Annotated in this window: 68 protein-coding genes, 2 tRNA genes and 4 pseudogenes (2 of these 74 only partly in view); 13 read left to right on the top strand and 61 right to left on the bottom strand. The window is 39.6% G+C overall.

Features of this window, described 5'->3' with window-relative positions; translation table 11 throughout:
- Both CST_RS02055 and CST_RS02050 read right to left on the bottom strand, forming a co-directional pair.
- Positions 1-339, bottom strand: the beginning of a protein-coding gene (locus CST_RS02055; protein ID WP_257745869.1) for an ISL3 family transposase. 1,020 nt of this gene lie to the left of the window's left edge; only the first 339 of its 1,359 coding nucleotides appear in the window; it begins with the start codon at positions 337-339; the stop codon falls past the left edge of the window.
- Positions 326-766: an ISL3 family transposase gene (locus CST_RS02050; protein ID WP_015358154.1), complete on the bottom strand. Its 441-nt coding sequence runs from the start codon at positions 764-766 to the stop codon at positions 326-328. The genes CST_RS02055 and CST_RS02050 overlap by 14 nt, the downstream gene beginning before the upstream one ends.
- Positions 767-1,140: 374 nt before the next feature.
- Between CST_RS02050 and CST_RS13195 the strand changes: the two are divergent.
- From CST_RS13195 to CST_RS02035, 4 genes and pseudogenes are all read left to right on the top strand, one after another.
- Positions 1,141-1,332 (top strand): annotated as a pseudogene (locus CST_RS13195) (sigma factor-like helix-turn-helix DNA-binding protein); the annotation flags it as partial.
- Positions 1,333-1,573: 241 nt separating this feature from the next.
- On the top strand, positions 1,574-1,720 hold the full coding sequence (locus CST_RS13365; RefSeq protein ID WP_144050589.1) for a baseplate J/gp47 family protein: 147 nt from the start codon (positions 1,574-1,576) through the stop codon (positions 1,718-1,720).
- Between the two features lie 623 nt (positions 1,721-2,343).
- Positions 2,344-3,912 (top strand): AAA family ATPase, encoded by a 1,569-nt coding sequence (locus tag CST_RS02040; RefSeq protein ID WP_003521020.1) that lies wholly within the window; start codon positions 2,344-2,346, stop codon positions 3,910-3,912.
- A 72-nt stretch (positions 3,913-3,984) separates the two neighbouring features.
- A complete protein-coding gene (locus tag CST_RS02035; protein WP_003519497.1) occupies positions 3,985-4,860 on the top strand; it encodes a DNA adenine methylase in 876 nt (291 codons plus the stop codon).
- A gap of 336 nt (positions 4,861-5,196) precedes the next feature.
- Here CST_RS02035 and CST_RS02025 read toward each other — a convergent pair whose 3' ends face one another.
- The 4 genes from CST_RS02025 to CST_RS02010 form a co-directional block, all read right to left on the bottom strand.
- Positions 5,197-5,649: a PIN domain-containing protein gene (locus CST_RS02025; protein WP_479694038.1), complete on the bottom strand. Its 453-nt coding sequence runs from the start codon at positions 5,647-5,649 to the stop codon at positions 5,197-5,199.
- A gap of 72 nt (positions 5,650-5,721) precedes the next feature.
- On the bottom strand, positions 5,722-6,888 hold the full coding sequence (locus tag CST_RS02020; protein WP_015358151.1) for a helix-turn-helix domain-containing protein: 1,167 nt from the start codon (positions 6,886-6,888) through the stop codon (positions 5,722-5,724).
- A gap of 147 nt (positions 6,889-7,035) precedes the next feature.
- Positions 7,036-7,239, bottom strand: coding sequence for a hypothetical protein (locus CST_RS02015; protein ID WP_015358150.1), 204 nt, complete (start codon positions 7,237-7,239; stop codon positions 7,036-7,038).
- A 172-nt stretch (positions 7,240-7,411) separates the two neighbouring features.
- Positions 7,412-8,059: a peptidoglycan recognition protein family protein gene (locus tag CST_RS02010; RefSeq protein WP_422821870.1), complete on the bottom strand. Its 648-nt coding sequence runs from the start codon at positions 8,057-8,059 to the stop codon at positions 7,412-7,414.
- On the opposite strand from CST_RS02010, the gene CST_RS13885 reads away from it, so the two are divergent.
- The gene (locus CST_RS13885) at positions 8,012-8,122 is read left to right on the top strand and encodes a hypothetical protein (RefSeq protein WP_422821872.1); all 111 of its coding nucleotides are present in this window, start codon (positions 8,012-8,014) and stop codon (positions 8,120-8,122) included. The genes CST_RS02010 and CST_RS13885 overlap by 48 nt on opposite strands.
- Here the strand turns inward: CST_RS13885 and CST_RS02005 are convergent.
- From CST_RS02005 to CST_RS01910, 22 genes are all read right to left on the bottom strand, one after another.
- A complete protein-coding gene (locus tag CST_RS02005) occupies positions 8,077-8,307 on the bottom strand; it encodes a hypothetical protein (protein ID WP_015358148.1) in 231 nt (76 codons plus the stop codon). The genes CST_RS13885 and CST_RS02005 overlap by 46 nt on opposite strands.
- A 101-nt stretch (positions 8,308-8,408) precedes the next feature.
- A complete protein-coding gene (locus CST_RS13190; RefSeq protein WP_015358147.1) occupies positions 8,409-8,546 on the bottom strand; it encodes an XkdX family protein in 138 nt (45 codons plus the stop codon).
- Positions 8,546-8,953: a bZIP transcription factor gene (locus tag CST_RS02000; protein ID WP_015358146.1), complete on the bottom strand. Its 408-nt coding sequence runs from the start codon at positions 8,951-8,953 to the stop codon at positions 8,546-8,548. Before CST_RS02000 ends, CST_RS13190 begins: the two co-directional genes overlap by 1 nt.
- 25 nt (positions 8,954-8,978) lie before the next feature.
- On the bottom strand, positions 8,979-10,322 hold the full coding sequence (locus CST_RS01995; protein WP_015358145.1) for a hypothetical protein: 1,344 nt from the start codon (positions 10,320-10,322) through the stop codon (positions 8,979-8,981).
- Positions 10,322-10,858 (bottom strand): putative phage tail protein, encoded by a 537-nt coding sequence (locus tag CST_RS01990; protein ID WP_015358144.1) that lies wholly within the window; start codon positions 10,856-10,858, stop codon positions 10,322-10,324. Before CST_RS01990 ends, CST_RS01995 begins: the two co-directional genes overlap by 1 nt.
- Before the next feature lies 1 nt (position 10,859).
- Entirely contained in the window at positions 10,860-11,879 is a 1,020-nt protein-coding gene (locus tag CST_RS01985) for a baseplate J/gp47 family protein (RefSeq protein ID WP_015484867.1), read from the bottom strand.
- On the bottom strand, positions 11,879-12,274 hold the full coding sequence (locus CST_RS01980) for a DUF2634 domain-containing protein (protein ID WP_015358142.1): 396 nt from the start codon (positions 12,272-12,274) through the stop codon (positions 11,879-11,881). The genes CST_RS01985 and CST_RS01980 overlap by 1 nt, the downstream gene beginning before the upstream one ends.
- Complete coding sequence (locus CST_RS01975) at positions 12,271-12,585, bottom strand: hypothetical protein (protein WP_015358141.1); 315 nt, start codon at positions 12,583-12,585, stop codon at positions 12,271-12,273. The genes CST_RS01980 and CST_RS01975 overlap by 4 nt, the downstream gene beginning before the upstream one ends.
- Positions 12,582-13,526: an XkdQ/YqbQ family protein gene (locus CST_RS01970; protein ID WP_015358140.1), complete on the bottom strand. Its 945-nt coding sequence runs from the start codon at positions 13,524-13,526 to the stop codon at positions 12,582-12,584. The genes CST_RS01975 and CST_RS01970 overlap by 4 nt, the downstream gene beginning before the upstream one ends.
- Complete coding sequence (locus CST_RS01965; protein WP_015358139.1) at positions 13,504-14,202, bottom strand: LysM peptidoglycan-binding domain-containing protein; 699 nt, start codon at positions 14,200-14,202, stop codon at positions 13,504-13,506. Before CST_RS01965 ends, CST_RS01970 begins: the two co-directional genes overlap by 23 nt.
- On the bottom strand, positions 14,202-16,070 hold the full coding sequence (locus CST_RS01960; RefSeq protein WP_015358138.1) for a tape measure protein: 1,869 nt from the start codon (positions 16,068-16,070) through the stop codon (positions 14,202-14,204). Before CST_RS01960 ends, CST_RS01965 begins: the two co-directional genes overlap by 1 nt.
- A gap of 217 nt (positions 16,071-16,287) precedes the next feature.
- Positions 16,288-16,689, bottom strand: a complete 402-nt coding sequence (locus CST_RS01955) for a phage tail assembly chaperone (RefSeq protein WP_015358137.1) — start codon at positions 16,687-16,689, stop codon at positions 16,288-16,290.
- 83 nt (positions 16,690-16,772) lie between these two features.
- Positions 16,773-17,117: a hypothetical protein gene (locus CST_RS01950; RefSeq protein WP_015358136.1), complete on the bottom strand. Its 345-nt coding sequence runs from the start codon at positions 17,115-17,117 to the stop codon at positions 16,773-16,775.
- Positions 17,118-17,193: 76 nt separating this feature from the next.
- Positions 17,194-17,670, bottom strand: coding sequence for a phage tail tube protein (locus CST_RS01945; RefSeq protein ID WP_015358135.1), 477 nt, complete (start codon positions 17,668-17,670; stop codon positions 17,194-17,196).
- Positions 17,671-17,685: 15 nt separating this feature from the next.
- Positions 17,686-18,726, bottom strand: a complete 1,041-nt coding sequence (locus CST_RS01940; RefSeq protein WP_015358134.1) for a phage tail sheath subtilisin-like domain-containing protein — start codon at positions 18,724-18,726, stop codon at positions 17,686-17,688.
- 12 nt (positions 18,727-18,738) lie between these two features.
- Positions 18,739-19,143: a phage tail terminator family protein gene (locus CST_RS01935; protein WP_015358133.1), complete on the bottom strand. Its 405-nt coding sequence runs from the start codon at positions 19,141-19,143 to the stop codon at positions 18,739-18,741.
- Complete coding sequence (locus tag CST_RS01930; protein ID WP_015358132.1) at positions 19,133-19,621, bottom strand: HK97 gp10 family phage protein; 489 nt, start codon at positions 19,619-19,621, stop codon at positions 19,133-19,135. Before CST_RS01930 ends, CST_RS01935 begins: the two co-directional genes overlap by 11 nt.
- Complete coding sequence (locus tag CST_RS01925; RefSeq protein WP_015358131.1) at positions 19,618-19,953, bottom strand: hypothetical protein; 336 nt, start codon at positions 19,951-19,953, stop codon at positions 19,618-19,620. Before CST_RS01925 ends, CST_RS01930 begins: the two co-directional genes overlap by 4 nt.
- Positions 19,950-20,285 (bottom strand): head-tail connector protein, encoded by a 336-nt coding sequence (locus tag CST_RS01920; protein ID WP_015358130.1) that lies wholly within the window; start codon positions 20,283-20,285, stop codon positions 19,950-19,952. Before CST_RS01920 ends, CST_RS01925 begins: the two co-directional genes overlap by 4 nt.
- Before the next feature lie 30 nt (positions 20,286-20,315).
- Positions 20,316-20,465, bottom strand: a complete 150-nt coding sequence (locus CST_RS13480; protein WP_169315996.1) for a hypothetical protein — start codon at positions 20,463-20,465, stop codon at positions 20,316-20,318.
- 13 nt (positions 20,466-20,478) lie between these two features.
- Complete coding sequence (locus CST_RS01915; protein ID WP_015358129.1) at positions 20,479-21,402, bottom strand: hypothetical protein; 924 nt, start codon at positions 21,400-21,402, stop codon at positions 20,479-20,481.
- A gap of 19 nt (positions 21,403-21,421) precedes the next feature.
- Positions 21,422-22,000, bottom strand: coding sequence for a phage scaffolding protein (locus tag CST_RS01910; protein WP_015358128.1), 579 nt, complete (start codon positions 21,998-22,000; stop codon positions 21,422-21,424).
- Between the two features lie 140 nt (positions 22,001-22,140).
- On the opposite strand from CST_RS01910, the gene CST_RS13475 reads away from it, so the two are divergent.
- Positions 22,141-22,305 (top strand): hypothetical protein, encoded by a 165-nt coding sequence (locus CST_RS13475; RefSeq protein ID WP_015484864.1) that lies wholly within the window; start codon positions 22,141-22,143, stop codon positions 22,303-22,305.
- Here CST_RS13475 and CST_RS01905 read toward each other — a convergent pair.
- From CST_RS01905 to CST_RS01890, 4 genes are all read right to left on the bottom strand, one after another.
- A complete protein-coding gene (locus CST_RS01905; RefSeq protein ID WP_015358126.1) occupies positions 22,295-22,600 on the bottom strand; it encodes a hypothetical protein in 306 nt (101 codons plus the stop codon). The genes CST_RS13475 and CST_RS01905 overlap by 11 nt on opposite strands.
- A gap of 113 nt (positions 22,601-22,713) precedes the next feature.
- Positions 22,714-22,926, bottom strand: a complete 213-nt coding sequence (locus tag CST_RS01900; protein ID WP_015484863.1) for a hypothetical protein — start codon at positions 22,924-22,926, stop codon at positions 22,714-22,716.
- The gene (locus tag CST_RS01895) at positions 22,916-24,232 is read right to left on the bottom strand and encodes a minor capsid protein (protein ID WP_242823573.1); all 1,317 of its coding nucleotides are present in this window, start codon (positions 24,230-24,232) and stop codon (positions 22,916-22,918) included. Before CST_RS01895 ends, CST_RS01900 begins: the two co-directional genes overlap by 11 nt.
- Positions 24,233-24,264: 32 nt before the next feature.
- Positions 24,265-25,638, bottom strand: coding sequence for a phage portal protein (locus tag CST_RS01890; RefSeq protein WP_242823572.1), 1,374 nt, complete (start codon positions 25,636-25,638; stop codon positions 24,265-24,267).
- A gap of 282 nt (positions 25,639-25,920) precedes the next feature.
- Here CST_RS01890 and CST_RS01880 point away from each other — a divergent pair, with 282 nt between their 5' ends.
- The gene (locus CST_RS01880) at positions 25,921-27,147 is read left to right on the top strand and encodes an IS256 family transposase (protein ID WP_015358103.1); all 1,227 of its coding nucleotides are present in this window, start codon (positions 25,921-25,923) and stop codon (positions 27,145-27,147) included.
- On the opposite strand, the gene CST_RS01875 is transcribed toward CST_RS01880, so the two are convergent.
- The 15 genes from CST_RS01875 to CST_RS01810 form a co-directional block, all read right to left on the bottom strand.
- Positions 27,129-27,395, bottom strand: a complete 267-nt coding sequence (locus CST_RS01875) for a terminase small subunit (protein ID WP_015358122.1) — start codon at positions 27,393-27,395, stop codon at positions 27,129-27,131. The genes CST_RS01880 and CST_RS01875 overlap by 19 nt on opposite strands.
- 202 nt (positions 27,396-27,597) lie before the next feature.
- Positions 27,598-28,023 carry a hypothetical protein gene (locus CST_RS01870; protein ID WP_015358120.1) on the bottom strand — a complete coding sequence of 142 codons (426 nt, stop codon included), beginning with the start codon at positions 28,021-28,023 and terminating at the stop codon, positions 27,598-27,600.
- Positions 28,020-28,304, bottom strand: a complete 285-nt coding sequence (locus CST_RS01865) for a hypothetical protein (protein ID WP_015484862.1) — start codon at positions 28,302-28,304, stop codon at positions 28,020-28,022. The genes CST_RS01870 and CST_RS01865 overlap by 4 nt, the downstream gene beginning before the upstream one ends.
- 332 nt (positions 28,305-28,636) lie before the next feature.
- Positions 28,637-29,002, bottom strand: coding sequence for a hypothetical protein (locus tag CST_RS01860; protein ID WP_015358117.1), 366 nt, complete (start codon positions 29,000-29,002; stop codon positions 28,637-28,639).
- 12 nt (positions 29,003-29,014) lie between these two features.
- Positions 29,015-29,179: a YezD family protein gene (locus tag CST_RS13175; protein WP_158399841.1), complete on the bottom strand. Its 165-nt coding sequence runs from the start codon at positions 29,177-29,179 to the stop codon at positions 29,015-29,017.
- Positions 29,176-29,385, bottom strand: a complete 210-nt coding sequence (locus CST_RS13470; protein WP_015484860.1) for a hypothetical protein — start codon at positions 29,383-29,385, stop codon at positions 29,176-29,178. The genes CST_RS13175 and CST_RS13470 overlap by 4 nt, the downstream gene beginning before the upstream one ends.
- A 29-nt stretch (positions 29,386-29,414) precedes the next feature.
- A complete protein-coding gene (locus tag CST_RS01850; RefSeq protein WP_015358115.1) occupies positions 29,415-29,777 on the bottom strand; it encodes a putative PDDEXK endonuclease in 363 nt (120 codons plus the stop codon).
- Positions 29,778-29,793: 16 nt separating this feature from the next.
- Positions 29,794-30,684: an ATP-binding protein gene (locus CST_RS01845; protein ID WP_015358114.1), complete on the bottom strand. Its 891-nt coding sequence runs from the start codon at positions 30,682-30,684 to the stop codon at positions 29,794-29,796.
- Entirely contained in the window at positions 30,608-31,486 is an 879-nt protein-coding gene (locus tag CST_RS01840) for a cyclic nucleotide-binding domain-containing protein (RefSeq protein WP_015358113.1), read from the bottom strand. The genes CST_RS01845 and CST_RS01840 overlap by 77 nt, the downstream gene beginning before the upstream one ends.
- Positions 31,487-31,916: 430 nt before the next feature.
- Positions 31,917-32,732, bottom strand: coding sequence for a recombination protein RecT (gene recT, locus CST_RS01835; protein WP_015358111.1), 816 nt, complete (start codon positions 32,730-32,732; stop codon positions 31,917-31,919).
- A 14-nt stretch (positions 32,733-32,746) separates the two neighbouring features.
- Complete coding sequence (locus CST_RS01830) at positions 32,747-33,676, bottom strand: YqaJ viral recombinase family nuclease (RefSeq protein ID WP_015358110.1); 930 nt, start codon at positions 33,674-33,676, stop codon at positions 32,747-32,749.
- Positions 33,677-33,734: 58 nt separating this feature from the next.
- Positions 33,735-33,914, bottom strand: a complete 180-nt coding sequence (locus CST_RS01825; protein ID WP_015358109.1) for a hypothetical protein — start codon at positions 33,912-33,914, stop codon at positions 33,735-33,737.
- Positions 33,915-34,069: 155 nt separating this feature from the next.
- Entirely contained in the window at positions 34,070-34,267 is a 198-nt protein-coding gene (locus CST_RS01820) for a hypothetical protein (protein WP_015358108.1), read from the bottom strand.
- A gap of 21 nt (positions 34,268-34,288) precedes the next feature.
- The gene (locus CST_RS01815) at positions 34,289-34,483 is read right to left on the bottom strand and encodes a helix-turn-helix domain-containing protein (RefSeq protein WP_015484858.1); all 195 of its coding nucleotides are present in this window, start codon (positions 34,481-34,483) and stop codon (positions 34,289-34,291) included.
- A 39-nt stretch (positions 34,484-34,522) separates the two neighbouring features.
- On the bottom strand, positions 34,523-34,723 hold the full coding sequence (locus CST_RS01810) for a helix-turn-helix domain-containing protein (protein WP_015358107.1): 201 nt from the start codon (positions 34,721-34,723) through the stop codon (positions 34,523-34,525).
- Between the two features lie 146 nt (positions 34,724-34,869).
- Between CST_RS01810 and CST_RS01805 the strand changes: the two genes are divergently transcribed.
- The 3 genes from CST_RS01805 to CST_RS01795 are packed head-to-tail and all read left to right on the top strand — an operon-like array spanning position 34,870 to position 36,919.
- A complete protein-coding gene (locus tag CST_RS01805; protein ID WP_015358106.1) occupies positions 34,870-35,211 on the top strand; it encodes a helix-turn-helix domain-containing protein in 342 nt (113 codons plus the stop codon).
- Between the two features lie 15 nt (positions 35,212-35,226).
- Complete coding sequence (locus tag CST_RS01800) at positions 35,227-35,697, top strand: ImmA/IrrE family metallo-endopeptidase (protein WP_015358105.1); 471 nt, start codon at positions 35,227-35,229, stop codon at positions 35,695-35,697.
- 4 nt (positions 35,698-35,701) lie between these two features.
- On the top strand, positions 35,702-36,919 hold the full coding sequence (locus CST_RS01795) for a tyrosine-type recombinase/integrase (protein WP_015358104.1): 1,218 nt from the start codon (positions 35,702-35,704) through the stop codon (positions 36,917-36,919).
- A 126-nt stretch (positions 36,920-37,045) separates the two neighbouring features.
- Here the strand turns inward: CST_RS01795 and CST_RS01790 are convergent.
- Together CST_RS01790 and CST_RS13295 are read right to left on the bottom strand one after the other, a co-directional pair.
- A tRNA-Thr gene (locus CST_RS01790) sits at positions 37,046-37,118 on the bottom strand.
- A 169-nt stretch (positions 37,119-37,287) separates the two neighbouring features.
- Positions 37,288-37,440: pseudogene (locus tag CST_RS13295) on the bottom strand (IS30-like element ISCth2 family transposase); the annotation flags it as partial.
- Between the two features lie 60 nt (positions 37,441-37,500).
- Between CST_RS13295 and CST_RS01785 the strand changes: the two are divergent.
- Complete coding sequence (locus CST_RS01785) at positions 37,501-38,727, top strand: IS256 family transposase (RefSeq protein WP_015358103.1); 1,227 nt, start codon at positions 37,501-37,503, stop codon at positions 38,725-38,727.
- An 8-nt stretch (positions 38,728-38,735) separates the two neighbouring features.
- Here the strand turns inward: CST_RS01785 and CST_RS13170 are convergent.
- A pseudogene (locus CST_RS13170) lies at positions 38,736-38,954 on the bottom strand (helix-turn-helix domain-containing protein); the annotation flags it as partial.
- Positions 38,955-39,161: 207 nt separating this feature from the next.
- On the opposite strand from CST_RS13170, the pseudogene CST_RS01780 reads away from it, so the two are divergent.
- A pseudogene (locus CST_RS01780) lies at positions 39,162-39,323 on the top strand (helix-turn-helix domain-containing protein); the annotation flags it as partial.
- Between the two features lie 853 nt (positions 39,324-40,176).
- Here the strand turns inward: CST_RS01780 and CST_RS01775 are convergent.
- The 8 genes from CST_RS01775 to CST_RS01745 all read right to left on the bottom strand — a co-directional run bounded on the left by CST_RS01775 (position 40,177) and on the right by CST_RS01745 (position 47,086).
- A complete protein-coding gene (locus tag CST_RS01775; RefSeq protein WP_015358101.1) occupies positions 40,177-40,608 on the bottom strand; it encodes a hypothetical protein in 432 nt (143 codons plus the stop codon).
- Between the two features lie 301 nt (positions 40,609-40,909).
- On the bottom strand, positions 40,910-43,345 hold the full coding sequence (locus tag CST_RS01770; protein ID WP_015358099.1) for a glycoside hydrolase family 94 protein: 2,436 nt from the start codon (positions 43,343-43,345) through the stop codon (positions 40,910-40,912).
- Between the two features lie 68 nt (positions 43,346-43,413).
- Positions 43,414-44,493, bottom strand: a complete 1,080-nt coding sequence (locus tag CST_RS01765; protein ID WP_015358098.1) for a LacI family DNA-binding transcriptional regulator — start codon at positions 44,491-44,493, stop codon at positions 43,414-43,416.
- Positions 44,494-44,651: 158 nt separating this feature from the next.
- A tRNA-Gly gene (locus CST_RS01760) sits at positions 44,652-44,725 on the bottom strand.
- Between the two features lie 147 nt (positions 44,726-44,872).
- Complete coding sequence (locus tag CST_RS13465) at positions 44,873-45,034, bottom strand: hypothetical protein (protein ID WP_169315995.1); 162 nt, start codon at positions 45,032-45,034, stop codon at positions 44,873-44,875.
- Positions 45,035-45,156: 122 nt separating this feature from the next.
- The gene (locus CST_RS01755) at positions 45,157-45,351 is read right to left on the bottom strand and encodes a DUF951 domain-containing protein (RefSeq protein WP_015358097.1); all 195 of its coding nucleotides are present in this window, start codon (positions 45,349-45,351) and stop codon (positions 45,157-45,159) included.
- Positions 45,341-45,706, bottom strand: coding sequence for an STAS domain-containing protein (locus tag CST_RS01750; RefSeq protein ID WP_015358096.1), 366 nt, complete (start codon positions 45,704-45,706; stop codon positions 45,341-45,343). The genes CST_RS01755 and CST_RS01750 overlap by 11 nt, the downstream gene beginning before the upstream one ends.
- A 99-nt stretch (positions 45,707-45,805) precedes the next feature.
- A complete protein-coding gene (locus CST_RS01745) occupies positions 45,806-47,086 on the bottom strand; it encodes an ATP-binding protein (protein WP_015358095.1) in 1,281 nt (426 codons plus the stop codon).
- Between the two features lie 224 nt (positions 47,087-47,310).
- Here CST_RS01745 and yfbR point away from each other — a divergent pair, with 224 nt between their 5' ends.
- Positions 47,311-47,913 carry a 5'-deoxynucleotidase gene (yfbR, locus tag CST_RS01740; protein ID WP_015358094.1) on the top strand — a complete coding sequence of 201 codons (603 nt, stop codon included), beginning with the start codon at positions 47,311-47,313 and terminating at the stop codon, positions 47,911-47,913.
- Positions 47,914-47,922: 9 nt separating this feature from the next.
- On the opposite strand, the gene murA is transcribed toward yfbR, so the two are convergent.
- The 3 genes from murA to CST_RS01725 form a co-directional block, all read right to left on the bottom strand.
- Positions 47,923-49,179 carry a UDP-N-acetylglucosamine 1-carboxyvinyltransferase gene (gene murA, locus CST_RS01735; protein ID WP_015358093.1) on the bottom strand — a complete coding sequence of 419 codons (1,257 nt, stop codon included), beginning with the start codon at positions 49,177-49,179 and terminating at the stop codon, positions 47,923-47,925.
- A gap of 347 nt (positions 49,180-49,526) precedes the next feature.
- Complete coding sequence (locus CST_RS01730; RefSeq protein WP_015358092.1) at positions 49,527-53,483, bottom strand: fibronectin type III domain-containing protein; 3,957 nt, start codon at positions 53,481-53,483, stop codon at positions 49,527-49,529.
- A 15-nt stretch (positions 53,484-53,498) separates the two neighbouring features.
- Positions 53,499-55,807 carry the 3' end of a hypothetical protein gene (locus CST_RS01725; protein ID WP_015358091.1) on the bottom strand. The gene runs 2,722 nt beyond the window's last position, so 2,309 of the gene's 5,031 nt are visible here — the last part of the coding sequence; its start codon lies beyond the right edge, outside the window; the stop codon is at positions 53,499-53,501.

The following is a 55,807-nucleotide window of genomic DNA, read 5'->3' as shown; positions in this document are numbered from 1 at the left end:
TTGTATTAAGATTTGTGGCTTTAGCTTCTTTTTTAGATACTCCTTCCCATATGAGGTCAGATTCTTCAGTAAGTGAAAACGATCACTTATTTGTAAAGCCCCCGGATGTGCATCTGCAATTGCATTATTATAGGTGACAGACCCGTCTCTCGATACCACATGAAGATTTGGGTATGTTTTTAGCCACTTGCAGACAGTTTCATAATCTCTTGAGTTAATCATATCAATTATTTGACGTTTGGAGATATCCACCATAATTGTTCCATAGCTTTCACGTTTCCTAATGGCGAAATCATCAATGCAGACAGCTATTACATTCTCCTTATCAACAACAGGTATTTCTTTTTTTTAAGAGGTTGCAGATAGTACTTTTACCAACATCCGCAACATTCTCCCTCAGAGTTTTAGACGCCGCAACAGAACTGCAATTTAATGACAGGCGTACAATTTCATCCTCAAGGCGTTGTGTTTTCTTCGCCTTATCGGAAATGAAATCAAATCTTTCTGCAAAAGTAGTATGATTACAGTCAGGATTATTACAAAACATCTTTCTATTACGCATAATAATAAATACCTTATTACCTTGTATTGGAAGATCCTGAAAGGTTCTGCTATATGTGGAATGTGTTTTGGATGATGGCCAACCGCAGAATGGACATATTACTTCTTTACGGTTGGAAGCTACTGTTATATAGCATCTGCCATTAATTATTTCATGACAAATGTAGTCTAGATTTTGATCTAACTGCTTAATAAACTCATCCATAAAATTACCTCTTTTCTTTTGTTTAATACTTTTTCATTATACCATACTTTTATATTAAATCAACTAACTCTGGAAAGAACCAAAAATGACCTATCCAATGAATTGAAATATTCTTCAAGTCGTCGGTAATCCATTCCTTTTATACCTCGCATGCTAATTAGTATTTGTTATAGAAATCCAGACGGATGCTTACTCACTCAAAAGGTGTCTATAAAAACATTATAACCTTTTTAATAATTTAATTATAATTTTTTAAAAAATTATTCCATAGCGTTCAAGAAGGTTGGATTTTACTTTTTCAAATAAGAATGAGGCAACCTATAAGTCAAAATTGGGAAGTTGTAAAATAAAATGCCGTAATATATAGAAAACTCATGGTAATCCATTGTAAAATGTTTAATAACCAAAGAAAAACATTAGCAAAGGAGTACCATGAGTTATATATAAATAATAACACAGAAACAAGAAAAAACAAACACCTAAATGAAAGAGAAAGATACGCCATAGAGTTGTACCTAAAAGAAAAGTATACAGTAACGGAAATAGCAAAGAGGTTGGGCATGTATGGCAACCTATTATAGTAGTAGAATAGTGCAATAATAATAGTTATAGCCTTGTTGAGAATCGAGGCTGAATTATAATCCGTGTATATGAATAATCTCCTTATAAAAGAATGGAGGTTATATCATGAGAACATCGAAAAACGCCCTTAGTAAAAAAGAAAACGAAACTACCTAGCTTGTTAATGCAGGACTGTAAGAACACAGCAGATATTCAGGCGAAGTTAAAACGTTTTTTGCCGGAACTATGGTGCTTATTGTCGGTAATGACCACGATCCAGTGGATGAGACTATACTTCAAAATTGTGCTGCACATATTGAAGAAAACCAGCCAATCGGCGCAACGGTGACAGCAGAAAGGGCGAAAGGCAGAAAAGAAATTACCCGAAAATGACCGAAAAAATCAGAATAAATTTTCATTGAAGAAGAGCATAAAAAATCCTTCAAACGCTCCTTTTCTAAGCATTTGAAGGCTTTCAATTTTAAGCCCCCAATCGGAATCGAACCGATGACCTCATCCTTACCATGGATGAGGTTAATTCTTTTATAAGGCGCAATAATACTGAATTATAAGTTCTACGAAAATCGCGTGTACCCATTAAGTACCCATTAAGCGAAGCTTTGCGAGATATTATGGCATCAAATTATATCTTGCTTAATCTCCATTGAGTAGTATCGGGATAAAAGCCCAGCACTAAGCCGGGGAAAAATAAAAAATCTATGTAAAGGGAGGTCCCAGTTATGAGTTATAATGCGACTATAATCCATAGGACTCATCGGCCTAAGAGACATCCTTATGCGTTTCGCATTATACAATATAATTGGTAGAGTTTAAATAAATCAGAAATAAAAACTAAATAAAACAATTTATAACTACTCAGCTATGAAAAACAGAATAATCTACTTATAATAAATATAAGCTTGGAAAAGCCGATATATTTTACAAAAGATTTAAAAAATTTACTCAGATAATAAAAAGAAAAAAATATATTAATTCTGGTTTTTGTGGTGATAAAAATGTTAAAAAGAGTTATTATACATAATTTTAGGTGCTTTAAAGATCAAACTTTTGAGCTTGGAAAGCGTATAACTGTCATTTCAGGTCATAATGCTACAGGCAAATCTACACTTCTCGGATTATTTGGTCATTCTTGCGAGTTAAAAGCTAAAGATGGTAAACCTATATTACACAAATATTTCAGAACTGAATTTTCTGAAATTTTTAAAGCATCTCCTGATAAAGACAGGTATAAAGGATATTGGGCTTCTTTATTTTTTGAACCAGTTATTGAGAACTCATTTATGAAATACCGCAGTACTTGGCAAAAAGGTAACAGATTTAGAATTATATCAACTCGTTTCAGTTATGATAGTAATAAAATGATAAATGAACGTAAATATGAAATTCCTTCTCTATATTTAGGCTTAAGTAGGCTCTATCCCTTGGGAGAATCTGAAGGCATAAAACAAAAAAAAGAAATAACTTTTAAAAATGATGACGAAAAAAATTGGTATATTACAAAATATTGTAATATTTTAAATTTAAATGATAATATTGAATCCTTTATTAATGTAGATGTCGAAGCAACAAAAAAACGTTTTTTTTGCGTAAACACAGATAAGTATGATTATTTATGCAATTCGGCCGGTCAAGATAACTTGGGTCAAATTCTAACAGCTGTTTTATCATTTAAAAGATTAAAATCTTCTCTTACTCCATGGCCTGGTGGATTGTTATTAATTGATGAAGTAGATGCTACACTACATCCCAGTGCTCAGAATAAATTGTTTGATTTATTATTTGAGATGTCTAGAGAACTAGATATTCAAATCATATTCACTACGCATAGTTTAAGTTTATTATCATACATATATAGTCGTATAGAAAGTAACAGTGAGTATAGGACAAACGTTAATATCATATATTTAACTACAGCAAATATAGAATTAGAAGTTATAACAAATCCACATTGGGATGTGATTTATAACGATATGCAAATAACGAGTTTATTTGATAATAACGAAAAAATATCTGTTTATACGGAAGATGCTGAAGCAATTTGGTTTCTAAAAAAAGCTTTAACTTTTAAGGATTTCCCAGCTATTAATAGAATTAATTTTATCGAAGTTGATAATTCTTATACTCAATTACTTAAATATAGAAGAGAAGATCCTAAATATTTCTCTAAGGTTATTATTGTTTTGGATAGTGATGTAAAGGATTCAGAAATTGATCCTGATTTTAAAAATGTTATAAAATTACCAGGAAACAGGTCTATAGAGGAAATGATATATAATTTCCTTTTGAATTTGCCACCTAAGTCACCAATATTAAATCACGAAATAGGTTTTACAATAAGAAACATTAGAGAATATGGCCCTGAAAATCGTAGATTATATAATGATGATGAACCAAGGAAAAGATACAAAAAGTGGTTTAATGATAATTTAGAAAAATTTGAAACATTAAACGTATTTGAAGAATGGGCTAATCAGCACAGTAAGGAATTAGATGACTTCCTTCACAAATTTAAACGTTGCTACAATATTGTTTGTAAGGCGAACGGTCTTCCGAGGATTAAATAAGCCAATAAAAATTCTGGCCATATCATTGATTAATTGATATAATATAAAAAAATAGTTAGGGAGATTATCTCTATGATTAAATCACCGCTGAGATATCCTGGGGGTAAGAGTAAACTAATAGAATACATAAAGAGATTAATCATTTCTGAAGGCCTTACTGGTTGTGATTTTTATGAGGTATATGCCGGTGGTGCCTCTGTATCTATAAATTTACTTGCAGATAGAGTAGTAAAAAGAATAATAATTAATGAGAAAGATCCATTAGTATATAGTTTTTGGTACTCCGTTTTCTTTAAAACTAAAGAATTATGTGATTTAATTTATTCTACACCAATTACTCTTGAAAAATGGTACGAAATGTCAAAATATAGAAATCCAAATTTTATCCATGATAAATCTGTTGTAGAGATGGGTTTTGCTTGCCTTTTTTTAAACCGAACAAACTTTTCGGGAATTTTAAATGCTAATATGTTAGGTGGCACTAAGCAAAAATCAAAATATAAAATAGATTGCAGATTTAATAAAGAAAAAATAATTAAACTAATAAATGAAATTTCTCAAATGAAAGAAAATGTTGAAGTATATAATTTGGATGCCATAGATTTTATGAAAGCTAAGGTTCCTAAAACATATAAAGGGCTTAGTTTTGTTTACTTAGATCCTCCATATTATAAACAGGGAAAAAAGCTCTATCGTTATTATTATGAAGATGATGAACATATAATACTCTCTGAATATATTCTGAAACAACCTTTCAACTGGTTAATTAGCTACGATAAACATGATTTTATCGAAAAGCTGTATTCGAAAAAAAACATAGCTATACGTAGTATATATTTCGATTATTCAGTACACACAAGTAAAAGGAACCAAGAAGAAATTTTGATATCCAACCTTGAAATTCCCCCGATAGAAGGAATTGTTGAAGCAAAAAAAATTCCAGGTTAAGTCTTTATTATGTTATGAAATTAAAAAAAACAAAATTGTTCCGAAAAACACAAAACCCGCTAAACTCAATGTTTTAGCGGGTTTTGCCTGGAGCTGGTGGGCGGACTCGAACCCCCGACCTGCTGATTACAAGTTGGGTTCTGTATTTACTAGCGGTTAATACCAAATAATACAGAGCCCTATTTTATTGGCTTTTTGGACATCTATTTTTTAAACTATGCTGCCTTTTCACATCATTTTTTGTTTGCTACGTTAGCAAAATGTTTGCAAACAAAAAAGAGCGGCTAACCGCTCGGGTGGCTATCGCTTTCTTTAGGACATTCATTATGTACGTATTCATACCACATCACTATGTATACAAATATTATCAGGAATGCCGTATACTTTACGAATTGGTTGAATAATGTCCGATGTTATAAAAGCACTACATTCATTCTCGTATGTAGATAATAAATTCGAAAGAGTGTTTTTGTCTATGATTTCATGCTCAAAAGCACAGCATAAAATTCCTAAAGTACCTGCATACTCAACTCCTATTTCTGAACATGCTTTCCGCGCATTTGCATCGTTTGTACAGCAAACTAATTCTTTCTCATATGCAATGGATATTACAATTTTATCAGGTATGGATAAACTCGGATATTCTTTTTCTAGCTGAATAAACAAAGCATATCCTCTATTTGTTTCTAAGTTTAAACTCTTATAGCCTAATTTTTTAAGTTCATCTGCTTGCTGCTTGTCCAATTCCTCAATAAAAATATTTGTTGAAACATAAACTTCTGAAAAAATTCTAGGGGCAAGTACGTGGCATTTAATTCAATCAAGTCAGTAATTGTGCATGTGTCAATGATTACGCGTTTTTTATATAAGCGCTTGAACTTGCTCCTCATTTCCAAACCATTCATTTTCCATCCATTCCTTTATTTTTTTTCTTGCCTCTTTTACTTTTAAATTTAACAATTCTGCCACTTTACTTTCCCCTATAATTTCTTTAAAATACAGCGATCTCACTATAGCAAAAAATTTTTCATTCTTTGGAATATAACTCATACCTCTGGGCTCTTTGGTTCCATACCCATACTTATATAATTTCTCCATTACTTTTTTTTGAGTCTCTTCACTAATATAACCATAATTTCTTAGAGCATAAATAAGAGCCTGAAGACTTACTTGTAATTCTCTTTTTATGAATAGTAAATCTCCAAACGTAATTCCGTTTTTTAATAAATGTTCATGCCTTTTTAAGCAATCTCTCGGAATAAGGAAATAACCCGCAAATAAGTTTGCTATCTTTTCAGTTATCTCGCTTCTAAAATCTGAATATTGCAGAGAATCCTGCGACTTTTTGTATTGATCTCTGTGAAAAATTAGATGAGCATATTCATGCACCATGCTAAATATTTTACGTTCTTCTGATATATCCTCGTCATCATTAACAAAAATGAAGCAGCCCTTTTTAGGATGAAAAGCTGATATCCCCCATAGTTTTGGGTTGTTCATCTTCTCAAAAATAATATTTATGCCCTTTGCTTCAAAACATTTTATCAGGTCTTTGCCAACGGACTCTCCGACATCCAAAATATCCCTTTGTTCGTTTGCAATACGTTCAATAATTTTTTCAATATCTTCCGGAATATCACGGCGCTCCAATTCAAATTCCAAATTATACTGTTCTGGAATATAGAACATTTTCTCTCCAGCAAGTCTATAAGCTTCATAAACTTTTTCCATTCTCGATTGAATTCTATTTATTTCATCCATAGAGATATTAGCTGATGGATTATGTGCCCTAAACATAAAAGAAAGTTCCTCATCATGTTCTTTTTCTAAAAAATAAGTGATTGGTTTACCAAAGTAATTGGCAATAATAAACAACTTTTCGCTATCTATAATGCTCTCTCCGTTCAAATATTTTGACATAGTTTGTCTAGTAACACCAATCTTTTGGGCAATATCACTAATGGGCACATTGTTTTGTTCTATTAAATGTCTAATATTAGACCCAATAATTTTGGCCACATTATCCATCTTATTCCCTCCCTTCTGTAATATATATTGTACAAAATTTAATGTTTCTATTCAATAGAATGTTAAAAATTTTTAACACTTAATATTGTTTCGCATCATAAGTAATTTGCGAAATATGCAAATTGCCTAAAAACAAAAAAGAGGGGCTCACTGCCCCTCGGTTTTATTTATCACTCTTGCAATGTCTACTGCCGCCTCGCCGAAGATATAGCTAAGCGCAAGGGAAACGATTTTCCAATATAAGTCGCTGTCCACGTTTAGACCAAGTCCCTCGGACAAAATAATAAAAGCCGCACTTGCCACGGCTACCCAAAACTTTCTGCTTGTAAGTTTTTGCTTGAGAATGCTCATCCCTTTCAACTCCTTTTCACTCTCATTTTTCTTTTTTCAAGCCAAGGACCTTTCAGCTGTCGTGAAGATGAACCCTGCCCTATCATCAAAGCCATTGGATCCGTTTGGTCCGGTGGCAATAAACAGTCCTGCTGCTGTAAAGACAGCATTAAGCAATATAACCAATATCACATTATTTGGAAACCTTCTTATAATACCGGTAAAGCATGGTTATGACTTCTTCACGTGTGGCAACTCTCTGCGGATCCGTTCCGTCTGTAATACCTTCCTTTTTAGCCCATTCCCACGCTTCCTTTGCCCAGTCGGAAGGCTGATTTTTATCCTGTGTCATGTTATCACCTCCGAAAAGTTCCTTTTGAACAGCTTCCTTAAACTGTTCCCAACCTGTCCACTTGCCGTTATCGTAGAAAATCCGAGGGCATATTTTACCGCTCCAGTCATAATGCCGGCGCAGCCTATCCACTCCCCAACCGCGTTCTTTCAGAAGCTTTGCAACCAGTTCCGCAGCATTCTGCAAAGTCTTTTGCCTGTCTCCGCTTTCGCATATTTCAATACCAATGCTTTTTCTGTTTCCCGTCCCGTTCCCCCCGTCCCCGGCATGCCATGCGACCTCGTTTAGAGGTATGGCTTCAATTGCCTCTTTTTCGTCCACTACAATATGCCAGCTGGCCGTGACATTGTTATTCGGGTTAGTTAACCATGCGCGTTCGTTCCTTGCCGTACTGGTCGGATTGCCGGTAGAATGTATTGTGATATATTCCGGCGTCATGGAATATCCGGGGCGACGGTTGTAAGGCGTTGTTTTGGGTATGTGGTCCACTATGTAATTCGTAATACTCACCTCCTTGCCCTATCCAGCAGTTCATCAATTTTGGCTTCCTGACGTGTGAGCGACAGCTGAATAGCCTGAAGTACCGAAATCACCTTTTCCACAGCTTTTGTATTATTCTCAATTACTTCCGTAAGTTCCATATCTTTCCGTTTGTCTAAAAACTTTGTTATGACATACAAAAGTCCTGCTATGGCAAAAAAACCGATGCCGTATTGCGCTATCTCTGCACCTGGCATATAAACACCTCTTTCTTTGATATAATAAAAGGACAGGCATAACCTGTCCTGAATTTACGCAATAAAAAAAGCCTTCTTTTTATATCACGGGCTCCTAACGATTATTCTATGTATTCTTCGCCTGTAACTTCTTTGTATTCTTTATTAGAAATTTTCCCGCATCGCACTGCATCTGCAACTTGTTCTTTTGTCCAAAGTTTGCCTTCATAAAACCATTTTATTATATTAAACCAATTCATTAGATCACCCCTTTAACCATGAGTTGGTATGTCAGATCGGCGTTAATCGCCTTTAGGTTTCCTATTTCTTCATGTAATTGTGCATTTTCCTGTTTTAGAGTTTGATTTTCTTTTTGTAATGTTTTAACCTGTTCGCTCAATGACGGTTCATATTTAGGATACTCAAATAATAATTGACCAGTTTCTATATCAACTTTTACACTTCTTGCAGACTGAAATTCGGCTTGATACTGTCCATATTCAAGCTGAATAACTCCTACAGTATCAGGATTGCGCGCGGCAAGAACATCATACATCTGAAAATCTTGCTCTTTTGTTGTATTAATAGCATTTTCACTATGCTTTTCAGGTGTTATAAGAATAACATCACCTGTTGCTAATTCATAATAAATTTTACGTCCTACCATAAAAATACCTCCACTTCGTAAATATTTATCCTACTGCAAACCATTCCACTATATGTGGTTTAGACAAACTATAAGCGCTTAAAATTATATGAAATCCATTTGTAATTATATTAGAATAGGGATAGAAACGCATATCATTATCAGATAACAGGAATTCAATTCCATAAAGGTATTCTCCATAGGAATTTTCCGCCCAAAACAAACTTTTTGTGCTTGAATAAATAAATAGGTGTCGCTCTGTTTTTTCAAAACCATACACAAGTTTAGGAGTAAAAGATAAACTGACTGTAGTATATGTAACATCAGGCTCAATTGTAATAGAGCCAGAAGCAGTTTGAGAATATTCCAAAGTGCCAGTAACTCCAAAAATACTTACCCCTTTTTTGATATTAGAAGCTATTAGATTTGGATCGCCTTTTACATAACCCTGTCCATTATGATACCCTGCCGGAATAGCCTGATTAGTTGTGCCCGGCGTTAAGATAACTGCACCACGGTTTACCATTGTCCCCGTCACTTTATTACCATTTACATACGCTGTTTTACCAGATAAAATGTCAGAAGCCGCAGCGGTAGCGTCACTGGTAAATGTGCCTGAAAGTCCAAAAATAGTTACCCCTTTTTTGATATTAGAAGCTATTAGATTTGAATCGCCTTTTACATAACCCTGTCCATTATGATACCCTGCCGGAATAGCCTGATTGACCGTACTTGGTGTAATTATTTTTGCACCTTGATTAACCATTGTACCTTCTTTTATTCCTTCTTCAGTACCAATCGTATATCCTTCAAGCACATGTTGGGGCTGTGCTGTACCGTACTCCCCCCCTTCACCCAATAACTGAAAATTTGAGCCGTTGTAAACCAGATGGCAAATCTGACCGGCTTTGATGTTCCCACTGGACAGAGCGTTTCCGTTACCTTTGACAATGTTCTTTGCTCCCAGGTTATTGATGTTCAAGGTGCAGGCACCGGTGTTGGCATTGGCAAATTTTATTTTGAAACTCATACCCTCTGCGAGCTGGGTTATGCCCGGGATGGTCACACTGTATGAATTGGTGCCGTTGGCAACAGCGTAGCCTATATGTTTCTCCGCAGTGTCATGCGCTATGACGGCTGCGGCCGCTGCAGCCTCAGCCTTGGCTTGGGCACCGGCTGGGGTTTCTGCGCCTACGTCGTCGGCGGTCAGCTCGACATCTCCCGTTTTTCCATTTACCGAAGTCACGGGTACTTCAATGTTCTCAACCTTTCGGTCAAGTTTTTTTAACTCCGAATCTATGATGTCCATGTTGTCATTTTGGTCCTGGACATTATAGTACTCGTTAGGCAATGGCTTTTTAAGATTGTAGTTTTCAGTATAATTAGGCATCAATTCATCTCTCCTTCCCTCAATACTGCATGCGTATAAGCGCTTAGCTGTTCATGGGTATAAACAGCAAGTTCCCCATATGTCCTGTATGTATATTCGAAGGTATACGCCAGATGAGCAGGCTTGATTTCTTCAATTGTCAGAATCAAATCGGCCATATTCGCCGGAATACCCAATGTACCTACAAACTTGATAATAAACCGGTAATTTGCCGAATCCTCAATTACTTCAACCTCTCCGTTGCTATAAGACCGGGCCACAGCTTTCAGCATCTCTTTTGTTACTGTTCCAACGCCTCTGATTTTTGCCCTGATACGCTCCCTCCTGAATTCATGTGATTTGCTCACATCCACTTGCAGACCATAGATCTTCTCATAGCGGGACAAAAGAGTGGTAGCGGTATTAATAAAGCACTGGTCAATGGTTTCGTTCAGATCATTGGCCAGTGCTTGTATTTTCTTGGAAAGGATGCTTTGAAGTTTTTCCATTGTTACATTGCCGCGGTAATAATTCGGTAGCAACTCCATTAAATCCATGTTACAACACCTCTGTAAGTGTTACGGTTCCCAAGATAGGCATCTCTTCTTCGCCTATCGCAATATTCTCATTGCCGCCGTTCACCAACAGGTTGCTATAGTCAGCAACACCAGGAACCGATAACAGCAGGCTTCCAATCTTGGCATAACTAACTGTATATACTTCAAATGTTAAGCTTTTAAGATATTCAGCAATCAGAGCTGCAAACTTTACCTGTACATTCTCAAGCGTGTCGCTCCCATCCAGGTACACATCTGCACTTATATTTATTACCTTTTCTTGCGGGCTTTCCACTGTTACAGATGCTCCTATCGGGCGAACTGCTTCGATGTGATCATATACAGTAGCAGGCAGATCCGGATCTATCTCCATGTTTTCATCCACAACCAGCACTTTTACTGTCCCCGGACCGTTCCAGAGAGGGAATACTTTTGCACCACCACAACCAGGAACCTCAAGCGCCCATTTCTTGTAATCATATATGTTGCCGCTGGTTGATGCGGAACGTACCTGGCTGAAAAACCTTGCCCTGAGATTATCGTCTGTCTCTTCATCCTCACCGGACACAATTATGTCGGCCAGAACTGCTGTTACACCTGATATATTATCAATGTTATCGAGCTGTCCACTATAATGGTTTCCTATACTACCGTACTGCTCACATTCAGCTTTGTATTCAGTGTCCGAAATCTTTTCGGTTATGACATATGTTGTACCTTCAATCCCCCATCGAGTTCCAATATCCACTGGACCTGAAGTTACTATTTTTCTCACAGCCTTTGTTGCTGGCTTGCGCGTAATACCGTAGTCAGCCACAACCCTGTCAAGATATTCACCAACTGCCGTATCGCCAGACACAAGATCGAGAAAATTCTGCAACTGGAAATACATTTCTGCCAGTTTGAAAGCCACAGGTGCCAGGGCGTCATAAATAATTGAGCCCTCTCGTTTATCAACGTTTGAAGGCACCCTGCTTAACATATCGTTCAGTATATTTTCATAGGTCATGTTTTCCCACATCAAATATTCACCTCCCGGGAAATTGTCAGATTCCCGTATATGGTGTGAACATCAAAAGTGCACTTTATCATATCGCCGGAACCTTCAAACCTGAAATTATCCACGCTGGTTATTCGCTCATCCCGCAATAAGCATTCGCTAATCCGGCGCTTGAGTTCAACCTGGACATATGTCCGATCTTTACCAATCAAATTTTCAAGTTCAATACCATAATTAAAGCTATATATTGGGTATTCATAACGTTCAGTATTCAAAACTTTATATATGGCCTGCTTAACAGCTTCAAGACCATCAGTATATCCTTGTATTTTATCACTGTATAATTTGTATGTCCTGCTTGTTTCAAGCGTTCCCTCAGAAGAAATTTCAACATCAATGGATGCATTGGGTATCATAATTTCACATCCTCTACTTTATACTCATAGGTTTGTCCGTCCTTGGACAATATGATTGTTGTTCCCATAGTAATTAAAGGCCGGCCAATAATCTCAATTATAAAGAACTCCTGCCCACCATGGTTGCGAATAAGCCTTACTTTATCTCCGGGTTTTACGAATTCTTTTAAATTACCCCGGATTAATTCATTTGGAATTGTTAGCTTATCGCTTACTTTTATGCCCTCATCGCTTACCGTTCCCACCATAAGGCAACTTAATTTCGCATTATTGAGATAGTTCTGAATTATAGTTTTTATTTCGTTTATCACAGCATCACCTCCAAGCTCATGGTGTGGACCGGGATAAACTTGTGGGTCACGGATCTCACTATCAACCGCCTGTTCAGGTTAATATCCTCTATTTGGCCGAAAAAGCTGTTTCCCGCCCTCACTCTTACGTCACCCAGACAAGATAATTCCAAGGTTTCGACTTCTCGATTATAAAGTCGTAAGAGTGCATCAGCTTTGGCTTTTGCCTGTGCTGGGTTATAATTCTTGTCCAGTACTTCAAAATATTGCAAAAGGCCATATTTAGCAATTGAACCGCTGTCCCGAGTGATATAGACATCGCGCTTACCTGTGGCCTCATTGTCGGAAACTATCTTGATTTGGTTATAGAAATTATCGTCGATGGACTTCTCATACTCAAAATCATAAACCAGGCTCTCATCGCCAAGCACAAGGTCAAGCTGCAGCTCTTCCAGGTCCCGGACTGCTATACTGCCGAACTCATCACGCAGGCAGTACCATTTTCCTGTATTCATCAGTGTGTCGCTTATGGCGGTATAAATTATATCCAGCCAGGTCTTGTCATCCTGGACACTAGTAGGCAATTTGTAGCCAGTGCTGGCGAGTGTGCCTACTTTGAGGTTGAAGTAATTGCACATCTTTCGCACAAGGCTATCAATGGTGTCATTCTTTACGACGATGGTGTCCTTCGCTTTGCAATACCTTAGCTGGTCATAAGCCGTTACAGTTATTTCTTTCTGCTTGTTCTGGTCATGCTTAAAGACGTAGCCATAGAAGATGTTTGCTTCGTCATAACGGAATCGCACCACGCTGCCGTTTTGGATTCGCAAATCATCATCAATATAAGAAAATTCGAGCTTGCTACATCCGTCATTCAACTTATCTGTGTATGATACGGACTTGACAAGCTCGCTTATCTCATATATTTGACCATTCACTTCAACCAAAAATTCCATATTCATGCTGAATCACCAACTGTTGACCAGGATAGATGAGGTTAGGATTTTTAATCTTGTCTTTGTTTGCGTTTACTATCTTAGTATATAGATTCCCGTTGCCATAGTATTTTTTTGCAATTGCCCAAAGGGTATCACCAGGCTGAACAATATGAGTTCCGGTGCTCTTGGGATTTACCGAGGGGGCAGGTTCCTCTTTTTTTGTTACTGCAGTTGGCGATGCTGTTGGTGTGGATTCATCCGTTATTACTACAACAGATTTCTTACCAAACTCCCGGTACTCAAGCAGCTGGAAGCTAACATATTTATCGCCTTCTTCCCCGGCTCTCTCAATAACCGTCAGTTCCTCGATCAGAACAAGAGTGTTTATATCATCGCCGATACCATTAGAGGCTATAAATCTTACAGGTGCTTTTGCCTGCCTCCACTGCTCAAAAAGTCGCAAGTAGAAATCAGGGCCCCGATAATCGCCTGAAGTTTCAACATAGTGCAGGGGTCTATGAGGGAATTCTGCTTCAAAGCTGTATTCTTTTAGTTCCATGTACGTTGGGATTGCTATCTGACCAAGCTTGAGTATCTCATATTTTTCTATGTCTTGAGTACTTGATATTTCTATCTCTTCTGGATTTACCGGAAGCCTATATGTTGCGTTGTCTTTATCGAAAAACACCGCATAGCTCATTATGAATAGACCCCCTCTGCAGCCATAGCGATTTCTTCCTGTAGTATCTTTCTTATACGGCCAGCTACTTTATCCGCGTCTGCTTCCTGATGCACATCGCCAAAGGTTATTTGTATATTAGGCGCCAGGGTAGCAGTGGTAAATTTGTTTATATATTCACGCTGTGCAATGTCTCTTAAATACTGCAGATCTTCTTCAGCCATATCAACTTCAACTTTACTGCCATTTATACCCGTCACAGGTAATGCGCCATTAACCATATATGAATCAAGTCCTGAGTCAACACCTGAAAACAGTGTTCCGATCTTTCCGAATAAATTCTGTACGCCTTCTACAGCCCATGAACCAACCCTTTTACCGATGTCATATCCGAAATTTACGCCGGCCGTAATATCCATCATCTGCATTCTTGTAAACTCTTTATAATTTTCAGGTTTTTCGCCCAGCCAATCCTGCATGCTGTCCTTTAACCGCTGCAGGCTATCTGCCATACTAGTGCCGAGAACCTTATCTATTGCAGATGCTATCGACTGTACAAGATTTAAAACATTTGTGGCCAAGTCCACAAATAATTTTTTTATACTATAAACAGGATTATTAAACACATTCGCTAAAAATTCCGCAAAGCTTATCCACGGATTTACCAGATAAGCCAGGCTATTATACAGAAAAGCAAAAAGGCCACCGAATAAACCTCCAATCCAGCCTATAACTTCCGCTACTGTATCCCCGAATTTTATCATTGCATAGAGTAATAATCCTATAGCTGCGCCAATAAGTAATATAGGCCAATTAACCGCAAGCCACGCTGCTGCTTGAGCCAAAATAGGCTGAACCATAAGCCAAAGTTTTGTAATAAGCATAGGTATCTGTGTAACGCCCCATAGCGTTAATGCCGCGGTTATCGCGACAAGGATTGGCTCTATAATTGGCCAGAAAATAGAAATCATCTCGCCTATCTCTCTGATAGTGTCAATTACAATATTGACAGCAAATGCAACAATATTAAAACCTTTAATTAAGCTGTCAATTAATTGTGTAAATCCCGGACTGTTAATCAATGCATTAATATTCTGCATTACAGGAGTAAAAGCCTGTAAAGCACCATTTTTAATATCAGTCCAGATATCTCCGAATGTTCGGGGCAAGTCTTTAAACATAGTGTTGATATCATCAGCTGAATCAAACATGGCATTTTTGATGATATCTGCAGTAATTAAACCTTCTGCTGCCAACTCTTTTAACTCACCTTTTGGCTTGCCCATATATTTTGCAATGGCGTCGGCTATCATTGGAGCGTTCTCCATAATGGACCGGAATTCGTCACCCTGAAGCCTTCCGGCTGCCATAGCCTGGGTAAGCTGCAGTAACGCAGAAGATTGTTCACTTGGGCTTGCACCACCTAATTTAAAGGATTTCTGAACCAGTTCAGTAAACGCTATTAATTCATCATTTGAGGTAAATGCATCTTTTGCAAGCAACCCCATTTTCGCTACTGCATCAGCCATTGCAGTATACGCACCGCGGGAGCGTTTAGCGGCTGCAAATATTTTATTTTGAAGCTCAACCTGATCCTGAAGGCCGTCATTAATGAGATTAAGCCTTGCAGCAGTATTTGTAAAATTATCAATGATTTCTATTCCTTTCTTTACTGCTGCAAGACTTATAAATGTTTTAACCAATTTCCCTAATCCATTACCCGCCTTATTTGCGCTCGCCCCCATATTTTCAAGTTTTTTGTTAAATTTGTCGGTTGCTCCACTTGCATTTAAAATTTTATTTGTTGCTTCGTCGGTTTTTTTGTTTATTACTTGAATAGTTTTTGAATACCCATCAAACAATTTAAACATTGCCTTTAAAGTAGCCATTATCTTCTTCGGCCTCCTCTCCGGCCTCCTCTCCGGCCTTTGCTACGGGCGGCTTTTATTTTGGCAGCTTCCCTTTTTTCATCTTCTATCCGAAGCTGGATGCTGCCATAAACAAATGCCTTCTCCCTATCGCTCATTTCTGCCAGGGTAGAAGGCAAAATATGAAGCTTTTGCAGGGCGAAGTGAGCCAGATTAAACTCCGGATCGCCCTGCTTTATCAGTTTTTTGCTTCCTCAATGAGGTCGTTTATGTCCTCATCCAGCCCTGACAGTTCCTGAACCGCCTGAGCCAATTCCGCAAACTCACCAGCTAACAGCATTGTCTTCAGAAGCTCAACTTCTCCTAACACGCCATAAGCTTTCTGCAGCTCCGCATTTTTTAAATCCGGGAACACAACTGCAGCAGCTGTTAATTCGTGAATATATCCGGTTCTGTCAAAAGTTTCATTGCCTTTTTTATCTTTTTTTGTGTACTTTTTTATCAACTGTTCGTTTTCTTTCTGAGTAATCGGCCTAATTATAAAAGGAACAGGCTTACCATCCTCCTGAAACCTATTAGAAACGATTACTTCCTTATTTTCAACTTTAATAGGATTTAAAAATGCTTTTAAACTACTCATAATATCCCTCCCAATAAATATTTTTTCAATAAAAATAGCACCTACATTAAAGCAGGTGCATAAACTCCATAATCTATTATTAATTAAAACAATGTTGCAATTATAGCCTTGTATACTTTATCGTTAACCTCTATGAGACTTTTCTTGCCATCCTTAAATTGTATCGCAATTTGGTACGTTCCTTTGTTTTTAGCGCTTAAGCCACCTGCCAACATTCCAACAGGTCCCAATAAAGCTCCTCCTATAAGGCCGCGCGCAACACCACTAGATACACTTTTTCTATGTTCTTCAGTTATTATTTCGTATGATTCAACAGTACTTTTATCAAGGTATAACGGCTTTAGGATAGACGTTGTTATAAATGCTTTTCCTGCTGCGCATCCAATCCCAAGCCCTTTATAGTCTCCAGCTATTACGCTATTGACCATGCTAAATCCCCCTTGTAAATATATTCCTTTTTTATTCTAATTTATATTAAATATGTTTACAAGGGGGAGAAGTTATTTATCGGTAATTTTCCGGCAGTTTAAAGCTTTCGAGAATCTCGATATCGTCAAATGTAAAGTCAGTATCAAAGGTTATCGGGTCATCAGACTGATCGTCCAGTGTTGTCACCGGAATGGTTGCCAGAATCACGTTCAACAGCACAACTTCCTGCCTGCCGACCGTTGATTGCGGATCTTCGTTTTTTACCTGGATTTTCAGACCCCTGTAGTTGCCGGTCCGCAAATACTGGATGGCCTGGTTCAGCATCTGGCTGTTCATGAAATACATTGTCATGGACCCTGTACCTGTTGCTCCGACAACCTTGTGCTGGGTCATCCTATGGCCCAGCATTCTGCGCTCTTGAACAATCAGGTCGATCTGGGCAGTCAAAGCCGATATTTCAAATAGTTCTCTGTTTTGGCCATTTATGGTGATATAAGCCTTCCCCTCATGGGAAGAAATAGTATCCGATAGCCTAACATAATTCTCAGCCATATATCAATCCCTCCATTAAGACAAATTAATGGTAATGTAGATCTTCTCAACGCTGTCTACTGGCTGGATATAACAGTCAATGACTACTGCATCAGGATCATTCCCAGGAGATACGGTTATATCCTCAGGGGTAAAGTTCTGTATAGCATTCAACCTCTGGAGCTCATTGAAGTACTCAATCAACGTAGCTCGCAATAAGGACCTACCATCTTCATTATTGTTTACTTTACCAACATAGTTGCTCTCAAATATTTCAACGATGTCATTGTTGATGCCGTCAAGGGTGCGAATAACTCTGTTCTTCGTAAACGCTTTTCCTTTCTCTGGAGTAATGCTGGTTAAGGAGTTTATGTCGTAAACAGCAGTCACATTTTGAGCCGAATCCACTTTGAATATAAACCTCCCAGCCTTTATCGCTTCTTCCATCTCCGATTTCGTCATCCTTGGTATCACATCAACAGCGCCAACGTATTTCTTACCAGTGTTGGATTGATTGATATTGGCTCCAGCAGTAACACCAGCCACCCATGCGGTGGTTTGTGCAGGAGTTAGCTCAGTCCCATCTATCAGTTTAACACCTTGTGTCACGTTAATTATTCCTTCATAATCCCCATCATAATTCGCTAATACTGCTTGTATCTTCATTCCTTCGTCATCACGCATAGCCTTAACCCAAGTAGCAATCTCTTGCTTCCTTGATTCATATTCCGCCCCATCATACGGATAGCACAGTGTATTAAATTTCTCTGTTCTTAGCTTTTCTAATGCTTCGGTAACACTTGTATGGTCTTGTCCAAGATTATATATAAGCACCGTCTGGGCGCCTTTAAGGGCCTCATTTACTAGTAATTTGTCATCATCAGTTGCTCCTTCCGGATATTCGCTTTGATCTGTTGCAGTTATCCTGTATATCTCCCCTGCATTGCCTACACTCATTTCCTGCAACAAAACGACAATGCCCCTATCTCCTGGAGTTATGGAAAGAGGGGCATTTGTCAAAAAATTGATATAAGCACCAGGCAATATTTTGTTTTGACTAGTCCAAGTTCCACCCATATTATCACTCCTTTATATTCGTATTTGTAGTTTGTTTTGCATTTTTGTAAATTCCTCTATCTTCATCTCTGAATAACTAACATCAAAGGTTATATGCAGCACATTGTCGGTGATATTAGCCTGCAAGTTCCTTGCCCTAAATGTATCCAGTAAGTCAAAGGCCCGAAGCAGATTCACCATTACTGCTTGGCAATCTGATTTTATCTCGTTCTTCTTTTTATCGCTGAAATAAGCAACGTCAAAGCTAACTGTGCTGTTATACTTATCCGCTAACCTTTTTCCATAACTTTGTTCAATTACGGTAACCAAGAAAGAGGGTGTTTTGAAATTTTGAGGGATATCTTCATCGTAGATAGTAGCTTCAGGATACAGTTCCAATATTTTTTGTGCTATGGCCTGTTTTATATCACTTATCATGTTTCCTGTTCACCCTCTCCACTTCTTCCCTAAAATATCGCACCAAGGCTTTATCCACTCTGTTAACTGCTTTCTCCAAAATAAACTTGCCTTTTACCCAACCCTTTGTTACTCCACCTTGAACAATTCTGTGCCCGTAATTCACATAACTTGCATAGTCTGCCGAATTGACCAATTCCTTTTCTATACCTTGTGAGGTCTTTTTAGTGGGCATAACATGCCAACTCTTTCTTAGGAATCCTCCTACTCTTGGTGTTCCAATAGTAAATCTAACGTGTTTACCATCCCTTGTGGTAAACTCTACTACATTGCCATTATATTTCCCTACAGGAGTATTTCTCCTAGCCCATGCAGCACCAAGATTGACTGCTTTATTTAGTACCCTCTTATCAATCTCGGATATATCGTCCAGCATGGCCCGCAGCTCTTTCCGGTACTTGTCAATAAACGCTTTGTTCCTCCGGTAGTTGCTACTCATGCCGTATCCTCTCGTTTCACGGAAAACTCCTGGTGAGTGCTGTATGGGAAGCCTTCACCTACGGTCAGTGTCACCTGCTTGCCGTTCCGCTGAGTTACGACCACCTCATCACCTTCTTGAAGGTCCACATCTGGACCGCAAAACAAAGTGTGAGAAGTTATCAATGTGGGCACACTGTCTTCTCCCGTGTTAACCAGTTGGCCTTTACTGTAATGGCATTTGACGTTTCTATAAAGTAGCTCTTTCTTCTGCTTCGTGAAACCGCCTTCTACAACTTCAACCCAACGATATATATCCATCCGATCCTTCCAGAACCTTTGCAGTACACTCATCTCCGTAACCTCCGGAATCGCATTAGCGCCTTCTTGTCCTTATCGGATAGGCCATAAATCGTCTCCCTTGAAACTTCATTTGTATTGTAAGTTATAGATACATCACCTTCTCTGATGGATTGAACGTCAAACACCGTGTTGCTGTTTTCAGCCTCGTAATCGATGATAGCTTTTACCTTTCTGCGTATAAATGGTTCCAACTCTGCAGGTGGTTCCATTAGGTTGCAAAAGTTGAGGACCTCTTGAATAACATCGGTAATAGTTAAGTCTCTGCTGTCATCTTCGATTTTTAGATTAGCCTTTACCAATGCAACCATTTCCTCAACCGTCATACTATCACACCCTTTAAAAGAAGAAGGCCGCTATCTAGCAGCCTTCTTTTCATCCTTTTTCTGACTATTTGTTTTTTCTTGCTCATCGATCACTTCTTTAAAACCTTTGGACAGGAGTTTCTTCCTTTCCTGCTCCGTTGTTACAACTTTCACTACATTCAATTTTTCAAGTTTATACACCGAATATCACCCCTTAAGCTAAGGCTTCTTTGATATTGACACGGATTGCCTTGAACTGATTGTCTTTTATCCACAGGTCATGGTATTTCCTGTAGTCAATCTTCCAGGCATCAGCTTTCTGGTTCTGTTCGGGTGTGAATATTCTTATATTGTCGGTTTTAGATACCGCTATTGGTGCGGTTCTGGGGCATATGATCCAGTTAATGTTTTTAGCATCTTCAGCAGGTGTAAATCCACCTGCTTCCTGGCCTGCGGTTTTGCCATCATAGAATACATATTTTGTCTTCATTCGTGCGGAAGGCACTTTGATTATTGGGTTGTTATCAATAGCCCTCACCGAGGTTTTAATATCCCCCTGAGTGAAATCAATAACCGATAACGTTTTACTTAACTCTGTGGAATTCTCCAGTATTGCAGCAACCTGCATGTTCATGATAATGACCAGAGGAATTTCACCGGCCACATCATATATTGCATAGATATCTTCCTTCAGTTTCTTGAGTATGTCAGATTCTGAAGGAGTATAGCCACCAACTGCTGCGCCTTTCTCTATAGCTTGGCTTGCAATGCTGGAATACCTGTAAGCATCGATTTCAGGAATAACCTTTGTCCTCTGGAATTCTCCCATGACGTTAGCTGCAGTCGCAACGAAATTGGTTTCGTCTACATCCATCCGGTCAAGCATGAAGGTTCTGCCCCTGTCCATGGTCATAATCTTTGTCTCGTACGTTAAGTTTACCGAACCTTCTACAAATCCATTAGCCCGGTCGTAATCCCCTAAAGCGTCCATTTCAATAACAGGGATTTTTACCTCATTGCCACCGTTATACTTTACAAGGCCCGCATTATCTTCCATCCATCCGGATGTAGCCTGGGCTACTACCTGTTTGTCAAGCTCCTGCTGAAAGATTTTTGCATATTCAAGTACATTAGGCATACTTTAACACTCTCCTTTCTTAAAATCCAAGATTTTGCCTTATGGTTTCTGCTATTTGCTGCATCTTTCCATCGGTGGGACTATCCCCGGCATTGTTCGGGGTATGCCCACTCAAAGGCTGCTCAAAAAGGTCCTTATAGTTTTCCCTCAAGGTTTTAAGCTGTTCATCTAATCCTTCAACAGTGCCGTCTTCCTTTAAAGTGAGTTTATTTTTGTCAAATTTACTTATTAAAAGGTCCTCATATTTAACTCTGTGTTCTTTTAAAGCCAACTTAATAGCATTGTCGAGGGCCATATTCCTGATTTTAGCTTCATAATCAGATACAGCTTTTTTATTTGCTTCCTGAAGTTCCTTGATAGTCTTCTCCAGTTCTTCGTTGCCTTTGACTTTTTCCTGCAGGTCTTTAAGTTGTTTGTCCCGATCTTTCAGTTGATTTTCCAGGTCTTTTTTGGCATTATTGACCTCATCAAAACGAGCCTTTGGAATATATCCCTTAAGTTCTTCTTTATGAGCAGCCAAAACCTTGTCAGCTAGTTCCTCTGATAATCCCATTTCCATTAATTGTTCTTTTGTCATAATACTCATCTCTCCTTTCATCTTCACTTTTTAACCCGGTCGTGTCCGGTGATGTCTTTGCAGTTAACGCCCGAAATACCAAAGAGGCGAAATAAAAAAAAGATATCTGAACAGGATATCTCAATGTTATGATAATATTTCCCTGAAGGGAGGTGTAAACAATGTTAAATGAAAATGCTGCTAAAACTCTTGAAAAAAATGTTCTAGAACGTATCAATAAAATATACCCATCTGAATCTTCATTAGCTCGTGAAATTGCCCGAATTTCAGTACAAGCCGCGATAATTACCTTGCAAGAATACGAGAAACTAAACATTAATAAGTAATAGTCGCGGCTAAACTAATCTCTTTTATAAGAATTTCCTTAATTTTGTTCGCTATCTCTTCTGCGGAAGGTTGTTTTGGAATACATTTCTCCAAAGCAACCATTCTTTTTTCTAGCTCTTCTACTTTCTGCTCTAATGTCACTTCTCTCACCTCACTTTTCCCCGATAATACTTTAAGGATATAACTTATATACTCATCCTCTGCTAGTAAAACCTTAATAACTGTTTCTTTGTCAACTCTAGTTTTTTCTGCGATGTACTGAATACACTCTTCGCTTCTATGCTGATTTTCCATATGTATACATCTCCTTGTTCTTATTTAGGCATAATAAAAGCACCTGGTTTCCCAGATGTTTACCGATGAGTAGGTATAAAAATACCACCTACCATAATTCCTGATAGGCGGTATTACAGTTCAGACAATAAATCTAAGATGCTTTCACAAATCCTTCCTTCTTCGTTCGGTTCATAATTTTCGTCTAAACAATGGAGCGTATAATAGTCACCGACTTTTTCCTCTAATTCAGCGCATTCATCATCGGAAAGGTCTTGTATTAAATCATAATTTAAACCAAGCTTTTTTATTATCTTCAACTGTTCTTCATTAAATTTAATCACCATTCCTATTCACTCCAAACTTTCTTCTCGTACTAGTTCCTGTTCTCCACAGGGTAGCTATAACCCCCGTCTCCGGATTCACATTAACTGTAGCGTACGAACCGATAAACCTTTGACTCTTTCTTTCTTGGTCATCTACCTTTATTTTACCAATTTTCAATGGGTTCATCAACGCATCTCTTATACCTTCTAATGGTACTTTTCTCATAATTGCTTGTTCAATTGCATGTTTCGATGCGCCCACTATCTCAATACCATTGCTTGTTTTTAAACCCACAATCTTTTCATTGAATTCTTTTTCTGTTTCACCAGTAATATAAAAATCGTACCACTGTTCATATGTCATATTTGCTGGAACTTCATAACTTCTACCTGTTACCGGATCACGCGCAACCCTTGTACCTACCTCAGCATCCTCATAATATGGCACTGTTGTGGTCCTACAAAATGGATGATATGGAGGATAATTTACTCCCACTGTCGCCTCATCCACATCATATATTTTGCCATCCTCACTTCGGCATATATCCGAGGTCCTCATATCCAATGTGGCCACAATCTGGTACTTCTTTACGCCATCTTCTTTATAAGCCGCCAAGGTCCCCTGCTCAATAATAAAGCTGCTCTCTGTATGGAGCAGCCTGTATGCCTCATATTCCTTTGTTTTAAATTTTCTTGCAAAATCTTCTGCCAGGGTTTGAGGATTTCGCCCCTGGACCAACATTGTAGTTATTGACTCTGTTAGCTGTTGCAGCATATGGTTCTTTTGCTTCCATATCCGGCTTGAAAAGTCCGCGCCATTAAATGGGTACCTGATTAATTCATCTATAGTTCTGGGATTTATTTGCGCAAATTCCTGGTGAAAACCCCTATACTGGTCAATGTTGAACCATGTCCTGTAATATGAATCTTTATATACTTCCTTTAAAGTCTCTTCTCCCTTGTATTGATAATCTATAGCATACAAACGTTGGAGTATTGCATCAATTTGCTTTTCAAGCGCCTGATACCGGGTTATCCTTGCCTTTATTGACATATTGTTAAGTTCAAGGTTATATTCACCCATGTGTTGATTAACCTTTGCTATAAATTCTTCCAGTTCCCCTATTTCTGCTTTTTCAAGCCGTCTTTGCGCTTCTGCAAACGATACTTTATTTTCTTTCGCATACCGTATGTAGAAATCATTAATTACACTATGAATTTCTTTTTTAGCTTGCTCGAATGCTTTTTTAAGTTCTTTGTAGTAATCGTTGACTTTCTTCTCTCCAGCCAGATAAATTCGTTTCTGTCTTTCTTCCCAGTATTTCATATTGTTTTTACTCAATGAGATCACCTACTTCATCATCCTTCATCACCTGCTTCAAACATTGGCGGTTCCTCTGATTTTCTTTCTTTCTCAATCTGCTTTAATTCTTCTTCTACATCAGACACCCATGGATGATTTGCAAGGATAGTCTCATCGCTAATAATGCCTTTACTGTTAACACAATTATTGATAGTTTCAGTTTCATTAATCTGTATATCTCTATTGAAAATTAGCTCTACATTTTCATTCTCGTAATTTCCCTGACCGTTTTCTGCGAGATATCTGTTTACAAAATACAAAAGCTGATTAAATGACTGTCTAAATTCTACTTCCAAGTGATTGCATTTTAAATCCAGCCCACTATATAAAAACTTCAATGCTGTCCCACTGGGAGAATTACCATATTTGTCAAGGTCCTTGGGCACACCTTGGCCAAACTCATTTATATCCCGCTTTAATTGTTCGAAATGTTCCTTTGCTGCCTGAATATCTATTTTCGGTGTTAGTGTATCAACTCCACCATGCTCTGGATCATCTATTTTTATAGCCCGGTAGTAATTAAGGTCTTTCATGAAATCAGATAAATTTTCTCCGCCATAGCCTTTTAAAACATAGATAAGATTTTTTGTTTCTTCAATGAAATTATCTATTTCACTCCGTGACTTATCGTAAGCGTCCACAAGCGATTTAATGAATTTAACATCCGGATATTCAAGATGGTTATTCTTCCAGGCAATAAAAGGCACTTTCCCCCAACTTCGGCCTTCTTCCCCTTTTTTATAGTGTAGTATGGGCCCTCCTTCATATTGCTCTATATCCGGGATAAGATGGTCATTATCGAGAACATAAAAATAAACCTCTTTATCCGTGTAATATTCCACGCGAGTGATCTGCTTCTTTTCCTTGCCTTCATAAACTGTCTGCACATAATATCTAATCATGCCATAAAGTTCAGTGTGAGTGTTATCTTTCCAGAGTGGAACGCACTGTTCAGCAGGAATTATCATCATTCCAAATTTGCCCTGCTCATTTATGTAAACTTGTAACCATGCTATGCCTTTATTCGACGCTTCATATCCGAGCCTGGTAAGGGTGTATTGAAAATATTTACCCAAGACGTTTTTAACTTTCTCAATATATTCTTTATTGTCGCACTTCAGCGAATAATCCTTTGTAAGCAGATATCCTATTTTTTCATCCACAAGGTTTTTAACAAAACCATGGGCCAACCTATTGTTTGCTTTTGACCTATCTTCAATGTCTCCGCTCTCTGTATGGCGTACTATACGCCTGTTAAGGATGTCATTTTCGCACCGGTAATATCTATCGCCAATAACCATCCAGGCCCTTCTATCGGATGCCTGGAACTCTTTGATTTCGTTATATAAAATTTCTTCTACAGTCATCATGTTTATATCATTGCGGAATAAGTCTTTAAAATTCCTGAAATTAAAAAGATTAAGCAGCAACCCTTAATCACCTTCTTCACTTTAGAATTGATAGCCCTCCTGACTTCATATCATCTTCCAGGGCATATCTGACAGCATCGATCGTATGGTTATTTTTATCCGGAAATTCGGCCTTAAAATTGCCGTTATTATCTTTTTCAAGCTCATAGTTTACAAACTCTCGGGGTGTTAAAATAAAATTGTGTCTGGTGTATAATAAAATCACAAAGGAGGCTGGTAATTATGGATAAAAATACCTATTATGAAACAGTCAAAAATATGGCGGTTGAAAAAGTATTAAACCAGTATTGCTCTGATTCAGATCCATCACGCCCTGCCCTCAAAAAGTTGCTGGAGGATTTGCTCGACTGGTTTATGTTGTCTGAACGCCAAATCTATCTCTTGAAAAACGAGAACGACAAAGGCAACGGCTTTTATGATAGAAAACTTGGTACACCTATGGGTAACCTGGACATCTCTGTCCCAAGAACTCGCACTGGCGATTTCAGACCCCACATCCTACCTGAACCGTATAAAAGGGTGGATGAATCCTATACAGACCTTCTTATGTCCCTTGTTGTCAACGGTTATTCAGAATCTTCTCTCTTAAATACCCTCAAAAGCCTCAACCTTCCTTACTCTGATGATGAACTCAACAAAATCAAAGATGACCTAAAAAGTGAATTAGACCTTTTCAAACAACGGGAATTACCCGAATCGGTGTTTGCTTTATTAATCGATGCTTATCATTGTGAGATAAAAGACGGCTCAAAAGTGAAGAAAGCCGCATGCTACATAATCCTTGGCGTTGATATGGAAGGTAAGAAAGACATCTTTGGCCTTTACACCTTCTTCGGCAAAGAAAACAGAGCCGATTGGAACAAGGTCTTTGAAGACTTGATAAACCGCGGTCTTAAACGAGTTTTAGTGGTTGTAAGTGATGATTTCCCAGGTATTATCGAGACCGTCAAAGCTGTATATCCATATGCTGATCATCAGCTCTGTTTTGTACACCTTCAGAGAAATATCCGCAAATACATGACCAAAGCTGATGCCGCAGAATTCAATAAAGAACTCGATAAAATAAAATTTGCTTCTTCCTTTGATGAAGCTGTTCAAAAGTTTTATGACCTTTGCAGTAAATTTAAGAGTAAATATAGCCGATATATGAACATTCTCATGGAGAAAGCAGAACATTATATGGCTTTCATTAAATACCCCGAATCCTTGAGGAAGCATGTTTATACTACCAACAGTGTAGAGAGTATCAACAGTCTAGTTGAAAAAATTCGGATAAGATCGGGTGGTTACTTTAACTCTGTCGAAGTATTGGAAATTAACATATATTTACAGAGGGAGAACTTGAGGCGGACAAAATGGAAAAAAGCGGTACCAATGATAAATGCTCACATTTATGAAATACAACAAATTTTCCAGTTACGTTACTTTAATCAGACACAAAATTCTTGACAACTCTCCATGACGCGAGTGAGGAATTCCAGAACCTCATTTTGTGAGGCGATGCGCTCGGATTCTTTTTGCTTCATCCTCTCTTCAATGTATTTCCTAACGTTAGCATTTGTTAGCAATCTTGAAGCGTTAACTCTAGCCGCAGCATCCGATTTAACTCTATATCCTGCCCTTTTGTAGCTTTCAGTCGCATTTAACGTTTCAATGTAATAATCGCAAAATGCTTTCTGCTTTTCCGTGAGCTTCACATCACCTCACCTGCCTTAAAAATGTGCATGAAAAAAGAGCCCAAAGGCTTTATCTTCGACAACAAAGCCCGGCGGGGCAACCGGGCTGGAGGAGAGGAAGCATATATACATCAAAAGCAGCCCAAACCAGGCTGCTTGGAATGCTCGATATAATTTTTCATCATAAATCATATCACAGAAAAAACGGACATAGCGGACAACTTTAGCCCTTGGCTAAAAACCTTTCAGCTGCTTTTCTCACACTGTCCGCCGTATTATTGCCTCCTATGCTTGCTGCTACTTGCTCCCAAGTAAGCCCGTTAATATACCTTAATGTTAGTATCTGCCGCATTAAACTATCCTCTATGCTTCCTATATACTCATTCGCTTGTTCCACAAGATCCATTAATTCCTCTATTCTTCTTCTAAGCATTCTTTGCAATCTTTTCAGTCTGCGATTATAGTCCTTGTAATCTATCCCAGTTATTTTTATATTGCGTTCTATGTAAGGGAAATAAGGAGTCGAGCCTTTCACGGTATCTGTTGTAACAACATAATCCAAGTTTTCTACTTGTTTTTTCAGCATTTCTATTTCGCTTTTGAGGTGTTTTATTTGCTTCAGTTCCTTCTTTGTTATTTTTTTAGTCATACCAGCGCCTCATCCCCTTCCCCTGGAAGCAGCCCACCACGGCCAGGTCTAGGAGGCTCTTGCATAAGTTTTTCTAAAACTCTTGTCGAGATGGTTTCTAATTGTGTATATAAATCTACAAAAGGCTTGAATACCTTCTGCTCCAATTGAACAAGAGCTAGATAAAGCGGATTTGATAATTTACATAACGAAAAAAATGTTTCAGGATCCGTCTCAAAAATGTATTCCCCTATCGTGATGAATGGTTCAGAGTATTCTCTCTGAATATAGGTGTATTTCACATTCACCCCTCCCACAAAGTAAAAGAGGCACCCCAACAGCTTTTGTTTCGCTGTCGAAGTGCCTCCGGTTTTCCGGTCAGCAGTAACTCTAATACACGATGTGAAAAGCTATTTATTAACAATAATTCCCTCTATCTGATTTAAATCAATATACACTATTTCTTTTTCCCCCTTTTTTCTTTTCACTCTCCGTTCTATTTCAATCTCTCTTATTTGCCCAAATCCATTTCTTTTTACTGTGATTTCTTCGCAATCAAAATAGAGTTTGCTCTATTTTATTTCCACTTCGCATATAAATTATCACTTTACTCATAACTTCACCTTCTCCATTTTTATAATCCAGCATATGGGATATAATATATCCCACCACATTTTGGACATTTGTAATAATCAGTACCATCAATCTCTTGATATGCATATTCAAAATACTCGTCTTGTTCGCAGTTGTAACAGTTCCACCAGTGGCATCGCTCTTGCAGTATTTCCTGTATCGTCAATATTTTAGTAGGCAGATTTGTTTTCTTTATTTTATTATTTTCATCCCTTACACAATGGCATTTAAGGTCTATATAGCTATCTATATACAAAGCAATAGATGCATCATTCAATGCGAGTTTCTTCGCTATTTTCAAATTGGGGGCAGATATAAAAGTTCCTCCCATATCTTCATCAACATAAGCAAAATATATTTTATTCATCTTTCTCTCCTCCTAAAGTTTTATCTTCTCCGTCGCCCGCTCCACCATCACGGGCAAGCCATCTTGCACCTTTATAAGTATTTCGCCATACCCAAGCCGCCGGATGAATTCCAGCAGCTTAAGCTCTTTCTCGTGCAACTTCCGTGATCTCGGTGTCTCTATTGACAATTGCATCATTTCCCACCTCTCCATTCTTCCTTCTCCCTATGCTTACAATCTGGGCTAGATATGATGTCCTTATTAGTCAGAATGTTCATGCCGCCGCCATATCCGCAGAATATATATGCCCGTGCCTCTCTGTGTGAGATAGAGCCTCCTGGTCTGACTATTCTATACTTACAAGTCCAGCACGTATTGCAATTTTCCCATTCCTTCTTAGTCATCCCAGTCCCTCCTAAAATGCTTTCCCGTATTATTTTGCTTCTCCTGTATCACCGCAATGTCCCCTCTCTTCTAACCATATTCCACCTTCCCATTCACGGTATAATTCAATCCAGTCACTTAATCGCATTGTTACCAACCATTCGCAATGGTTTTTCCGATGAAATACTGCTGGCTTTTCTCCTTCTTTTGCATCATTTACTGCTTGTGCTATAGCCTCATATATATTCAGTCGTTCTTGCCTTTTGCACTCAATATGTATATGTGGTAAGCCAACTACATCTTTCCCCTCTATTCCTGAATACTGTTGACCACGCCGGCAGTTGTAGCCATATTCTCGAAGTTTCTTTGCTAATTCTAACTCTCCCCTTTTCCCTTTTCTTTTGACATTCACAATTACACCATCTCCACTATTTTATTTTTTCTTTTCTATAGTCAGCTCCCATTATTTTTACACCCCGGCACATTTCAATTATTCTTGACACTATCGCTCCCCCGCATGTTTCTAACCTTTTCTCAATTTCTTCAACCCCAAGGTTGCTCGTAACTATTATAGGTTTATAGTTTTCGTAGCGCTCGTTTATAACGTTATAAAGCTTTTCTTCCACCCATGGCGTTGGTTTTTCTTTGCCGAGATCATCTATCACCAGTAGATCCACATCATACAGTTCTTTTAAGATCTGTGTTTCCTCATACTCGCTGTCATCGCTATATGCAAAACGCAACCGTCCAAGAAGTGTTGTCACATTGCCGAAAATTACGGTGCCTTTTAAGTTTTGAATGAGATAATTAGTTATTGCTGCAGCTAAGTGGGTTTTGCCTACACCATACCCACCAGTAATAAAGAGCCCTTCTCCCTTTTCTTTGTACCTGCCAAAATTTTGCGCGTAGTCTAATGCTATTTCAAAAGCTTTCCTGTTGTAGTCCCTAATCTCAAATGCTTCAAATGTTCGATCTCTGAATCTTTTACCAAGCCTGCTCTGGTCAAAAAGCCGCTCAATTTTTCTCATCCGCTGGCGTAATTCTTCCTCCTGTTGTCTTTTGAGTTGTTCTTGATATAGCCGTTCGCGCTTTGCCACTGCACCAGGGCAATCACATTGCTCCAAGTGAGAACCGAACAGTCGTCCAAATAAAGAGTACGCTTTATGTTTTAGCATCCTCCCACAATAAGGGCAGGGTTCAGGCTCATACCTTGGATCGTCCACCAGTCCTCCATCAACCTCGTCATTCGTAGAATTTATCGTAAGTGCTTGTTGACTTGCTCTTTTCATCACTTCGTCTATACTGAGAATTTCGCCCATCAGAATATCCTCCCATAACTTTGTTGTCATATGTGCCTTCTAGGACCTTAACCATGTTGTTGTAGATTATAAGCCAATCAAAGTTACATCCCGTCCATTTTCCGCTCCGCCCCGTCAGAAAGTCGCTTTCTTCAGCACGGCGGAATACCTCTTCAAATTTCGTTAAGTCGCCCTTGAAGTTCTTCCACGCCACCCGAATATGTCTTCGCCGTTTTTCGGTGATTTGTTCTACTTTAGGCAGTGAAACACAGATACTGTTGTACATCTCAACGATACGCTGATATGGAATCTTCTCTTTTTGTTGTTGATGTAGGTTTGACGAGGGTGAGTCGGCATCAGCCGACACTATCTCGTTAGAGATAGAATTATTATTTATATCTGTTTCTGTTTCTTGTTTATGTTTATATATGTCTGCACTTTTTACTGTAGTTTTTACTGTAGGATATACTGTATCTTGCACTGCACTAAACACTTCATTATTTACACTGTATTTTTTACAGTGTATTTTTTTAAGTATTTCTTCTACTGAAAAAAGTTTGTACTTTGTCGGCTGTCCTTTCTTCCCCGGCTTAAAATCAATTAGCCCTGCCTGTTTTAGTCTGTTTCTTGCTTCGATTAGCGTTTTTTCTGATGAGGCCCCGATTTTGGCCATCAAAGCCTGATTGGTCACGGACAACCATTCAGCCCAACCAGCCCTGTTGCATAGTACAAAAAGTTTGTACCATAACAACTGCGCTGTTGTCGGCAAGTGGTTAATCTCCAACCAATCTTCGAAGGCCTCGATTTCCTTTATATAGTTCATACATTTGCACCGCCTTGCGCTCATTTCAATTCTTCCAAGTCTGGGACTAAGATAATGTCTCCCTCTTTAAGCTCGTGTGCCTTTATTCCTGACAGCTCTATTAATTCGTGCACTATCTCTCGGATATCGGCTCGCGGTCTGTATCCCGCCTCCTGGAGCTCCCTTGCAATGTGCCAGTATGTATCGCCGTATCCTACTCGGTACGGTTTGTACGATACTTGCTCGCTTCCCTGGCGTAGTATAAAAAGTGCAACAATTGCCGATAATACAACTAATACGAAAACTATGAATCTCGTCTTATTTTTGATACGGAGCCGCCGCTTTGGCGGCTCGTATCTTCTATATAGGAGCTCATTTTGACTCCTCCTCTAAACATTTTTTGCAACGATTCATTTCATCGAACTTTGTCAAAAAAACAATCCTCCCATATTTAATCCTCCTGTTCTTGATTTTCCTGATTTTCCTGATCGTCAGTGGCCTCATACTCTACTTCAATACCCTGAACCTCAGTCATATCTTCTGCAATCTCTGTCTTGATAGTTTCGTCCTGTGCTATCTGGGTGGCAAACTCTACACTCTTTGGTGCGTATTTAAGTAGTTGTTTAAGCACTGTCTTTTTTGCCATACTATCAAAATCAGTATTCCATGGACTGAATTTACCTTGCTTTGCAGATGGCGAATATTTATCTCGATGCCTTTCAATTTGCTGCCTACTCATTACAACGAATCCATGCCCACCGTTTTTAAGTTTGTATACCGCGTAATAGTAAATTGGTTCGCCTTCAGGGTCTGGCGCTGGTTTATGGACTAACTTCTCGTTAAGTCCATATTCATATTCGAATTCGTCGTTCGCATATACAGGCATAGCATATATACTTTGATATTCTCCGGTTCTATATGCTAATGTAAGCATGCCCTGGTAACCTAATTGGAATTGAACTTCTTTGCCGTATGGAATTAGATATGCTTGTCCTAGTGGAGTATTTGGCTCTAATCCTAATTGAGCTGATTGCATAAGCGCAGCTATAAAACTTATCGGTTCGCACGCCTGTAGTTTAGGCGTATTTCTTACTGCTGTCATAGCAATTCTTGCAAAGCGTTCTGGGCTTATTTGCTTGGGTAATGCTCTTTTGATTTCAGGTTCCATTTTTCTGATTAAATCAAATACAGTATTTCCGGTTTTAGCTGGTGTTTTTGCCTTTTCTGCCAACTTATTTTTTAGTTCTGTTTGATTAACAGTTGTCATCTTTTTCTCCTCCTTTACTTTATTTCAAATCTTCTATATGAACTTTCTTTCACAAATTTCTGATATATTTCCGGATGCGCTGCTTTGAGGGCCTTGCTGTCCAATCTATTGCTTCGAACCGTTTTCCAGATAACTATTCTATCCCCCACTTTGCCTGTTTCGTACTTTCCCAGCAGCGCCTTTAACTTGTTGGCAGCTTCTTCTTTCTTTTGCACTGCTGCCTTTTCTTCCGCACAAGCGATTTCATACTCGTCAATAAGTGTCTGAGCTTCTATAGGAAGAACAATTTCCGTGTCAGTGTCACTTTCTGGATAAAGCAGTTTTAATATTTCTGAACTGGATTCAGATCCATCTACAGCTGGAGGAGTTCTGTTCTCTACCATCTTCCAAAAATCTGACTCAATCTGTATTAGATAAGAAATAATATCATCGTCCCGTTCTATATACTTATATACAAACTTGTTTCCACCTATAAGAGCTGCTATCCACCAGCCTTTATATCCCGTTACCGCCATATAGTGTTGGCATTGAAGAATATATTGCTCCGGGACCTTATCATCTTTCCAATCATCTTTGCCATACTCACTGACTGTTTTACATTCAAGTCCAACTTTCTCTCCTATTAGTTCCCTATCGATATTTGCAATCATAAATGTATATTTGGGATGTTGCAGTATTGCATTTCTACGTCGTACTTTTTTGCCAGTTCTATTACTGAATTCTTTTGCTACTATATCTTCTAACACTCTTCCCCAATACATCATTTCATTGTCTTCCTGATCTGGCAATTCTCCAATTTTATCTAAATACACTTCAATAGGACTTTTCCAAGGATTTAAACCAGCAATAGCAGCCGCATCGGAGCCGCCTATGCCTCGCCTGCGGAGCTCAAGCCATTGCTCCCTTGGCATGTCCAGGGTTTTGGCAAGTTCTACTGCTGACATGATATCTTCTCCTTTCTTGACACTATATTTTTCAACTGATACAATGAAACTGGATATTTTACATGAGTTTGATGTTTTTATCCGGAGTTTTCTTTTCCGTGACAACCAGCTTCGTTAGGTCGATTGACCCGCGCTGGTTCTTTTTGTGCAGTTTTTCGTATGTCCGGATGTAAAGGATTGATGCCACAACAAAACCGACAAGAACACCGATGATACCAAGCCACGGGATTTCATACATGCTCTTTTCCCTCCTTCCTTTTTTTCGGGTATTTAACTTTCGTAGTGGTTTGTCCATTAATTTCAATCATCTTGCTATGCAATGTGGTTGTAATCCCATCGTGTTTGACCTCAAAAACGTTACAATTTATCGTGACAACATGAGTCACCCAGTTCTTACCATAGATACGCTGCTACTCTTTGCTGATCAAATAATATCCGTTTCTCTAATTCCTCGAGAGCGCTGAAACTGTCAATTGTCATACTGATTTCGATTTTTATTCCTTCTTTTTCGGGCCGTTCTGTGAGTTTCCGCTCCAGCTCGGCCACTTTTTTCTTCAGTCCCTCAACCTGCTGTTCTATTGCCTTTGCCACCTTTCTCACCTCCTCCTGACGCTATGAGTTTTCTCTTACCCCCAACCAATAGAGAAACCTCTGCTTCGGAATTATGTATTTGTTGCCAATTCTCTCGGCGGGAAACTTTTTGCTACGGAAAAGGTTGTAAACTTGATTCTTGTTCCACCCCAGAAAACGCTGAACATCCTTTGGGGTTAAAACGTTGGGGAGATCATCATACGGCGTTCCGGGCATTGATCTTGTCCTCCTTTCTTGTTGCAGTAACCTTTTAAGTTACTCCTTGGCAAAAAAAATTTCACAAGGATTATTAATGTTTAATATTTCTATCATTTTTTGAATTTCATCACTACCAAATACTCCTTTTTTCATCTTCTCGTAAAATGTTTTTGGAGCGATACCTATCCTTTCAGCAACCTGTTTTTGTGTAAGTCCATTTTTAGCTATTATTCCTTTCAATTCGTTTGTCTTTATCAAATCACTCCCTCCTTTCAGTAACTTATTAAGTTACTTTCATTATACCACGCAAAAGTAACTTGTCAAGATATTTTTGTATTTACAAATAACAATTTTGTGATATAATTAAGTTACTAATTACCAAATAAGAGGAGGAATAAACAAAATTGGCTATTGGTGATAGAATAAAAAAACTCAGAATAGAAAAAGGCATGACACAGGAAGAATTGGCCAAATATATTGATTCCACCAAACAAACAATTTACAAATATGAAAATAACATTGTGACTAATATTCCCTCTGATAAGATTGAAAAAATTGCAGAGGCATTAGGAACGACACCTTCTTATTTAATGGGCTGGAACGATACAGCTTCCAAAAATAATGTTAAAAAGCCCATCACTGTTGCCGCACATATTCCTGATGGCGTTGAACTTACTGAGGAAGATATAAAACAAATCAATGACTTCATACAGTTCATTATTTCAAAAAAGAAGGATCAAAAGTAAAGCAAAGGCGAGGCGATGTGTTTGCTTTATGAATTTCTTCTCATCAAGGCCGACAACGAAGGTATAAATGTATATGAAAAGGAAATCGGGAAATTAAAAGGATTATACTTTGACGGAAATATAATAATTAATTCTTCAATCGAAACAAATTCTGAAAAAGCCTGTATTTTAGCCGAAGAATTGGGACATCATTATACGACCCATGGAAATATATTGAACCAATGTAAAGTAGAAAACAGAAAACAGGAACGTCGGGCCCGCGCTTGGGCATACGAACGACTGGTAAGTTTGAATAGCCTGATAGAGGCATCTAAACATTGTATCAGAAATAGATTTGAGTTAGCTGAATTTTTGGGTGTATCCGAACGTTTTATTGATGAGGCAATTCAATATTACAAAGAAAAGTATGGTATTTGCCACAAAGTTGGAGATTACATAGTTTATTTTGAACCTTTAGGAGTTCTAAAAAAAGTACAAAAGGAGTGATGATATGGCTGAAAAGACCAAAAAAGCTCGTCGCGGTAGAAACGAAGGCTCCATAAGATGGGTCGAATCTAAAAAACTTTGGGAAGCTCGCTTTCCGGTAGGCATAAGGGAAGATGGTAAGACAAAATATAAAAGTATTTACGGAAAAAATAAAACAAAGCTTTTAGCTCAAATGAGAGATGCCCTCGCTGCCTTAGGCAAAGGAGAATATGTAGACGCTTCCAGTAAACCACTTATTACTTGGTGCAAAGAATGGTTTGAACTATATAAAAAACCTGATTTAAGAATTAATACAAGAGAGAAATACCTTACTTCCATTACTCGGTTACAGAGATATGATATTGCCAATATCCCGTTAAAAAATTTGAACCAGGAAATAATACAGACATTCTACAATAGATTAGCTGAAGATGGATTTAGTGAAGAAACCATAAAAGCAACGCATAGTCTTATAAATGGGGCCTTAGAAAAAGCGGAAGAATTAAAAATGGTTATAAAAAATGAAGCTCGGAAGTGCAAAATTCCAAAGGATGATATGCTGGGTGATGAAGCAGAAGAAAAAAATGCTAAAGCTTTAACAGAAGAAGAAGAAAAAGCATTTTTAGAGCAAGTCGGAAAAAGAAGCAAATACTACATGTATGCCGTTTTTATGCTAAATACAGGATTACGTCCTGGAGAGGCTCTCGCATTAACAAGAAAAGATATCAACATAAAAAACAAAACCGTGAAAGTAACAAAAACATATATTGAGAAAATAAAGAAAGTGCAAAATGCCCCGAAAACAAAATCAAGTTTTAGGACGGTACCAATACCTGATAATGTTTTGAATTTGTTAATTGAATATATGCTTAAACAACCAAATAAAGAGCCAAATGCACCGTTGTTTCAAACAAATAGTGGTAAACGACCGACAATGAGTTATCTCAGAAAAAGGTTTAAATTTGCCGGTGAAAAAGCTGGTGTTCCTTGGGTTAATCTTCATACCATGAGACATACTTACGCTTCAAAACTTTTTAAAAAGAAAATTGATATAAAAATAATAAGCCAATTACTTGGCCATAAAGATGTATCAACCACTTATGATATTTATATTCATTTTATTGATAATGTTGTTGAAGAATCCGTTAAGGTATTAAATGAAGGGCTGCCAGAAAAACTGCCAGAAAAAAATCAAAAACCAAAAGACAATATTACTCCTCTTAAAAAAGTTAGTACCCATTAAGTACCCATTAACAAACGGGAAAATTCAAAAATTAACGGGAAAATTCGGGAATAAATTTTTAAGGTTAAGGGCATAAAAAATCCTTCAAACGCTCCTTTTCTAAGCATTTGAAGGCTTTCAATTTTAAGCCCCCAATCGGAATCGAACCGATGACCTCATCCTTACCATGGATGCGCTCTACCTACTGAGCTATGAGGGCAAACATCTATATTATCTGCCACGTCTCTCTAACAGACAAAAATTATTCTAACATAAGACTGCGAATTTGTAAAGATATTTTGTTAATTTTGACTCATAGTATAAATTGCAATATTAAATGCCGTGAAAAATTTGGTAAATCCATTGCTTACTGGAATAAATTCTATACATCATACCGCCATTTCTATGGCTGACCTATAACCAAACATTCTTCTTGGATATTCATTAATCCATCTCTCTATACTTTTTATTTTTGCTTTACTTACTTTTGATATATCTGTTCCTTTTGGTATAAATCTTCTTATCAGTTTATTAATATTTTCGGGGTGTTAAAATAAAATTGTGTCTGGTGTATAATAAAATCACAAAGGAGGCTGGTAATTATGGATAAAAATACCTATTATGAAACAGTCAAAAATATGGCGGTTGAAAAAGTATTAAACCAGTATTGCTCTGATTCAGATCCATCACGCCCTGCCCTCAAAAAGTTGCTGGAGGATTTGCTCGACTGGTTTATGTTGTCTGAACGCCAAATCTATCTCTTGAAAAACGAGAACGACAAAGGCAACGGCTTTTATGATAGAAAACTTGGTACACCTATGGGTAACCTGGACATCTCTGTCCCAAGAACTCGCACTGGCGATTTCAGACCCCACATCCTACCTGAACCGTATAAAAGGGTGGATGAATCCTATACAGACCTTCTTATGTCCCTTGTTGTCAACGGTTATTCAGAATCTTCTCTCTTAAATACCCTCAAAAGCCTCAACCTTCCTTACTCTGATGATGAACTCAACAAAATCAAAGATGACCTAAAAAGTGAATTAGACCTTTTCAAACAACGGGAATTACCCGAATCGGTGTTTGCTTTATTAATCGATGCTTATCATTGTGAGATAAAAGACGGCTCAAAAGTGAAGAAAGCCGCATGCTACATAATCCTTGGCGTTGATATGGAAGGTAAGAAAGACATCTTTGGCCTTTACACCTTCTTCGGCAAAGAAAACAGAGCCGATTGGAACAAGGTCTTTGAAGACTTGATAAACCGCGGTCTTAAACGAGTTTTAGTGGTTGTAAGTGATGATTTCCCAGGTATTATCGAGACCGTCAAAGCTGTATATCCATATGCTGATCATCAGCTCTGTTTTGTACACCTTCAGAGAAATATCCGCAAATACATGACCAAAGCTGATGCCGCAGAATTCAATAAAGAACTCGATAAAATAAAATTTGCTTCTTCCTTTGATGAAGCTGTTCAAAAGTTTTATGACCTTTGCAGTAAATTTAAGAGTAAATATAGCCGATATATGAACATTCTCATGGAGAAAGCAGAACATTATATGGCTTTCATTAAATACCCCGAATCCTTGAGGAAGCATGTTTATACTACCAACAGTGTAGAGAGTATCAACAGTCTAGTTGAAAAAATTCGGATAAGATCGGGTGGTTACTTTAACTCTGTCGAAGTATTGGAAATTAACATATATTTACAGAGGGAGAACTTGAGGCGGACAAAATGGAAAAAAGCGGTACCAATGATAAATGCTCACATTTATGAAATACAACAAATTTTCCAGTTACGTTACTTTAATCAGACACAAAATTCTTGACAACTCTCGGTTATTTCTCTTTCTATTGTCCTTCTGTGCCTGCCCAACCTCTTTGCTATTTCCGTTACTGTATACTTTTCTTTTAGGTACAACTCTATGGCGTATCTTTCTCTTTCATTTAGGTGTTTGTTTTTTCTTGTTTCTGTGTTATTATTCATATATAACTCATGGTACTCCTTTGCTAATGTTTTTCTTTGGTTATTAAACATTTTACAATGGATTACCATGAGTTTTCTATATATTACGGCATTTTATTTTACAACTTCCCAATTTTGACTCATAGTAAAAATTGTTCTTATTTGAAAAAATAAATTCCACCCCTTAAAAGCAAAGAACGGAATTTAGTTTTGCAAAAGCATATGAAAAATTATTGTGGAATTAAGTTTTTCAAAAGGTTATTATGTTTTTTGGTGGTGCCTACTGAGGAGGTACTTATGAATATGAATAAACATTTGACTTTGGAGGACAGGATAATTATTGAACATAAATTAAAGGATAGAAAATCTTTTAAAGATATTGCCCGTGAACTTGGTAAAGACCCTACTACCATTGCCAAGGAAGTAAAAAATCATATTCAGCTCAGAAACACCGGTTGCTAGAGCCCACGTCTCCAGGACCATAATTAAAAGTACGGGCTTTGGGACCCGGCATAAATACCGTCATTCTTGCCCTGTCTCTAATACAATTTTAAAATTTGTCCTGATTGGTATGCCAGTGTATTTGGTGGCGGACACACCGGTCCACCCTATCAACTGGCATTCCTTTTTTGCCTTTAATTCACCTTGTTTTCACATGGCAAATTTCATTCCTATTTATAAACAAAAATTTATGTTTCCATACAGGGTAAGGAGATCACTACGCAGGAGTTCATTTGATGCCTTATAGGTAGTCTGAAAACTGAACGACCTCGTCGTAGTCAACTGCTTCAGCTTAACTCTGTTTCAATTCCTCACAGGTAGACTTCGAACTTTGAAAAGATCGACAAGATTGAATATACAGAATATGCATTTCAATTCCTTATAGGTAAACATCAAACGTATATACGATGTCCGGCCAGAGATATGTCGAATGTTGTATCAATTCCTCATAGGTATACTCAAAACTGAATATATTTACGATAAAAACATAATCAACTCTGCTCCGTTTTAATCCCTCATAGGTTAAACTTCAAACCCGTAAAATCGGCAATAAACAGTCATATTTAAAAAATACAGTTTTCAAGTTTTTAAGCGTTAGAATCCGCAAATAGCTGACATTGCTCAATTTTAAACATCCGTCGGGCCCCCGCAATTTTTAGGCTGCCGGACATCAACAAAATTTTTCATGATAAATATTACCATACATTTTATCAATTTTCAAACTAAATAAAAACCCCGCCGTAATTCTTTCAAGTTGAGAATGTAACAAATTCTGTGAATGAAAAAAAATAATAACTTCTTTCCGGCAAGATTAGAAAGTCAACCAGAAAGAAGTTATTTTAATTGCTATTGTATTATTCTCCTTAAAAGCGATCGTCAATGACAGAAAAACCGGGTCTTCTAATTTCTCGTGTTTTGAGTATTCTTTCATGTGATATTTTCTTACAGAATTAAGACCTAATTTTAAAATACATTCATTCCCGTTATTTTCCATGTCAATGGATCTTAAAAACGGGTTGACTTCAATATCCGGTGAAACTTCATTTGTATCAAATACCGCATTGCAATTGTCAAAAACAGTGATCCTCTGTTCTTTTTCCTTATCATATGATATATCCTCCGGCGGGATGGTTGCCTCTGCCGCAAGCAATTTAACATCAAAAACAATTTCAATGGAATCGGAATGTATCTTTATGTCTTTTATATCACTTGCGGCATCACCAAATTTAAAAGGACTCTTCACCCTTGTACCCTAGAATGTGTAATAATTATGCAGTTTGTTAAATTTGTTGCATAAAAACAGACAAAGCCAAAAACAAAAATTATTCACTTTTGCAACAATAAAATCCTCATAATTGAAGACACCACACCAAAATAATAGCCCTGTACCTTTCTTTAAATATAAAAAAACACCGGCAATAAGGCCGGTACTTCTTGATATGAACCATATCATATAAACTCATATCCCAACCTTTGCCTTGCAGAGGGGCTACAGGGGGATTTATAAAATAGTGAGGAGGATTAAATAAATTAAAACAGGATTGTCAGCCCATTATAACAATTACTTCATGTTCACTTCCTTTCGGCGATACCGGAAGAACTTGCCCTTCGATTTCCTTTCCGTCCATAATTACTTTCTTTACGCCTTTGCAGATATGTTCGGGATTTTCAACGCGAATCCTGTATTTTGAACCTCGGAATTCCCTTGTTACCGTAAAACCGTCCCAGGACGCCGGAATGCAAGGATCAACCATAAGCCCGTCATATACCGGTCTTACACCAAGAATATACTGGGTTATCGCAACAAAGTTCCACGCCGCGGTACCCGTAAGCCATGAATTCTTTGCCTCGCCGAAACGCACCGCGTCCCTGCCGGCAATCATCTGGGAATAAACATACGGCTCGGTTCTGTGAATATCGCTTATATCTTCAATATATGCAGGCGCGATTTTTGAATAGACTTCAAAAGCCCGGTCTCCTCGTCCGATTACCGTTTCGGCAATGGCGATCCAAGGATTGTTGTGGCAGAAAATCCCCGCATTTTCCTTGTACCCCGGCGGATAAGACGAAATCTCGCCCAAATTAAGGTAATACTCGGTATACGCTGGAGTATGCAGCACTATTCCGTACTTTGTATCCAGCCGTTTCATGACCGAATCCAGGGCTTTTTGTGCCAGGCCTTCTTTTACTCCAATCCCAGCCATCACGCAAATTCCCTGAGGTTCAATGAAGATTTGTCCCTCGCTGCATTCCTTGCTTCCTATTTTGTTTCCAAAATGGTCATATGCCCTTAAGAACCATTCTCCGTCATAACCATGGGTCAGCACGGCATTAACCATGTTTTGGATGTGTTTCTCAGCTTCAGCCGCCTCTTCAGAAAGCCCGCGCCTCTTGCACAGTTCAACATACTCAGGCCCGATCAGGACAAACATGCCTGCTATGAATACCGACTCGGCCACCCTTCCCTCAATTTGTCCGCAGGTCTGAAAGGATTCATCGGGCTGTGTTGAAAAGCAGTTCAGATTAAGGCAGTCGTTCCAGTCCGCCCGTCCTATGAGAGGTAATCCATGCGGGCCAAGGTTATTAACAACATGATAAAATGAACGCTTAAGATGTTCGAAAAGCGTATCCTTTTTGTTTTCATCGCAGTCAAAGGGCACCATTTCGTCCAGAATTCCAAAATCCCCTGTTTCTTTTATGTACTGCGCCGTAGCCAAAATCAGCCACAGCGGATCGTCATTGAAGCCACTGCCTATATCCGAATTGCCTTTTTTGGTGAGGGGCTGGTACTGATGATACGCACTCCCGTCCTCAAACTGTGTTGAAGCCAAATCAAGGATCCTCTGCCTTGCACGTTCGGGCACCTGATGTACAAAGCCCAAAAGATCCTGTGCGGAATCCCTGAAGCCCATTCCCCTACTGATGCCCGATTCAAAATACGACGCGCTTCTGGACATATTGAACGTAACCATGCACTGATACGGATTCCATATATTAACCATACGGTTGAGTTTCTCATCATGGCTTTCCAGCGCAAATTTGGAGCATAAATCCGCCCAGTAATCCTTAAGTTCCTGAAAAGCTTTTTCCACACAGGTGTCATCAATAAACTTTTGCTGCATTTCTCTGGCTCTTTTCTTGTTTATCACGCCTTTGCGTTCCCATTTTTCCTCAGGCGGATTTTCAACATACCCCAGAACGAAAATATAACTTCGCTTCTCGCCCGGTTTCAGCGACATTTTTATATAATGCGAAGCAATCGGGGACCAGCCGCTGGCTATTGAATTGGTTGGCTTTCCCGCCGCAACGTTTTTGGGAGAATCAAAACCGTTATAAAGACCCAGAAAAGATTCCCTGTCAGTGTCGAATCCGTCAATGGGGGAATTGACCCAGAAGAAAGCGTAATGATTTCTTCTTTCCCTGTACTCGGTTTTATGGTAAATAGCCGAACCTTCCACTTCAACCTCTCCGGTGCTGAAATTCCTTTGGAAATTTGTCATGTCATCCATCGCATTCCAAAGACAGAATTCCACGAAGGAAAACAGTGCTATCTCTTTTTCACTGCCGCTCTTATTGGTTATTACAACCTGATTTACTTCACCGTTATAGTTTAATGGGACAAAGGCCAGTTGACTTACCTCGACACCGTTTCTTTCGCCGGTAATGCGGGTGTAACCCAGCCCGTGACGGCACTCGTACCTGTCAAGCTCTCTTTTTACCGGCATCCAGCCCGGTGTCCAATAATCTCCGCTGTCGTATATGTAGAAATACCTTCCTCCGCTGTCTATGGGGACATTATTGTAACGGTACCTTGTTATGCGCCTTAGTCTCGCATCGCGGTAAAAGCAGTAGCCTCCCGACGTGTTTGAAATCAGCGAGAAAAAATCCTGGCAGCCAAGGTAGTTAATCCAAGGGTAAGGAGTGGCAGGTGTGGTAATTACATATTCCCTATTCACATCGTCAAAATAACCGAACTTCATTCAAAAACCCCCTTAAATATGTGAACGCGCGTTTATTTATCCCAACTGACAGCTCCGGCGACGATTTATTAAGCTGTAAAACTGTCGTTCGTTATACCCGCTCCGGAAACCGCCGTGCAGCTGTCCCGGACAATCAGTTCTGTTTCGAGGCTATGTATGCTTATATTGTCCGACGTCTCCCCGAGCATTTTTAAAACCTCTTCAACGGCTTTTCTGGCCATTGAGTACAACGGCACCCTGACTGTTGTAAGGGCGGGTTTCACCAGCGATGCAGGCATGATGTCATCAAACCCCGCAACCGAAATATCTTCAGGTATGCGTATTTTTTCATTCCTGAAAACTTCAATTGCAGACAGGGCCATGTCATCGTTGCAGCAGAAAAGCGCAGTGGGAAGTTTTCCGTGGTTAATCATTTTCATAACTTCATTCGCCGCTTCCTTTTTTATGAATTCTCCTTTCAGTACCCACTCTTTTCTCGTCTCAATGCCATGTTCGGCCAAAACTTTCAGGTATGTGTCATACCTGATTCTGCCCGAATAGGTATTCATTCTTCCGCTGAGTATGCCAATCTCTTTATGCCCAAGGCCGATAAGGTACTCAAGCATTTTACGCGTACCTTCATCATCGGTGGAATTTATAACGGCTACTTTTCCCTTTTTTATTTTCCGCACAATTTCTTCAGGGGAATAGTCAATAATTGAAAAAGGATATCCCATCGACGCCACCTGGGCTATCACGTCAATTTCCTTTTCAGTTCCTACCACAATTCCTGCATCAATTCTTCTCTCAAGAAAAGCCCGTTTTATTTTTTCGTAATCCTGTAATGAATATATGGAATTTACAAGAACATAAATGCCATTGGCGTTGGCATTGTCAATAACGGCGTCAACAAAGGGGGAGAAATAGTTGTTCCGGTAAACGCGGTTTATATTATCCTTTTCGGCAATACTTACTATGAAAAGACCAATTGTATCGGTCTTTTTACCCGCAAGAACCCTAGCGGAATTGTTCGGACGGAACTGATATCGTTCTATTACCTGCATCACCTTCCGGCGGGTTTCTTCGGGCACGTTTTTATAATTATTTATTACTCTGGAAACGGTGCTTCTGGACACACCGGCAAGCCTTGCAATATCTTCGCTTTTCATTCATAAATCACCGTGAACACGCGTTTATAACTTAATTATACATGTTTTTCCAAAAAAAATCAATAACAAAGAAATGCAGAAGGCAATTTTCCAGCAGAGGGGAAAAAAGGACAAAAAAAAACGCTTCTGGCGAGAAGCACTTTGCTTTTTGTATCAGTTGGAGCGGGTGATGGGAATCGAACCCACACACTCAGCTTGGGAAGCTGATATTCTACCACTAAATTACACCCGCATGAAACATTCTGCTATAATTTTAGCACAATCTTTCTTTGTTGGGAAGTACATAATAAAAATATTTTGTTATAAAATATCATTTTCGAAGAAGGGAAATTCTGTGTGGCAATCTGCGCCGCCAAAGCATATGCATATAAACGTCTTCTTACGTTTTATCGGTTAATTCAGATGAAAAATTAGCACTATTCATTTCTGCTGCTGCAGCCGTCTTCACTGTGTTGTACTTCTCTCGCTGAACCATGAACCAATGTCTAACCATATTTTCTTTTATCCAGTTCCAGGCTGAAGAGGGTGCATTCTTTATCAATCCGTGCTGCATAACATGCTGATTTAATTACATTTCTGGCATCAATTCAAAATTCCTGAATCCTTCAACATTTGTTCCACAGACAGATGAGCATTGACGTCTCCAAAGGAACTTTCCTGCCCTTAAGCATTATCAGTAATAACTTTCTTTATGCTTTTTTCGAACTTGCTTCGGGGTATCATAACCTGATGCCGGCAGCCCTGGCACTCAATGCGTATATCCGCTCCCGTCCGCACAACCTTCCACGTTTTGCTGCCACAGGGGTGGGGTTTCTTAAGCTCCACCAAATCGCCCAGTTTGAATGTTTTATTGTCCATAAAAACCTCCCTTTTCCCCGGTTATTTTTTTTATCGCCGTTTCCTCATCAGGATATGCTTCAATTAAGCCTGTCAGCCTGATAATATCAAACAATTTAAGAACTTCAGGCACCAAACTGCAGAATACAAGCCTGCCTCCGTTTTCCCTGAATTTTTTAAGACATTTTACAATCATCCCTATGCCGGTACTGTTTATATAACCTACTCCCGACATATTAAGAATTACTGTTAAATGGCTCTTTTCCTCCGCAAGCATATCGAAAAACTCCCTGCACTCATTTTCGGTACAAAGGAGTATCTGGCCCCATAGCGAATAAATAATAATATCACCGACTTTTTTTTCAATCACATCCATTATCCGTTTCCTCCCCAAGAAGCCTAATTTAATTGTTACCACTTTATAATACATATTTAACAAAATTTCAGCGCTTCCTGAGAAGGCCGATATAACTCCTTAATCCAATTCCAGTTCCATTTCTCCCTTCAGCCAGTCTATAAACTGTCTGGCAGTTCTCGGAGACATTCCGTTATACGCCAGTTCCCATTGCATGGCTTTCTGCTCAAGCAAAGCGGGATCAATTTTTATATCGCTCTCTTCAGCCATTTTATGCACTATCTGAAGATATTCCTTTTTGGCAGGGGATGTGAAAACAATTGTTATCCCGAATCTGTCAGCCAGCGAAAGCTTTTCCTGAATGGCGTCCCTGGCCCTTATTTCATCGTCTGAATTGTCAGAATAAAGTCCCTCCCTCTCGGAGAATTTTTCCTTAACTATGTGGCGACGGTTGGTTGTTGCATATAGCAGTATATTGTCCGGCCTGTGCTCAATCCCGCCTTCAAGAACGGCTTTAAGCGCGGTGTACTCGCTTTCAGCGCTGTCAAAGGCGAGATCGTCAATAAATAAAATGAATTTCAAACCGCGGCCCGAAAGCATTGAGGTGATTTTTGGCATATGCTCAAGATATCTTTTCGGAATTTCAACAAGCCTCAGCCCGTCCCTGCAAAATTCGTTTGCTATTGCCTTGACCATGGAGGATTTACCAGTGCCACGGTCGCCGTAAAACAGAATGTTATTTGCCGTCCTGCCGGCAAGGAATATCCTTGTATTTTTTACTGCCAGTCGCTTCTGGTTTTCCACAAAATAAAGCCTGTCAAGGGTTATCGGATCAGGGTTTTTTACAGGAACAAAGTTTTGCGTCGCACCGTCGTAAATAAAGAAATAATGACTGCAGAAAATGCCGGCGCCGTTTTTCCGATGCCATGAAATCCTTTCTTCGGCACTCCATCCGGCGTTCGGGCTGTCTTCAGCAATTGAATTCCAGTCAGGAAGCCCATCCGTTATCTGCTTTACCAGTGTGTTTCCGGAAAATTTTTCCCGGATTTTTTCCTTGATTTCAGCACAGCTAACTTCAGCAAGTCTTTTCAGTATTCTCAGTTCAACATCCGCCTGTTTCGCAATCGGGTCATTAATATTAATTCTCCCCTTCTCGCACGAAAGAGTAAAAATATTTTCGTCCCGGAGGGTGAGGTTTTCGACATGCTGGTAGAAGTTTGAACACCCGTTCCTGAGAAGATGGGCGTAAATACCGCAGTATACTTTAACAGTCTCTTCCGGTGTCACAGATTCACCGTTCAAAAGCCTTATAAGTTCCGCCAGCTTTTTAACCGCCGTATCTTCCGTAATATTTATATAGATGCTCAGGCTTGCGAGCTCCAAAAGAAGCTTATCGGTCACGATCTTGCTCTCCCCTTTTTGTATGAATTAATGATTATTTTGAATAATTATAACATTTAATAAGATGAAATTCATTATCCGTCAGAGATTAACACGCCTTGTCCGGAATTAAAAACGCTTCTTTTTCTGGCGAAATTACATATAAATCCCCGTGTTTGTCATTCTTGAAAAGGTTATTCACATCGGATATAATAGAACATAAGTTCTTTTATCCCTTTTAGCTGATGAAGGAGGAAGATTTTTTGAATAAAATACATAATTTTTTTGCATTTCTTTCCAGGATGAAACATATTACAAGATGGGGACTTATGCGGAACACCGACGTGGAAAACATTCAGGAGCACAGTCTTCAGGTGGCAATGATCGCCCACGGGCTTGCAGTTATAAGCAATGTGTTTTTCGGAAAAAACGTTAATGCCGAGCGGGTCGCAGTCTGGGCCATTTTTCATGACTGTAATGAAACTCTCACAGGTGACATGCCCACCCCTATCAAATATTTCAATCCCTCCATTCAAAAAGCCTACAAGGATCTGGAAAAGGTTTCGAAGGAAAAATTGCTTTCCATGCTGCCTGAGGAAATGGTTCCTGTTTACAGGGATATACTTTTTTATGATGAATCCTCTTACGAGGGAAAAATTGTAAAGGCCGCAGACAGGATTTGTGCATATATCAAATGCATAGAGGAAGAAAAAGCGGGAAACATGGAATTTAAAAAAGCCGCAGAAACAACGCTGAAAAAAATAAAAGAAATGAATATGCCCGAAATCGAATATTTTTTCAAATACTTCATTCCGGGCTTCAGGCTTACTCTTGACGAGCTAAACTGAATACGTATGTCACACCCTTACAATCCTCGCCCCGAGCGCTCTCAATTTCTGTTCCATCGCCTCGTAGCCACGATCGACATGATGAATTTCACTTATTTCGGTTCTGTCCTTTGCACATAATCCGGCAAGTACCAGCGCCGCTCCGGCTCTCAGATCGGTGGCCCGTACCTGAGCACCCATCAGCTGGACTCCGCCTTCGATTATTGCCGTTCTGCCGTCTATTTTTATTCTCGCGCCCATTCTTTTTAGCTCATTTATGTGCATAAAACGGTTTTCAAAAATGGTTTCAACAACCATACTTGTCCCTTCAGCCTGGCTTAAAAAAGCCGTCATCTGAGCCTGCATATCGGTAGGGAAACCGGGATACGGATGAGTTTTGACGTCCACTGCTTTGGGACGCCTGACAGCTCTCACATTTATTCTGTTAAATTCCTCGGTTATCTCGACGCCTGCCTCGCGCAGCTTAGCGATAACCGGTTTCAGATGATCGGCCATTGTGTTTTCAATGTTAACCTCACCGCCGGTCATTGCGGCAGCAAGCATATATGTGCCCGCTTCAATTCTGTCGGGAATGACCATGTGTTCGGTGGGGTGCAGTTTATCAGTCCCTATTACGCGTATTGTATCGGTTCCTGCTCCGGTTACATTTGCTCCCATTGAAACCAGCATTGTCGCAAGATCCACAATTTCAGGCTCGCTGGCCGCGTTTTCTATCACCGTCTGGCCTTTTGCAAGAACCGCCGCCATAAGTATGTTTTCAGTCGCCCCAACGCTTGGAAAGTCAAGATAAATTCTTGCGCCTGTAAGCCTTCCGTTAACACGGGCTTCCACATAACCATGGCCTGTGGTAATGGTTGCGCCAAGCGCTGAAAAACCTTTCAAGTGCAGATCAACAGGCCTGCTTCCTATGGCGCATCCACCCGGAAGAGGTACCCTCGCGCGGCCTTTTCGTGCCAGCAGCGGGCCCATAACAAGAAACGAAGCACGCATTGTATTGACAAGCTCGTAGGGTGCTGTATCTTCAATAACCGACGTGGTTTCGATGGTTATTTCCCTTTTTTCAACGTTAAAATTGACCCTGGCCCCCAAAGATGCCAAAAGATTACACATCGTATGTACGTCTTCAAGGTTCGGGACATCCTTCAATACAGTTTTACCATCTGTTAACAGGCATGCCGCCAAAGCCGGAAGTATGGCATTCTTCGCTCCGCTTATCCGAACCGTACCTTTAAGGGGTATACCACCGTCAATTAAAAAAACGCTCATCCTCAGTCTCTCCTTCTATGTCTTATGTAAAAATATCTCAGGTGCGGTGGCGGATTAATCATGTTCAAAATTATTATGTTCAATTTTAAACTCCATTATTAAGCCGCTTTCTACCGGATTATCCTTATAAATAATTGACAATTCAATCATATTTTAAACCTAAATCGCCAAAAAGGAAAGTCTGGCAACTTATGTAAACAAATAAGCTGCCAAACTTCTACCTTTCCAAAGCCATTAATATTATACTATAAATGACAACAAATGCATCATTAATTTCCTGTATCATTTTCCAGATTTTTTCATTAAATTACAAGCCAAAATTCCTTCCTTGCGGCTGTTGACAAAATTCAAATCTCTCCGGCGTAAACAAGAATTCTTTCAATTATTCTCAACAGTTCCCGCAACGTAATTGTACTACCGGGTTTCATTTCATTTACATAACCGTCCAGCAGGCCGTTGGAAACTGCAAAGGCGACCGCTTCTTTAAACGGCTCCTGTACCGAATTCATGAAAGCGTTGTATTCCGGAGAGACTGAGTATCCGGATATATTAATTCCGGTCTTTCTGCGCAGCACCATAACCGCCGCATAAATGGCCTGATCGGTTCTCAGCGGCTGCGTACCAGAGTTTATATACTGCGAATGCAAAAGCCCGGCCCTTACGGCTTTTTCAGTTATATTCGCATTTCCGTAATCATAAGGAATAACGTCAAACAAATATTTCATGCCTTCATTAATCGTAAGCTTCTTTGAGTAATCAATGTTGCGCCCTGAAAGCGAAGGCATTTCGTATTTTGACGTTATATTCCGGATTACGGCATCAAGGCCGGAATCACCGGAACTGACGTTCCGAACGGTATAGGCCGTTGTTACTGCAATGGCTCCGCTTTTTTCAGGGTAAACCATAATTTTCTGTTCTTCCGGAGAATATAAATTTTTTACGGCATACCATTTTCCGTCGTCAAAGTCATAAAACCGGGTATCCGAACCTTCCGCCTTTTCAGGCTCAAGCGAAAACGCCACCCTTACAGGGCGAGCAAAATCACCTATCGGGTAGAAGCTCTCGTCCAGCCCTGCGGTTACGCTAATCCCGGTAACAGGAATTACAAACTGCCTGTTATCTTCAGGCCTAAACCCGGACTCCGGCGTTCTTACATCAATTCTTACCGTTACATCACTGAAATTCTGCTTCAGCCTGAAATACGTGTCTTTCAGAAAACTTCCGGGAATAACAGTTATTTCGGCGCCGGGTGTCTTAATTACAAGGTTTTGCATAACCCCGGACAAAGTTTCAACCACTTCGCCGCCCAGCTCAACACGTATAATTTTGGTATTTGGCGGCGGGTTAGTAAGGTCTATTGAAAATGTATGAACATTCATGTTCCTTATTTTTTCAGAAAGCCTGTGAGCATTTACTCCCAGCACCCTTGCGGTCCATACGCCGTCAACTGCCACTCCGTCTATTTCCACCATGTCGCCTGTAATCTCGTCATATGGGGGCACATCCGCGTCATACTCAGATCTTCCCTTGCGGGTTATAACCGTAACTACTGCCGTGGGTTCCGATCTCAGGCCTGTTTCTTCACTGTACGAATACAGCCTTGCGTAATATGCAAAATTGGATCTCAGCCCTGTCACCCTGTATTCGGAAGCATCGACAACATATTCAGTGGACTCTGAAAAATCGGCGTTTTCAGATATTTCCAGAATGAATACCACATTTTCATCGGGTATCCATTCATAGAATATGCTGTTTTCGGTTATGGCATCCGGAGTATTCTTTATTCCAAACCCTCTCGGCCTTGGCGGAGGACTGTAGGGTTCGGTCTTAACCACAAGGGTTTTGCTCCATTCCGAAGTCACACCTCCGTATTCGGTTGGAGATACCGCCTGTATCCAGAAATAATAAACGGTATTGGCTTTAAGCTTTTCCACCCTCAAATACGGCTGGTTTTTCAGCTGCTCATAGGTTACGGTTATTGTGGTGTTCCCCGAATCATTCACATTGTCCACCGTACCATACCGGATATTATAGCTGTAGCCCTCTCGGTAGGTCCAGTAAAGATCTACATAAGTATCCCCGGCTATGCCCTTTAAATCGGTGGGAACTGTCGGATACTCGATAACCGACGGATATTCGGGCAGAGTAGTCACAACAATCGGATCCGACGGGTCTGATTCCACGCCGCCGTCGGTATTATAAACGGTAATCCAAATCAAATAAGTCTTATTCGGGTCAAGCCCGTTCGCATCAAAATAGAATACCGTGTTTTCACCCGGATTGAAATCAGGTATTATGGCAGGTGAAACAGCCTTTTGCAAATCAAGGACATAATTTTTGCTCAGATCATTATAGGAGATATAATCCCTGCCGGTAATATTCTTTACGTTCTCAAGGGCCGTGGCATACTCAACACAATGAATTCTTATTTCCCAGCCCGCATTGTAATTTATTTCCCGCACCGGCTTCTTGTCGGGATCATCGTCAGAAAGATTACTGTTTGCCTCATATTCCTCATATGTGTATGAATTATTCCTGTTGTAAAACCCGTCGGTCTTCTTTCCTTCGGGATCGTCCCTGCGAATAACATACAGCCATTTTCCAAGTTCTTTGTTGTACATTTCCTTCCACGTCTTTTCCATCTGCAGGGAAACACTGTTCGTGCCTATTGCGTCGCCGGGTTTTAACCTGAAGGGCGGAGAAGGCGGCGCCAAAGGTTTTTCGGCCGCTTTGTCAGGTTTTGTAATTATCGCCTTTATGGCAGGCTTTGATTCAAACGGCATTGAAACCATATATTCGCCGTCTTTGCTTTCCACAAGAAAATTCTTTTTGGCGACCAGTACGGCGTAATATGTCGTATTGGGCTTAAGGTTGGTAATTGTATAGCGATAGCCGATTACCCTTCCTGTGTTCAGCTCTTTGACCCTGTTCTGTTCACCAATGATAATGTTCGACGCTATTCTTTTAGTGATGGGCGGCAGTACGTCCAAATCCACATCGTTTATGCTTTCGCATAAATACAGATCATAATAGACGTCAGCGTCAATGCCGCCTTCGCCGGAAACAGGAGGAAGCCACAGCAGTGTTGCGCTGGTTTCGGTTAAAAGATCATCAAAATACAGGGGCTCAGGATCGGCATTGTCAAACCTATCCACAAATTCCGGGCTTACAGGATATTCCGGCACCTGGGTCTTTAAGGAAATCTTCGTGGAGGAATAAAAAGGCACATATGTACCGTCGGGCCTGTAAGCGTCAGCTTCTATTTTGTATTTATATTTATCAACGTCTTCAGGCCTTATTTTCACTTCTATGCGGTCGTTGTCCTCCACCACCGCAAAAAGTGTTTCATTTCCGTTTTCATCATACCGGTACAACTTATACTGCACCTTTGTAAACGTGACGTTTCCGATGGAACCTTTAACAATCGGGTCCCAGAGCAGCATCCATCTCAGCCACTTTACGCCGTCGCCGTCGATGGTTTCGCCCAGATACTGGGCTTTCAGAACAATTTCGGTTTTAACCCTTACAACCGGCAGTTCATCGACAGGCGTTACAGCCACATCCGAATCCACAAGGGGTATAATTTTTATGGAATATTCTCTTCCCGGCAGCGCTCCTGTATAAATATACTCCAGTTTCCCTCCCGAAACCGTGACCTTGCTTCTTTCGGTTCCTATATCAGCCCCGATGATATCGGGTATTGCCGGGGGCTGAGTAAAGTTTGTCGTATCGGAGATTAATATTCTGTAATCTATTCTGCCGTCGGTATCCCATACATCGTCCCATACTATTCTTATATCATTTGTTCCCGGAATAACTTCAGCACCGAACTCAAGTCCGGTAAGAAATTTAACCCGGTTAGACTTTCCTGACGTAAATGTATACTCCTCATACTGGCCGTAAGTGTATCTGGACTTTCCGTAAAATTCATAAATGGTACCATGTTCAAGATCAATTCCATATCTGACGGGATTGAAGTTTTTGGCGCTTTCAGCCAGGGTAAACTGGATTACGTCCTCCAACAGCTTCCCCGTTCCCCGCTCGACCTTGTTAAAATAAAAAACCTGTGACTTACTTCTTGCAATATCAGCAGGAAAACTCGGCGAATCCCACGCAAATTCCACAAACCAGTTCTGCTTTGCGGTATCCTCATAGCCAATATCCGACACTCTTACATTCTGAGGCGGCGTGGACGGCAATGCCTGCTGGGCATACGCCAAATCCACCACAAAAGCCGCAACCATGGTTATTATGATAAGCCATACAATTATACGCGCCGCAACCACTTTAGCCCGTTTTCTCATGATGTTCACCTTCCGTTACCATTCACCCAGAATTTTCAGCACTGTAACCACTGCGTTCAACAGATCTTCTACAGTCGCTTTTTTGTCAGCGTTATATGAATAATCGGATTCAAGTTCGGTAATACCCAAATCCAGTGCTATTACAACCCTGTTGTAAATAGCATCGGGGATTTTGTCGGCATTTTTAATGTACATATATGACGAAGGCTTCATTGTCTTTGACGGCACTCCGGTCTTGAATGCGTAAATTTCCACTGCCAGCGAATCCGCCTGGCCCTTGTTTATATCCCTGTTCACCGATGAAACGGGAATAATATCCCCTATTCCATAATAATTTATTTTTCCCGCGACTGAAAGTCCTTTCACCAATCCTGACGTTTCAGTCACTATCTCAAAGAGTTTAACAGCATTTTCCCCCGTAACAAAATCTCCCGGATAAAGAGTTCTTCCGAATACGCTCACCAAATCGTATTTCTTGCTTAGCCTGTCCAGGTTGGGATCAACATAACCGCCGGTTTCGTGTACGTAAATCTGTGGCTTGCTTAAAACCGTATATTCACCGGCTGTTTTTGCGGTTACAAGCAGATACGGATACAGCCAGCCCTTGATACCCGACGGTTCCACCCATGCCTTCTGACCGTGGGGCAGTACATATGGCTCAACCAGGTTATCCGAACCGCTGTGGAGAATCTTCAGTTTAACTCCCCCTGTAAGTTCGGAAAGCTCGTTTCTCTTTATTATGGAAGCCGAAAATCCCCTTCCTCCGTCAAGAATATCCTTAATGTATGACGACAGTTCCGCTTCCACGTTTTCTATGGCAAGCTCCACCACTTTTTCCAAATCGCTGTAGCTTTTGTACGTCAGCGTGCTTTTATTTTCAAGAAGCCTGTTGAGTTCCCTGTCAAGGATACCGTATTTAAACGGCCCTGACGCATTCGGGTTCTTCAGGATGTCATAAATAATACTGTTAATCTCCAAATAGGTTCTTCTCATGTTCAGAGAATTAAAGCCGATATCAAAAACCTTTGAAACATACGAATAAGTCGGATCAGGGGACACCGATCCCGCTGATTTTCTTTCCACGGTTATTTCAAGCATTGTTTCCTTCACACCGGTTACCCCTGTATTTTTATTCAGGATATCCGGGTTTATTGAGTCCGCAGTAAGGGCCAGTTCTCCGCCGAAGAGTTTAACGGTCAGGCGGCTGTTTGTCCTCTGCAGCGTTTCGATTATTTCCATCGGGACTATAATTATATCCTTATTTACGTCGGTTTTTTCCTTTGAAATGTCAACGGTAACTCCCGAATATCCCGATGCCTTTAAAAGGTTTGAAATCATCGCGCCCTTGAGAAGCACTCTGTTATAAGTCTTATTTCCCTCGTCAACGGTGAAATAAAGCTTTTTGGTAAGCTCGTCTGCCTTTGATTCAAATATGTCCTTTATTTCGTCCTGCTTATGCTCGTCATCGTAATCCTTCTGGCTGAAGTCGGTGCGCACTTTAACAGGACCGACGTGGTTTGAATCTTCCACGTTTCTCGCCCAAACTTTAATATAGTACCATGTGTTCGATAAGAGCGGTTTTCTTACATATGTCCCGTCGCTTTTTTTCTGCCTTGCCTGATATATTTTGGCATAATACATGTACTTGTCGCTTTCCTTGTCTTCTACGTATGCTGCCGTTTTTTCCCTGTAGAATTCAATTCTCGTACCGTCTTTCAGGGTATATCCGTAATCGCTGTCCTCTTCGTCCTTATCATATTCCAGCGTCACATAATCATCATAATCATCGGTTCTCAGTTCTATGAAATATTCATAAAGCGGTTCGCCTTCAAAACGTATTTCAATCTCGTTCAGCGTATTTCTTGTTTTCATTTGTATTGGCGAACTGTAATCTGTGCCCCATTTTTTGTCATCGCTGTCGTACCAGTAGGTGTCATCGCCGTCCTTATAAAACGGCAGTATGTCATACCATGTATCCGGCTCGAGATCATAAATTCTGAAATAATATGTTGTTCCGTCCCTTACAACCGAATATTTTGAGCGGGGCAGTTCCACATACGAATATTCGGGCTGATCCGCCTTTTTCAGCATTACCCTGAGATTCTCCGCCGGAATTCCTCCTGTCAGTTTTATATTAAAACCAAGCTGGACATCTGCCACGGCTTCAAGGAATTTGGGCGCGGACACCATTTTGGTGGTAACCGGTATGCTTACCCATTTGCTGTATGCGGCATTTTCAGTACCTCTGTTGCGAACTGCCCTGATGCTGAAATAATAAAGGCGGTTAGGCTTTAAGAACGGAAGGTTCACAGGGAAACGAACCC

The sequence above is a fragment of the Thermoclostridium stercorarium subsp. stercorarium DSM 8532 genome (assembly GCF_000331995.1).
Taxonomy (GTDB): Bacteria; Bacillota; Clostridia; order DSM-8532; family DSM-8532; genus Thermoclostridium; species Thermoclostridium stercorarium.
The sequence above is the reverse complement of the archived record's forward strand: the minus strand, read 5'-3'. Positions and strand labels throughout refer to the sequence as shown.

Excerpts from the sequence above, each read along its gene's own strand:
- CST_RS02050 (WP_015358154.1), bottom strand. The coding sequence starts at position 766 with ATGGATGAGTTTATTAAGCAGTTAGATCAAAATCTAGACTACATTTGT.
- CST_RS13365 (WP_144050589.1), top strand. The coding sequence starts at position 1,574 with ATGGTGCTTATTGTCGGTAATGACCACGATCCAGTGGATGAGACTATA.
- CST_RS02040 (WP_003521020.1), top strand. The coding sequence starts at position 2,344 with ATGTTAAAAAGAGTTATTATACATAATTTTAGGTGCTTTAAAGATCAA.
- CST_RS02035 (WP_003519497.1), top strand. The coding sequence starts at position 3,985 with ATGATTAAATCACCGCTGAGATATCCTGGGGGTAAGAGTAAACTAATA.
- CST_RS02020 (WP_015358151.1), bottom strand. The coding sequence starts at position 6,888 with ATGGATAATGTGGCCAAAATTATTGGGTCTAATATTAGACATTTAATA.
- CST_RS02015 (WP_015358150.1), bottom strand. The coding sequence starts at position 7,239 with ATGAGCATTCTCAAGCAAAAACTTACAAGCAGAAAGTTTTGGGTAGCC.
- CST_RS02005 (WP_015358148.1), bottom strand. The coding sequence starts at position 8,307 with ATGCCAGGTGCAGAGATAGCGCAATACGGCATCGGTTTTTTTGCCATA.
- CST_RS13190 (WP_015358147.1), bottom strand. The coding sequence starts at position 8,546 with ATGAATTGGTTTAATATAATAAAATGGTTTTATGAAGGCAAACTTTGG.
- CST_RS02000 (WP_015358146.1), bottom strand. The coding sequence starts at position 8,953 with ATGGTAGGACGTAAAATTTATTATGAATTAGCAACAGGTGATGTTATT.
- CST_RS01995 (WP_015358145.1), bottom strand. The coding sequence starts at position 10,322 with ATGCCTAATTATACTGAAAACTACAATCTTAAAAAGCCATTGCCTAAC.
- CST_RS01990 (WP_015358144.1), bottom strand. The coding sequence starts at position 10,858 with ATGGATTTAATGGAGTTGCTACCGAATTATTACCGCGGCAATGTAACA.
- CST_RS01985 (WP_015484867.1), bottom strand. The coding sequence starts at position 11,879 with ATGTGGGAAAACATGACCTATGAAAATATACTGAACGATATGTTAAGC.
- CST_RS01980 (WP_015358142.1), bottom strand. The coding sequence starts at position 12,274 with ATGATACCCAATGCATCCATTGATGTTGAAATTTCTTCTGAGGGAACG.
- CST_RS01970 (WP_015358140.1), bottom strand. The coding sequence starts at position 13,526 with ATGAATATGGAATTTTTGGTTGAAGTGAATGGTCAAATATATGAGATA.
- CST_RS01965 (WP_015358139.1), bottom strand. The coding sequence starts at position 14,202 with ATGAGCTATGCGGTGTTTTTCGATAAAGACAACGCAACATATAGGCTT.
- CST_RS01960 (WP_015358138.1), bottom strand. The coding sequence starts at position 16,070 with ATGGCTACTTTAAAGGCAATGTTTAAATTGTTTGATGGGTATTCAAAA.
- CST_RS01955 (WP_015358137.1), bottom strand. The coding sequence starts at position 16,689 with ATGAGTAGTTTAAAAGCATTTTTAAATCCTATTAAAGTTGAAAATAAG.
- CST_RS01950 (WP_015358136.1), bottom strand. The coding sequence starts at position 17,117 with ATGGTCAATAGCGTAATAGCTGGAGACTATAAAGGGCTTGGGATTGGA.
- CST_RS01945 (WP_015358135.1), bottom strand. The coding sequence starts at position 17,670 with ATGGCTGAGAATTATGTTAGGCTATCGGATACTATTTCTTCCCATGAG.
- CST_RS01940 (WP_015358134.1), bottom strand. The coding sequence starts at position 18,726 with ATGGGTGGAACTTGGACTAGTCAAAACAAAATATTGCCTGGTGCTTAT.
- CST_RS01935 (WP_015358133.1), bottom strand. The coding sequence starts at position 19,143 with ATGATAAGTGATATAAAACAGGCCATAGCACAAAAAATATTGGAACTG.
- CST_RS01930 (WP_015358132.1), bottom strand. The coding sequence starts at position 19,621 with ATGAGTAGCAACTACCGGAGGAACAAAGCGTTTATTGACAAGTACCGG.
- CST_RS01925 (WP_015358131.1), bottom strand. The coding sequence starts at position 19,953 with ATGAGTGTACTGCAAAGGTTCTGGAAGGATCGGATGGATATATATCGT.
- CST_RS01920 (WP_015358130.1), bottom strand. The coding sequence starts at position 20,285 with ATGACGGTTGAGGAAATGGTTGCATTGGTAAAGGCTAATCTAAAAATC.
- CST_RS01915 (WP_015358129.1), bottom strand. The coding sequence starts at position 21,402 with ATGCCTAATGTACTTGAATATGCAAAAATCTTTCAGCAGGAGCTTGAC.
- CST_RS01910 (WP_015358128.1), bottom strand. The coding sequence starts at position 22,000 with ATGAAAGGAGAGATGAGTATTATGACAAAAGAACAATTAATGGAAATG.
- CST_RS13475 (WP_015484864.1), top strand. The coding sequence starts at position 22,141 with ATGTTAAATGAAAATGCTGCTAAAACTCTTGAAAAAAATGTTCTAGAA.
- CST_RS01905 (WP_015358126.1), bottom strand. The coding sequence starts at position 22,600 with ATGGAAAATCAGCATAGAAGCGAAGAGTGTATTCAGTACATCGCAGAA.
- CST_RS01900 (WP_015484863.1), bottom strand. The coding sequence starts at position 22,926 with ATGGTGATTAAATTTAATGAAGAACAGTTGAAGATAATAAAAAAGCTT.
- CST_RS01895 (WP_242823573.1), bottom strand. The coding sequence starts at position 24,232 with ATGAAATACTGGGAAGAAAGACAGAAACGAATTTATCTGGCTGGAGAG.
- CST_RS01890 (WP_242823572.1), bottom strand. The coding sequence starts at position 25,638 with ATGATGACTGTAGAAGAAATTTTATATAACGAAATCAAAGAGTTCCAG.
- CST_RS01880 (WP_015358103.1), top strand. The coding sequence starts at position 25,921 with ATGGATAAAAATACCTATTATGAAACAGTCAAAAATATGGCGGTTGAA.
- CST_RS01870 (WP_015358120.1), bottom strand. The coding sequence starts at position 28,023 with ATGACTAAAAAAATAACAAAGAAGGAACTGAAGCAAATAAAACACCTC.
- CST_RS01860 (WP_015358117.1), bottom strand. The coding sequence starts at position 29,002 with ATGAATAAAATATATTTTGCTTATGTTGATGAAGATATGGGAGGAACT.
- CST_RS13175 (WP_158399841.1), bottom strand. The coding sequence starts at position 29,179 with ATGATGCAATTGTCAATAGAGACACCGAGATCACGGAAGTTGCACGAG.
- CST_RS13470 (WP_015484860.1), bottom strand. The coding sequence starts at position 29,385 with ATGACTAAGAAGGAATGGGAAAATTGCAATACGTGCTGGACTTGTAAG.
- CST_RS01845 (WP_015358114.1), bottom strand. The coding sequence starts at position 30,684 with ATGGGCGAAATTCTCAGTATAGACGAAGTGATGAAAAGAGCAAGTCAA.
- CST_RS01840 (WP_015358113.1), bottom strand. The coding sequence starts at position 31,486 with ATGAACTATATAAAGGAAATCGAGGCCTTCGAAGATTGGTTGGAGATT.
- recT (WP_015358111.1), bottom strand. The coding sequence starts at position 32,732 with ATGACAACTGTTAATCAAACAGAACTAAAAAATAAGTTGGCAGAAAAG.
- CST_RS01830 (WP_015358110.1), bottom strand. The coding sequence starts at position 33,676 with ATGTCAGCAGTAGAACTTGCCAAAACCCTGGACATGCCAAGGGAGCAA.
- CST_RS01825 (WP_015358109.1), bottom strand. The coding sequence starts at position 33,914 with ATGTATGAAATCCCGTGGCTTGGTATCATCGGTGTTCTTGTCGGTTTT.
- CST_RS01815 (WP_015484858.1), bottom strand. The coding sequence starts at position 34,483 with ATGCCCGGAACGCCGTATGATGATCTCCCCAACGTTTTAACCCCAAAG.
- CST_RS01800 (WP_015358105.1), top strand. The coding sequence starts at position 35,227 with ATGTGTTTGCTTTATGAATTTCTTCTCATCAAGGCCGACAACGAAGGT.
- CST_RS01795 (WP_015358104.1), top strand. The coding sequence starts at position 35,702 with ATGGCTGAAAAGACCAAAAAAGCTCGTCGCGGTAGAAACGAAGGCTCC.
- CST_RS01785 (WP_015358103.1), top strand. The coding sequence starts at position 37,501 with ATGGATAAAAATACCTATTATGAAACAGTCAAAAATATGGCGGTTGAA.
- CST_RS01770 (WP_015358099.1), bottom strand. The coding sequence starts at position 43,345 with ATGAAGTTCGGTTATTTTGACGATGTGAATAGGGAATATGTAATTACC.
- CST_RS01765 (WP_015358098.1), bottom strand. The coding sequence starts at position 44,493 with ATGAAAAGCGAAGATATTGCAAGGCTTGCCGGTGTGTCCAGAAGCACC.
- CST_RS01755 (WP_015358097.1), bottom strand. The coding sequence starts at position 45,351 with ATGGACAATAAAACATTCAAACTGGGCGATTTGGTGGAGCTTAAGAAA.
- CST_RS01750 (WP_015358096.1), bottom strand. The coding sequence starts at position 45,706 with ATGGATGTGATTGAAAAAAAAGTCGGTGATATTATTATTTATTCGCTA.
- yfbR (WP_015358094.1), top strand. The coding sequence starts at position 47,311 with ATGAAGGAGGAAGATTTTTTGAATAAAATACATAATTTTTTTGCATTT.
- murA (WP_015358093.1), bottom strand. The coding sequence starts at position 49,179 with ATGAGCGTTTTTTTAATTGACGGTGGTATACCCCTTAAAGGTACGGTT.
- CST_RS01730 (WP_015358092.1), bottom strand. The coding sequence starts at position 53,483 with ATGAGAAAACGGGCTAAAGTGGTTGCGGCGCGTATAATTGTATGGCTT.